Origin of the sequence: Marinomonas pontica, assembly GCF_036322735.1 — a bacterium.
In the GTDB taxonomy this organism is placed as follows: Bacteria; Pseudomonadota; Gammaproteobacteria; order Pseudomonadales; family Marinomonadaceae; genus Marinomonas; species Marinomonas pontica.
The window spans coordinates 1,753,685-1,811,355 of record NZ_AP027271.1; the positions used below are offsets into that span (position 1 = coordinate 1,753,685).

The following is a 57,671-nucleotide window of genomic DNA, read 5'->3' on the forward strand; positions in this document are numbered from 1 at the left end:
CTGAAGAGGCCATTCGAATTTTTCGTGCTCACAGGCGTCAACTAATGGGCTGTCGTGTTATTGATACAACGCAGACACGTCTATGGCTAAATCGTGGCGACAACCATTCCGCTTTGCGATTTATCAGGTGCAGCAATGATCATGCTCAAGCGTATTTGAATCGCCGTTTAGGCGGTATTAAACCTGTAGAAACTGAGCGCGAACTATTGCGCGAAGACAGTGCTATGACAGCGGACGGCATGTTAAAGCTTGCTGGTACTATTTCTACGATTCGTTTCGTGCCGCATATGATGGTTGGTATCAATACTGAAGGTATGCGCGAGTCTCGGGAAAAGCAACTTGCTAACCTGAGCAGTGAGCTGATGGATTTCCTAAAAGCAGACCAGCGCCTTGAGCAAGCGGACTTATTACTTGGCCGGCTGATGGCAAACAACCAGTTTGATGCTGAATCGTTAGGAAACGCTAGTCATACTGTGACGCGTCTCACGCAAGAATTAGAATCCGTTGATGCTGAAATAGCACAACTTCAACAGCACGATGACACAGATCTTCAAGAACGAATTGAGGAACTAAAAATCCGTATCGCCAACGTTGAACTTGACCAAAAGAAACTGGACCGAGAACGCCAACAAATTGCAGAGCAGTTTGGTGCATTGAACACTCAGAAAAGCCAGTTAAGTTCAGCGTTAGCTGCACTTGATGAAGAACGCAATCGTCTAACATCCAACCCGAAATACGATGCAGAATTTGCCAGTGAACGATACTCTCTTCTTGAAGGTAGCATGGTTAACGGTGCGGCTATTTACAAGGAAGCCATCAGTCGGGCTGAAAAAGCCAGTGAAAAAGCCCGCAGTTTTGATCAGAAAGTCCGTAAAGAAGTGGCTGATCATTACGGTAAATATCATAACGCCAGTCTAGATAACGATGTTCAATTGGATTATTTGGAATCGAAGTTTGAAGAGTTCGAGCATTATGTTTCGTATCAAATTGATATTTTGAGTGAGACAGAATTAGCGAAATACGCTAAACGCGCTGAATTGGCTCGTAAAGAAGCGGAGGAGACATTCCGTTCAGACTATGTTTCTAAACTCAAAGATTCTCTTGATCAAGTTGCGCACATAATTCGCGAATTAAATCACAGTCTAAAACGTCGTCCATTTAACCAAGAAATCTATCAATTTCGTTACTACCCGAACGGTGACATGAAAGACATTCTGGATTTGGTGGAACGTTTTAGTGCGCAGGATCAAGCCAATGTAGGTGGATTATTCGACCCACACTTAAGCGATGATCCAGACCATGCACGCGCTATAGCATCGATACAAGAATTGATTTCTGATGAAGAAAAGCAGCAAGATTTAGCCGATTATCGCAAATTTTATAATTTTGAAGTCGATATTTTGGATGCTGAAGGCAATAAGAAAACCACGCTGAGTCAACGTATTCAGACAGGGTCCGGTGGTGAACACCAAATCCCATTTTACTTGGCAATTGCGGCGGCTTTGTCTACGACGTATCGTTTACATGAAACCATGGATGGCGAAATTGTTGGCGGTTTCTCATTGGCCATGTTTGATGAAGCGTTCAATAAAATTGACATGGTGAAAACCTCTACGTGTATGGGCTTTATGAAAGACATTGGCCTTCAAGTGATCGCGGCAGCACCAGATGATAAGCGCGCGGTTATGGCGGCGAATATGGATACAATAATCAGTGTTTGGCGTGAAGGTGGGGCGGTATCGATTGACGTTGCCTACCCTAAAGAAAAGGGGCAAGTGTTGCTGAACGGGCAATTAGACACGCTTCCCACACCAGCATAATGGAGTTTCTATGTTGATACAGAATCAGATAGACCAACGCCTTAAAGATCACCTTAATATTTATGATATGACTCTCGAGAATGAGAGTCATATGCATAATGTTCCTGTTGGAAGTGAATCGCACTTTAAGCTTGTATTGGTCAGTGATGACTTTCAAGGCAAACGCCTAGTCCAGCGACATCAGTTGATTTATGGCGCCTTAAAAGAGGAAATGACACAAATACATGCCCTTGCTATGCATTTGTATACAATCAAAGAATGGCAAGATCGTCAATCGCTTGCACCCATTTCCCCAAAATGCCACGGAGGTGAGTAGGCGAACAGTCTACTCGATGAGCCAATGAGTATTAGCGTAGCTATCAATGACGAAAGCGATCAGGTTGTTATCACGATAGTGGGAAGCTTTGACTTCTCGTTGTTTAATGACTTTCGTGAATCTTACTCGGATCTCACTAGACGCTATAACACATACATAGTTGACATGAGTATGGTTGAATATTTAGACAGTGCAGCACTGGGTATGTTGCTTAGCATGAGGAATGCGATTGATGCTGAGTGTCATATTCAATTAAAAGGGGCCAATGATTTCATTAAAAACATTCTAATGATTTCTCGTTTTGATAAGCGCTTTGACATTGTATAAGGCGAAATAGATGAAATTATTATGCGTAGACAGTGAGTTAGTTTATCGCGAAATTATTTCTTTGTGCGCCGAAAAAGCGGGAGTGCTGGTTAAAACCGTAGATAACTTTGACGATGCTGCCGCCGCCTTTGTTGAATTTGCGCCTGATATTGTGACGTTAGACGTGATCATAAAAGGTGGCAATGGCCTAGATTTAGTTAAAAAGCTTAAATCTCTAGCTGGACATCGTTTTGTGCCCATTATCTTTCTTGCATCGCAAACGTCAGACCCGGTTATGGACAGTTGCTTTAAAAACGGCGCTGATGATTTCATTCCAAAGCCGTTCAATGAAGTATTGTTTAATATTCGTTTAAAAACTCATATGCGGCATGTCGAATTGATTAAAGAGATGTATCGCAAAAACAAAGCGCTGACTTTTTATCAAACTGTGATTGAACGCGAACATGAAATGGCGCATCACGTTTTGGATCATATCCAAACACGCAGTGAGCAGAATTCAGAAAGCGTTGCTATTACAAGGCTGTCGGCGGCCAGCTTTAATGGTGATTTGGCATTGGTAAAAACACGCGCTGATGGTGCGCGTTTGGTTTTTGTCGGCGACTTCACTGGGCATGGCCTACCGGCATCCATTGGCGCTTTACCGGTGATGCAGGCTTTTTTTGACGCTGTCGATGATTTGGATGGCATTAATAAATTGGCCAGTAAAATAAACCGAATACTCCTCAGCGTTTTGCCAGACTATATGTTTTGTGCGGGATACATCATGCTGATAACGACCTTTGGTAAAATCACCTATTGGGGAGGAGGCATGCCCAATGCGTTTATTCGTAGAGTGTCTGGTCAGCTTGACTTATTGCGATCGTCCCATATGCCGTTGGGGGTATTGTCTGCGGAAGAGTTTGAATCCGACCTTCAAGAAACCGAGCTTTTGGCTGGTGATACCTTGATTATTATTTCTGATGGTGTACTAGAGTTAAAAAATGCTTCTAATGAAATGCTTGGAAGTGAGAGAACTCAGTCAGTTATTCAAGAATCATATTCTCAAGTGAGCTTATTAAACGCTCAGAAGACCGCAGAAAAAAGGCTGGCAGAATACCGTGGGGAAACCGAGCAGCTTGACGATATAACACTTGTCGCGTTACGCAACACCTGCCTGTGATGCACAGACAGGTGTCTATTGAACTTATCGTTTCCCGCCTTTTTTCTTGTTCTTGTTGCCTTGTGTTTTTGCTTTAGGTTGCGCCTTTGGGAAAGGGCGTTTTTCAGGCTCGGTTCGCAATACCAAAAACAAATCCGTGACGACTTCAGGAATCTGAGCAATACACGAATTGGTTAACTTTTCACTTTCACGAATTTGAACCACTTCTTCGTCATCAAATAAATCGGAAGCGACCATAATAGGAAGAAGCAACTCTGCAACGACTTCTTCTTTTTCCGACTCGAACCATTGGCTTTCTGTCATGAAAACGCCTTCCATGAAGCCCGTCGCCCATTCTTGTAGTTCACTTAATTCCTCAGGAGAGCTTCCCATTTCTAGCTCGCAAGGAATTAAAAAGCCTTCTTCTGATTCTAACTCTTTCTGAATATCAACAAACAAGCGAGATAAATACTGAAGAATTTGCTTCTCTTGCTTTTCATTTTCGAATGTTGGTGTGTCTTCGAAGATGACGGGTAACCATTTATCTTCCGTTATCGGAGTAGGGCAAATAGAAAGAGCGGTCAAAAAGCCATGAGCCATCACAAAGTTCTGACATTCCTCATGAACCTGATCAGAATCCAAAAAATTTTCTAACGTCTCTAGCTCAAGGTCATCAAGAGGTTGGTGTGCCATGTAAATGTTTCCCCAATACAAATTAAGTGTCCGATTCTAGCGAAAACAGGGCGAAAAATCGATGCAGAAAGTGACGGGTTAAGAGATAATTCACAAATGAATGAAAAGACTCTCACACTTTCCCGTTTAGGCTACTCCGAATATCGTCCCTTGCAAGAAAAGGCGATCGATGCTTTGTGCGAAGGGAAAGATGTATTGCTCGCTGCGCCTACCGGCGGTGGGAAATCATTGGTGTATCAGGCAGCAGGGCTGATCCGAAACGGTGTGGCCATTGTTGTCAGCCCACTATTGTCTTTAATGTCTCAACAAGTAGAAGAGTTAAACAAAAAAGGGATTAGAGCTAAATTCCTAAATTCGACCTTAAACCCAGGCGAGCAAGACGATTTGGTATGGGCGTTGCGTCATCAGCACATCGATTTACTCTACTTATCACCAGAAAAATTAGTGCAGCCATCTGTTATTGGCTTCTTGCACAGTTTTGATATCGCCTTATTTGCCATCGATGAAGCGCATTGTATTTCTCAGTGGGGGCGATTTTTCAGACCGGAATACAGCCAATTAGGACAACTTAAGCAGGCTTTTCCAGACATCCCTATCATTGCTCTGACAGGGACAGTTGATCAAAATACCATTCAGACAATTCAAACCTCGTTAAATTTGACCGATTGTCATGTGTTGCGAAGCAGTTTTGACCGAACAAATATAAAGATTCATATTGCGCAAAAGCGAAAAGCGAAACAGCAATTGTTGTACTTTCTGCATCATGAAGTACCCGGTGAAACGGGTATCGTCTACTGTCGTTCTCGTAAAAAAACAGAAGAAATCGCAGGTTGGCTAACCTCACTCGGGCTGCCAAGTTTAAGCTATCATGCTGCTATGTTAGATCAAGACAAACACACAAATCACCGCCTTTTCGCGGAACGACATGGCACTATCATGGTTGCCACAACCGCTTATGGAATGGGCATCGATATCGCTCATGTTCGATTTGTTGTGCATTTGGATTTACCCAACAGCCCTGAAGCCTATTTTCAAGAAGTTGGTCGAGCCGGACGAGATGGTAAGCCCGCTAAATCACTGCTTTTATATGGTTTGCAGGATATGTTACAGGCGCAACAGTTAGTGTCTTTTCACGAAGAAACAGACGCTCAACACCTGAATAATTTGTTTTATATTCTCGAAAATCGAGGGTGTAGAAGGCAAAACTTGTTGTCTCATTTCGATGAAAAAATTGACGCTTGCCAGCATTGTGACCGATGTTTGTCTAATCGCGCCGAACAAAATATGACGATTGCCAGCCAAAAATTACTGTCGTTGATTTATCATACACGGGGCGTACAACCTTTCTCTTTGTTGATACAAGTCTTGCTAGGCAAAAGGACGAAAGCGGTTTTATCCGCCAAAGCAGAGAGTTTACCTTTGTTCGGTAAAGGCAAAGAATTGAGCGAGGCTCAATGGAAGTCCGTCGTACGACATCTTATTGCGTTTGAATACATTACAATTGGTTCATCCCACACATTTACGGTTCAAATTAACGAAAAATCTCGGACAGTGCTTCAGGGCAAAGAGCAAATAATCGTTCCTAACGAACAATACTATCCCACTATGGAAGAAGATCAGATCGGTCGAGAAGCACTACGATGGCACAAGGTTTTAGCTTGGAAATCCACCAGTGAAACAAACAAACTGAGTGACACCCAATTAAGACTTATTTGTTCGCAAAGACCTAAGTCCGTAGCCTCATTGAGTCGATTGACTGGATTATCTAAAGAATATTTCGTTGATTTTGCGGAAGACTTGATCAAGTTGGTAAATGACATTGATTCCGAAGAGGTTGTTTCTGGATGAATGCACTATCAAGAAAAGCACGACACAGCCTCGAAGAAGAAGCCTTAGAACACATCAACAACAAAGTTGAGTCCTGTTTTGAAAGGGCGGATGTGTTTTTTAATAATCGATTTAGGCGGCCTGTTTGTAACCTTAAACAACGCGGAAGGGCTGCAGGAACCGCACACCTGCAAAAGAACGAGCTGCGTTTTAATGTGTATATGTATCAACAAAACCCAAGTGAATTTATGGATACCGTAGTCCCTCATGAAGTAGCGCATTTAATCGTTTATCAAATATATGGCAATACAGTTAAACCGCATGGGAAAGAGTGGCAAGCAGTGATGATTAAAATCTACGGGCTTAGGCCTAACCGTACACACACATTTGATACACCTCCGCAAAAACAAGCGTACGAATACCAATGTTCATGCCAAAAGCATCAATTTAGTAAACAGCGTCATAGTCGAGCGCAGAAAGGAACTGAGTATATCTGTAAGGGCTGTAAATCAACCTTACAGTTTGTAGACAAAAGCAAGTAATAAGCCATTCTTCTCCTTGTAATAATGAATTTTCATGCACATTTGCCTTATGTTCTTCATTTTTGATGCGATTCCAGCCTCCTTATAGTAAGATGAGCCCGTTTTGTTTACAGCGTATATATGATGGATTTATCTAATAGACCCAAAGAAAAGTTAGAGCTGAATAAGCTCCAAAAGCGTCTTCGCAGACTGACAGGCCAAGCTATTTCCGACTTCAACATGATTGAAGACGGTGACAAAGTAATGGTGTGTTTATCGGGCGGTAAAGACTCTTATACCATGCTTGAGATTTTACGAAATTTACAAGCGAGCGCTCCTATCAATTTTAGTATCGTTGCGGTTAATTTGGATCAAAAACAACCAGGTTTTCCGGAGCATATTCTACCTGCCTACTTGGAAGAGTTAGGGGTGGATTTCCATATTTTGGAGCGTGATACTTACAGTATTGTTAAAGAAATCGTACCAGAAGGCAAAACGACTTGCGGCCTTTGTTCGCGCTTACGTCGTGGTTCTTTGTACGGTTTTGCCGAAGAAATAGGGGCAACTAAAATTGCTCTAGGGCACCATAGAGATGACATTCTCGAAACGTTATTTTTAAACATGTTTTTTGGCGGAAAATTGAAATCCATGCCACCAAAATTACTAAGTGATGATGGTAAACATGTTGTTATACGCCCTTTGGCATACTGCAAAGAAAAAGACATTGAAGCGTTTGCTACGATGAAGGAATATCCCATTATTCCATGCAATCTTTGCGGCTCCCAAGAGAATCTTCAACGACAAGTTGTGAAAGATATGCTGCAAAAGTGGGAAGTAGAATTTCCTGGTAGAACGGAAACAATGTTTTCGGCTATGCAGAATGTTGTTCCATCGCACTTAGCAGACACAGAGTTATTTGATTTTAAAGGTCTAAAGCAAGCGCCAGATGCTTTGAACCGACTGAACATAATTTCGTTATAGGATATTTCTAATGAACTTTACGTATAAAACATTGCTTCTTACTGCTGGAATACTTGGAGCTTCTGTTGTTAATGCTTCTACAGCGGGTGTGAGCTTAACCAATGAAACTGTTAAAGGTGACGTAAACTTAGACTTGGGAAGCTTTGGTATCGATGCGGGTATCACCCATGATAAAGACGAAAGCACGTCGACTGCTCACCTTGGTCTAAGCGTACAAGACTCAGACACAAGCGGGCCGTTACAAGTTGGCATTGGCGCACGTTTGTACGCTATCGATGCGGATTTAGATAATGAAGATGATCTGTCAATGGCGCTGAGCTTAGGTGGTTGGTACCGTTACACGATTCCACAAGCTAATCGCGTTAGTATTTACGGCTCATTGTACTATGCGCCCGAAGTATTATCCTTCACTAATCTGGATCACATGTACACATATGAGTTCCGAGCAGAATACATGACGATGCGCAATGCACGTGCCTACATTCGCTATGGTAAGACAGTGACTATTTACGATGACAATACGCGTAAAGAGTCAAACAAAGGTTTGTCTGTCGGTGCTACAGTAGACTTCTAGTTCTAGATTTCTGGACGATATAAAAAAGGTGGCCTAGGCCACCTTTTTTATATCAAGTTACACTCTTTTATATCTGTTACAATCAATCGCCGTCGTAGGCACACAGACTAAAAACTGGAATATCGCTGTCGCGTAATTTTTGGCTTCCACCCAAATCAGGTAAATCAATAATTGCCGCCACTTCTTTAATATTTGCGCCTTGTTTTGTTAGCAATTTGATTGCAGCAAATAAAGTGCCGCCGGTTGCAATCAAGTCGTCAAACAATAAAACTTCATCTCCAGCCTTTACAGAGCCTTCTTGGATTTCAAGCTCTGCTTCTCCATACTCAAGAGCGTACTTTTGAGAGATGGTTTTGCCAGGCAGCTTGCCTTTCTTGCGAACCAAAATCAGTGGCTTTTGAAGTTCATACGCTAAAACAGCAGCGATCAAAAAGCCACGCGCGTCGATACAAGCAATGTGCGTAATATCTGTAGCCATATAACGATGCACATAAGCATCCACTACCATTCTCATCCCTTTAGGATCACTAAAAATAGGGGTGATATCTCGGAAGCTGATGCCTTGTTTTGGCCAATCTTCAACCGTTTGGATTAGCGATTTAACGTAGTAATCATCGTAGAGCATTATGGTATTGCCTCAAAATCATTCAAATGTGAGAGATTTTACCACAATCACTAGCAACCCCAACGAGTTTTTGCATTTCTGGGAAATCAACTATTTCAATTTCTTTTCCGTCTACATGGATCAGTTCACTTTTCTGAAAGCGAGTAATGACACGGCTCACCGTTTCAACTGCTAGTCCCAAGTAATTGCCAATTTCGCCACGAGACATAGACAAACGGAATGAGCTGGCCGAATAGCCTCGTTTTTTGAAGCGATTCGAAAGATTTAAAAGGAAAGAGGCCACTTTTTCATCCGCATTTTTTTTACCGAGTAAAACCATCATTTGTTGGTCATCTGAAATCTTACGGCTCATCACTTTAAACAGTTGGTGCTTTAATGATGGTATCTGAGACGAAAGCTCTTCTAGATGGCTAAATGGTATCTCACAGACGGTTGTTGTTTCTAAAGCCTTGGCAGAAACAGGGTAGGTGTTGGAGTCAATGCCGCTTAGGCCTACCAACTCACTAGGGCAATAAAAGCCAGTAATTTGTTCTTCACCAAAAGAGGTAATGTTAAACGTTTTTAGTGTTCCAGAGCGAACAGCGTAAACGGAATCAAAGGCTTCACCCTGACGAAAAAGGAATTCACCTTTTTTGAGTGGTTTTTTACGCTCAATAATTTGGTCCAATCTATTGATGTCTTCATCAGCTAGAGCAATTGGAAGGCATAGTGCACTTAAACTGCAGTTCTGGCACTGCGAAGTTAACGTGCTATTAAAACGCGAATGTGTGTGTGTCATTGACATTTAGCTCTCCCTGAGATCCATCTATATTACTTTAGAATATTTTACTGTGTTGTTTAAATGCTTATCGAAAACCATACAAATGCATCGAATAAGCAAACGCCCACGCTCGGTAACCTTAATTGTGGTCTGCATTCCACACTGGTCTATTTCAATCATTCCATCTTCTAGCATAGGAGATAGCTTGTCCATTTCCTGAGAAAAATAATCGAAGAAATGAATTTTGTGCCTTTCCTCTACCTCTGTAACGTCCAATTTAAATTGAGATATGAGCGTCATAATAACCTGATGTCTAACTCTATCATCGTGGTCACTAATGTACCCTTTTGCAATCGCTAGTTGACCTTTTTCAATACTACTCCTATAAGCAGATAAGTCTGTGTAGTTCTGTATATAAATGCCATTTAAATCGCTAATAGCAGACACACCAAAAGCCACTAAGTCTGTACCAGCATGTGTTGTGTAGCCTTGAAAATTTCTTTGTAACTTGCCTTGTTTTTGAGCAAGCGCTAATTCATCGCTGGGTTTAGCAAAATGATCCATACCAATGTAATCGTAACCCGCTGCGGTTAGGTATTCGATGCTCATTTTTAATAAATCTAGCTTGATATTGGGTAAGGGAAGAGTGTTGTCTAAAATGCGTTTCTGAGCACGAAACCGCTCAGGCAGGTGCGCATAGTTAAACAATGAAATACGTTCAGGAGACAATGAAATCACCTGATCAAGAGTTTCTTTGAATCCCTCTAGTGACTGGTAGGGCAGGCCATATATCAAATCAAAATTAATGGATTTAATGCCCAGTGAGCGAGCATTGTCCACAAGCTCAGACACCATGGTAAGCGGCTGAACCCGATGAATGGCTTCTTGTACTTTAGCATCAAAGTCTTGCACACCAATACTGATTCGGTTTATTCCCATTTCCGTCAATAATTTCAGCTTTGAATAGGTAATTTCTCTAGGATCTATCTCAATACTGTAATCTTGAGTGCCATCATTTACTAAATTGAAATACTGTTTGATGTTTTCAAACAGAGTTGCGATCAGCTCTTCTGTCAAAAAGGTGGGAGTTCCACCGCCAAAATGCAACTGCGTAACGTCTCTGGTGTGATCGAGCATCAGGCTACGTAGCCTCATTTCTTCACCGAGCAGTTCGACGTATTCCACACCTTTGTCATATTGCTTTGTCACAATTTTATTGCATGCACAGTAGTAACAAAGGTGTGCACAAAATGGTATGTGGAAATATAAGCTCAAAGGGGCATCCGATGGCATTAACATCTTGTCGATTAGAGCAATCTTACTGATTGCTGGATCAAACTGTGGCGCGGTCGGGTATGAAGTATAGCGGGGCCCAGATAAATCATACTTACTAATAAGTGAAGAATCCCAAATCATCGTGTGTTCCTATTAAAATTTCTAATAGGAAGTCTACTCTTTAGCGGTGTGGTCTTTTCTGACGCAGATCAATAATTATCATGCTGACAGGATAAAAACACACAAACCTTCCCCAAAAATTTTCGACCACCGTTCTCAGCGAACGTGGAATTTGATTTAATGGTTTTTTTAAAATCTGAATACTATGAAAACATCACATTTTTACCTCGCCCATGGTGCGGGAGTCGGTCATAAAAATGAATTTATGACGCAGCTTTGTCGCTCGCTTTCAGAAGAAGCGCAACAGACCGTGTATCCTGTGACATTTTCTTATATGCAGGAACAAGAACGCTCAGGCAAAAAAAGACCGCCCCCTCGGTTTAATACGCTAATCCCAGAGTTTAGCAAGTGCATCGAACAAGAGCGCTCTTGTATTGTTGCAGGCAAATCAATGGGAGGACGGGTCGCTAGTCAATTGACTAATTTACCAATGGTCAAAGGTGTCGTGTGTTTTGGTTTTCCTTTTTACCCCGCTGGGAAGCCAGAAAAGCACCGATTGTCATTCCTAGAAAATTTGACCGCTCCCTGTCTAATAATACAAGGGACAAGAGATCAGCTTGGCTCATTGGAGTGGGTAAGTCGTCAAAACCTCCCCAGCAATGTTGAAATCATTTGGATTGAGGGAGCAGACCATGACTTCAAGACGCTAAAAAAATACAATAGAAGCATCGATGATACGATTTCAGAAATTAGCGCACACACCAAAAATTGGTTAGACAACAAGCTAGAGTGCAGAGATTAATACAGCAGAGAAGAATACTATGGAATATCAAGCCGTACTTGATGCAACGGATTTACTGTGCCCTGAGCCAGTAATGATGCTGCATGTGGAAATGAGAAAAATGGCTGCGAAAGACATACTTAAAGTGATCGCGACAGACCCATCAACAACCCGCGATATACCAAAGTTTTGCCAATTTCTCGGGCACACACTGGTAAAGCAAGAACAAGAAGGGAGTGTTTACTACTATTGGATTGAAAAAAAGTCGAGTTGAAAAAGAATGAAAGAAAGCCCAGTTTTTTCTGGGCTTTCCGGTATTTCTAAATGTTTTTAAGCCACTTTCAGATTACTCGAGGACTCTTTTTGTCCATGAATTGCGCTTTGATAAGTTTGTTCAAAACTTGAATAAGAAACGTCGATATCTAACCTTAGGTGACGGGCGACGTCGTTTGAAGACACCAGACCTCGTATTGCTTTTGTCTCTTCATCTATGACAAGTAAATGTTGCAAAGAATTATTGCGCTGACTAAATAGAAGAGATTCAATATCTGAATGTTTAAGTGACGTATAAGAAAGAGCGAGTAACACTTCTTTTGATCTCATCAAATCAGCAACCATCAATTCAGAGCGCTTAAACCCATTCGCTACTTGCTTAATAAACACATCTTCAGATAAATCTTCTAAGCTAATGATCCCAATAAATTGGTTGTTTTCATCGACGACAATTTTCATTCGGACGTGTTCTTTTCTCATTAAATGCACGAGCTCATCAGCAGGGGTGCTGGATTCAATGACTCGAGGACCTGCATTTTGAAAGTCGGTGAACACAGACAAAGCGGATGAGTAGAGAGTGATGTTCTCGACAGTGGTAGGCCAAGTTAGCTCATTTACATTTTTTGTTGATACATACGTTAACGTTTTCATGATTAGTCACCAGTACAAAATGAATAGATAAAAATTGGGGTGAGTTAGATCAGTGAAAAAGGTGGCGCCCTAGGGTTAACGTTGCTATGGATGGCTGATGTGAGAAAATAGGAACTTCTGTAAAAGGAGCGTGAAAACGTTGCTTCAGCGAAACTATGTGATGAATGACGAGCCAAGCAGCCTTTATCTGATCCGTTTTCTTCATCAAGAGCAACCACTTCGCCGCAGTGTTGTTCGGCTATTGGTTCCATCCAGCGAAACTGATTAACTTCTTTTGCATTAGCGCGTTGAGAGATCGTCAAAATTGACGACGCAATCACGGCAATGATCATAAGGAGTTGGAATTTCATGGAGCACCAAATGTTTGATTTATATTTTGAATATAGGCCTGATGCCATTGAAATTACAGCCTTTTTTACAAAATGCCGCATATTTTCACGATCCGCTACTTTGTTGAACCATTATGGTCATAATGAATAAGGCTTGATCTATGTCGACTTTCTGTTTGGTGTTTTCCGATACGCTATATCACAGGAAACACAAACTACCAGGAGAATAGTATGAAAGCCGCGGTCGCCAACACATTCGGGTCTATCCTTAACATTGAAGATATTCCAATGCCTAACATTGAGTCTCATCAGGTACTTGTAAAAATTCATGCTTGTGGTGTATGTCACACTGATTTGCATGCATGCCATGGAGATTGGCCGGTGAAACCGACTTTGCCGTTGGTACCTGGACACGAAGGTGTTGGAGAGGTTGTTCAAGTGGGCAGCGCTGTGAAGCACATTAAGCAAGGTGATCGGGTTGGAATTCCTTGGTTATACAGCGCTTGTGGTCATTGCGAATATTGCTTGAGTGGCGATGAAAACCTGTGCCTCTCGCAACAAAATGCTGGGTACTCCGTTAATGGTAGCTATGCGGAATATTGTGCTGCGGATGCCGATTATGTTGTCAAAGTGCCTGCTAATTTAAGTTTTGTTGACGCGGCGCCATTGTTTTGTGCTGGTGTTACTACTTATAAAGCGCTCAAAGTCTCCAAGGCGAAACCTGGAAACTGGGTGGCCATTTTTGGCATCGGCGGACTTGGCCATCTTGCTGTCCAGTATGCTGTGGCTATGGGTTTTCGGGTTGTTGCAGTCGACACAGGCCAAGCGAAACGAGAACTTGCTATCTCGCTAGGTGCAGAAGCGTACTGTGACTTTAAAACTGACAATGTCGTTGAAGATATTCTTCATGCCACGGGTGGTGTTCATGCCAGCGTGTGTACCGCAGTAAGCAAAGCAGGCTTTAGGCAGAGTTATGATGTCATTCGACGTGGCGGTAAGTGTGTTTTAGTGGGTTTGCCAGCAGATGACATGCCGCTTCCTATTTTCAACACAGTGCTGAATGGAGTGAGTGTTGTTGGTTCTATCGTTGGTACAAGAAAAGATTTAGAGGAATGCTTGGAGTTTGCAGCGCGTGGCAAGGTGAAGGCCATCATAGAAGAGAAAAAACTTGATGACATCAACGAGATTTTTGCCGATATGGAAAAAGGCGAAATTACGGGCCGTATCGTTATGTCTATGTAATCTAAGTTGACATAAAAAAAGGAAAATCTAAAAGTAAGGCGAATTTACATCGCCTTACTTTTTGTAGTCACATCATGTCGGTTTTAAGCGGTTGCTGCTGGCAACATGATTGTTGCTTCACCTGTCACAACAACTTTACCGTCGCATTCGCACACGGTTTTTAATGTTGCACGTCGGCGTCTTTCATTAATGTCGGTAACGGTAATTGTCGTGATCACTTCTTGCCCAATAAATACTGGCGCTCGAAACTTCAGAGTTTGTTCTAAGTAAATACAACCCGGCCCAGGTAGCTGTGTACCAATTGCGGCTGAGATAAAGCCCGCCGTCAGCATGCCGTGGGCAATAGGCTGACCGAAAGAGGTTGTCGCTGCGTATTCTGCGTCTAAATGCACAGGGTTTGTGTCACCCGTCACATCAGCAAACGCGTGAACATCTGCCTCTGTGACTACTTTGCGGTATTCGACGCTTTGATCAATTGAAAGCTGTTCTAATGTATAACCAGAAGTCATTGCCAATCCTTATTTAGTCATTTTCGAGTATGGTACACTTTCGACGAACCATTCTTAAGAGGTATCTATGGTTAAATTGGTGATTTTTGATTGGGACGGTACGCTATTCGATTCCATCGATAAAATTTGCGAATCCATGCTCCAAGCAGGCCGTCTGGCCAATGCCCCTGCCAGACAGAAAGAAGACATTAAAAACATCATTGGTTTGTCACTTGATAAAGCCGTATCGGTAGTGTGGCCAGAACTAAAAAGTGCCCACCAAAATAATCTTATTGAGCATTATAAACGTATTTACGTTGCCGCTGACCAAGCGCCACCATCGGCTTATGCCGGTGTATTAGCGGTTTTGGATCAGTTAAAAGTCGCGGGAATTCAACTGGCGGTTGCCACCGGAAAGAGTCGACGAGGTTTGGATCGAGTTATGGCTCTAACTAAGACGGAAAATTACTTTGTTGCAACACGCTGTGCCGACGAAGCATTATCAAAGCCGCATCCGCTAATGCTTGAACAGTTACTCAACGAATTAGATACATTACCAGAGAACGCCATTATGATAGGCGACACAGAGTATGATTTAGAAATGGCAACTAATGCAGGCATGAAAAGCGTCGGAGTGACCTATGGCGCACATCATGAAGACCGGCTAAAAGCTTGTAAGCCACACGCCATCATTGACCACTTTACACAATTACCAACTATATTAGGGCTTTAAAGTAATGAGCTGGACAGAAGATGAAGATCAGCAACACAAAATCACAGATGCGACGTCATCTCCACCAAATAAATCGTCAGTGAAAGATAACCTTGACCCGAATAAAGAAATTTGGAGTTTGTTAGAAAAAACACTGAGTGAAAACCTGATAGAAAAACGTCGTAGTCGCCGCTGGAAAATTTTCTTTCGTTTTCTTACATTGATTATTGTAATTTCCGTGATCGTTGGGTGGTTCGCAAAGTCCAGCCTGCAAGATGTAAGTCTCGAAGGAGATGTAGTGGCAATGATTCCGATGCGTGGCGTAATAGGCGCCAACGCGGAAATTGAGTCATCCGAATTCGTTCGATTGCTGGATAATGCATATCAAAATACACAGCTCACTGGTGTTATTATAGAAATGAACAGTCCTGGCGGTAGTCCTGTGCATTCGGGCATTATCTACGATGCCATTCGTAGTAAAGAACAAGCTTACCCAGAAATTCCGGTTATCGTCGTGGTCGAAGACATGGCGGCTTCTGGAGGTTATTACATCGCGTCCGCTGCTAACGAAATTTACGCGGACAAAGCCAGTTTAGTCGGTTCCATCGGTGTCATCTCATCAGGCTTTGATGCCAGCCATTTGCTTGAAAAAATTGGTGTTGAGCGTCGCACATTCACCGCTGGCCGCAATAAAGCCTTTCTGGATCCATTTACCCCCATGACTGAAGAAGCCAAAGCGAAATGGCAAGCGGTGCTGGATGAAACGCATCAACAGTTCATCAACGCAGTGAAAGAAGGCAGAGGAAAAAAGTTGGTCATTACTAACGATGTATTTTCTGGCATGGTGTTTACGGGCTCGCAAGCCATCAAAATTGGCTTAATTGACGGCTTAGCCAGTGTTAATGACATTCTAGACAGTCGCTTTCCTAATGCAGAACCTGTTGTATACGAGCCAAAACAAGATTCTTGGAAAGAATTGGCGAAAGAGCTTGGTGTTGAAATGGCGACAAGAGTCATTAATAGCACAAACCTTCAATAGCCTCTAAGCTTAAAACTTACAAAGCCCCTGATTGGGGCTTTTTTATTGCCTGAAATAAAGCTATTGCGCGAATTGGAAGAAATGCATAACGAGGGCATTGAGAACACCTATGTGGCTACATAAGGATATATTTGATAAAATAATTCCTGATATTATTAAATAAAAATCAGTGGGACAGCTAACGATGGCGAGAAAAGCAAATATAGCAAGAGAAGAGATAGATCAGGCTTGCTGGGATTTGATTGAAAACAACCGGTTTCCTAATATTCCTCGACTGACCGAATATTTTCTGCAAAAAGACGGTCGTCGTTGCTCAAACACCACTTTCATGAATGCCATTGCAGAATGGGAAGAAAGCTACAAAGAGCACCAACAGCATCAACTAAAAGAATTAGACTCGGTTTTACTTCCTCTGTTTAAGCGATTTTCAAGAGATGTCACTCAACACCTAGGTCAGCTGTTGGATGAAAAGTCCACAGAAATAGAACAACATCAACAACGAAAACTCGACGCAACAGAAGGAGGGTATCTTGCTTTATCTGGCGTATTGATCGATCTGCAAACCGCTCACGATCAATTAACTAAGACACACAAAAGAGCAAGCAATGACCTTGAACAATTGCAAATAAAGCTGCTCAATAAAGAACAGCAATACCAAGACATACTCACTCAAAACAACGTTCTCACGAGTCAATTAAAACAAGAGCAAAAAATCAGCGCAGAGCTTCAAATCAATCTGGCCCAACAACAAGTGAATTTAGCTAAGCAAGACAATCAAATAGCATTACTAATGAAAGAAAACGGAAAGTTGAACGCTGAGCTAGACAGCATCAAAACAAATAGCGCATTAAGCGATCAGAAAAGATGGCACGAAATGACGGAAAAACTAGAGGCTCTGACCACTTCCGTGAAAAGCATACAATACAAGGATAGAGGCTCGAAACAATAACCGTTATAATGCGCCACTCACAGCACCGCGCAATTACAATTAAGAAGAGAAGATGAGCAACAAACAAACTGCCGTTCGTGATTTATCCAGCATAAAAGATTTTATTCGTTGGACATTCAGCCGTTTCCAAAACGCTAATTTATTTTATGGCCATGGCACAGATAACCCATGGGACGAAGCGGTTCATTTAGTGATGGGGGCTCTTAAACTACCACTTGATTTTGATCGCGACATGTTGGATTGCGCACTGACATACAATGAAAAGAAACACATTCTCAAATTAGTACAAACACGTATTAATCAACGCGAACCGCTGCCTTATCTTCTGGGTGAAGCTTGGTTCATGGGGCTTCCATTTAAAGTCACTAAAGACACCTTGATTCCACGATCTCCCATCATATCCTTGCTTGAAAGTGAATTTGCACCATGGCTTAAAAACTATCCGTTAAATATATTAGACATGTGCACTGGATCTGGCTGTTTAGGTATAGCGGCAGCTTTGGTTTTTGAAGACGCTGAAGTCGATATTTCAGACATCAGCGAAGCGGCTCTTTTGGTTGCCAACGAAAATATTGTACGCCACCAAGTTGAAGACCGTGTGCAAGCCATTCATTCCGACATGTTTACTGGTTTGGCAAGTAAACAATACGACCTTATTATTTGCAACCCACCGTATGTCGATGCAGACGATTTCAACAACGCTCCAGCCGAGTTTCATAACGAGCCGGAACTGGCCTTAACGTCTGGTGAAGATGGGCTTAATTTCACCCACAAATTTTTGGCCGAAGTCGCGCATTATCTGCAAGATGACGGTATATTAGTATACGAAGTAGGTAACACCGAGATCGCTTTACAAGCGGCATACCCCAATATTCCATTTATGTGGGTAGAGTTAGAACAGGGTGGTAATGGTGTATTTATCCTAACCAAAGAACAACTCAGTGAACTATTACAAGAGCAGAAATAAACTATGTCTGGTAATACATTTGGAACACTTTTTAAAGTCACCACCTTTGGTGAGAGTCATGGTATTGCGCTTGGCGCCATTGTAGACGGTTGCCCTCCGGGCATTGAGATTTGTGAAGCAGATCTGCAGAGAGATTTGGATTTACGCAAACCTGGCACCTCAAAACACACAACACAACGCCGTGAAGCCGACGAAGTCAAAATTCTTTCCGGCGTTTTTGAAGGAAAAACCACGGGGACGCCTATTGGTTTATTGATCGAAAACACAGATCAACGCTCAAAAGATTACGGTAATATTGCAGACACTTTTCGTCCTGCCCATGCCGACTACACATACGATCAGAAATACGGCTTCCGTGATTATCGTGGAGGCGGTCGTTCATCGGCTCGTGAAACGGCGATGCGTGTTGCCGCTGGCGCTATTGCCAAAAAATACTTGAAACAACAATTCGGTATCGAAATCCAGGGCTTCTTGTCACAACTTGGTCCAATTAAGCTAGCGGTTAAAGACTTAAGCCAAGTTTATGAAAACAGCTTTTTCAGCCCTGACCCAGACGCAATACCACAGCTAGAAGAATACATGACAGCGTTACGCCGTGAAGGTGATTCCGTAGGTGCAAAGATAACGGTAATCGCGAAGAACCTTATGCCAGGGTTGGGCGAACCTGTATTTGATCGTCTCGATGCCGACATTGCGAAAGCCATCATGAGTATTAACGCAGTGAAGGGCGTCGAAATTGGTGACGGCTTTGATGTTGTTGAGCAAAAAGGCAGTGAACATCGCGACGAAATGACGCCTGAGGGCTTTTTAAGCAATCACGCTGGCGGTGTATTAGGTGGTATTTCTTCAGGCCAAGACATTGTTGTTCACATGGCTTTAAAACCAACATCCAGCATTACTATTCCTGGGAAAAGCATCGACCGTGCAGGCAACCCAATAGAGGTCATTACTAAAGGTCGTCATGATCCTTGTGTTGGTATTCGTGCGACACCTATTGCGGAAGCCATGCTTGCGTTAACAATCATGGATCATTTGTTGAGACACAGAGCGCAAAATGCTGATGTAGTGTGTCCAACGCCAATTATTAATGGCCAAGCGTAACGACCGTTAAATGGAATAACAAAGCCGTTAAGCCGTTAGTCGCCGATATTCACAGGGCAACTAGCGGCTTTTTTGTTGATAAAATGGAATGAACGAGATCAATACTATGACTTTAACTGCCAAATCAACCGTTATCCGTGTCTGTGTTGGATCAAAAAACCCAGTAAAAATAAACGCAGCCAGAGAAGCCTTTGCCATTCTTTTTCCAAATCACATTATTCATTGCGAAGAAATGTCTGCACCTTCGGGTGTTGCCGATCAGCCAATGTCAGAAGCGGAGACTCGCTTAGGCGCACAAAATCGCGCTCGATATTGCTCAGAAAACAGCCCAAACGCAGAGATGGATTTTTTTGTCGCAATGGAAGGTGGCGTAGATCGATTCGAGGAGGGCGCTGCAACGTTTGCTTACGTCGCCATTCAGAATGCTCAAGGAAGGTTAATGACAGGTAGGTCTGCGAACTTACCTTTACCAGAGCGAGTTTATCAGCGCCTAGTGGCACATGAAGAACTCGGAATGGTGATGGATGATGTCTTTAAAACAGAAAACATTCGTCAAAAAGGCGGAGCCATTGGCCTATTTACTCCTGAATTCAAGTCCGAAGTGCGACACTTTCACTTCAAGCAACTAAGCACATTTCTTTAAACACTACGGCTGGTTGCTTGAACCCTAAACACTTCCTTGGACGATTATTTATTCGTCTCATTGCGAAGTGTATTCTCTCTTCTGTAACACGTCTTAAATCGGTACCTTTGGGCACATATTGCCTTAGGAGTCCGTTGCTATTTTCGTTTGCTCCACGTTCCCAAGAACTGTATGGATGAGCAAAATACACTGTCGTTTCTAATGCTTCGGCTATCTCAGCGTGATACGCGAACTCTCGACCATTATCTGCTGTGATCGTGTGAACATGATCTTTAAAAGGCAGCAATAGCTCTATGGTTGCTTGAGTCACATCTTTGGCTGATTTCGAATCCACTTTCTTTATAAGGTAAAAACGTGTCTTTCTTTCTAGCAAGGTGACAATTGAGCCTGAGCCGTGCTTACCTAAAACAGTGTCTATCTCCCAGTCTCCAAAGCGCTTTTTGGTATCAACAATCACAGGCCGATCATCAATGGATACCTTATTCTTGATCACTTCAGCTTTTGTTCTCTGGCCTTTCCGGTAGCGTTTTCTTCCTTGCCTCAAATGGCGGTAAAGTGTCCCTTTGTTTCTTTTGTCATCATGGATATATTGGTAAATCCATTGATGACTGACGGGAACACCGCAGTTTTTGAGTACGTTAGAGACTTGCTCAGGACTCCAGTCGATTTCAATTAAAATACGAATAAAATCAATTGTCTTTGATGATATGCGATATTTTGCCGCTGTCTTCCGCCTTATCAAACAGGCTCTTTGGGCTTTGTCAGGGCAATATTCTGTTACTTTTTTATTCCGCTTTAACTCACGGTAAATCGTAGCTCTATGACAATTCAGGATGAGTGCAATATTTGCCACTGATATTTCTTGCCCTAAAAGAGCGGAAATCTGGTATCTTTTGCCTTCGGTCAACTGCTGATAATTCATGTTGGTACTGCTTTATCTGTGGTAAGAAGAAGTGTATCAACTTCAGCAGTTGGCTTCTTCTACACCTGATTTGCAGTGTCGCACTTATTATCTGAATTTAGGCCAATCATGCAGCAACACGAGAAAGCGTTTACACCCAAGCCTTAATTTTAGCGCTCGCACCGGCATTGCACCCTGAACATTATACAAACGAGCCAAGTTAGAAACGATGAAATACAAATGGATACTATTTGACGCTGACGAAACATTGTTTCATTTTGATAACTTTGCAGGCCTAAGACACATGTTTTTAAAACATGGTATCGATTTCGGTCGAGCGGAATTTGATGAATACCAAGGGCTAAATAAGCCTCTTTGGGTTGAATATCAAAACGGCCAAATCAGCGCAGAACAATTGCAGACACGCCGGTTTCAATTATGGGGTGATCGATTGAATATCAGTGCGAAACAACTTAACACTGAATTTTTGGACGCTATGGCAGAAATTTGCAAAACATTACCGGGCGCAGTCGAACTTGTAAAACATTTGCATAATAACAATGTAAAAATGGGCATTATTACCAATGGATTTGCTCAACTCCAACAAATTCGCTTAGAGCGAACAGGGTTATTGCCATATTTCTCACCAGTGGTCATTTCTGAGCTAGTGGGCATTGCGAAACCGCATAGAAAAATCTTTGAGTACGCCTTAGAACAAATGGGGTCACCAGATATTAATCACGTCCTGATGGTTGGTGATACATTAGAATCAGACATTTTAGGTGGCAATAATGTTGGTCTTGATACCTGTTGGTTGAACCACGAAAACAAACCAAAGCCATTAGACATTTTACCAACGTACGAAGTGGACTCGCTGTTTGAGTTAGCACAGCTTTTAGAAACGCTAAGAATCACAACGTGATCCATCATAAAAATTCGTCATGTTGTGCATGGGTAATCGCATGAGTATTAGAGCATGTTAACACTCACTATTTCCGATAAATGTTATTATCGGAATTAGTATAAATAGCTGATTAGCACTGTTCCAACACTTTTTTCCAACTTCATGACTAACGCTTAGAGTCTGTGATCATCAATGTCTTAGCCGCACACCCAGCTTATGTTTGTTTTGATTTGCAAAATAAAATCATCCATATCCTGAGTTAACCAAGTTGGTTTTGTCCGATCCATTATTTTTGTTCTAAACAACACATAGCGTCTTATAAAACACATTGCATAGCGTGTGTTGTTTAGAGCGCATTATGCATGATCAATCGTATCGGTTGAAAAACACTATCTATCAGTGTTTAAAAATGACCGTTTCATCACATTGACAATAATTTCAGTGAATTTCATGCGTTTTCTTAAACACCAAATACCATGGACTTTACTGTGATCGAAGAAAAATGTTGGAAAAATCACTATTGATATTTGTGATTATGGTCGTGCCGGTGTTCTGAAAAAAAACGCTTTAATGAATCTTTTTAAAGAATGATTGAGAGACATATACCGAGCGCTCAGCAGTAGCGACCTCCCTCCTCAGATCAAACTAACTCAAATCGTTAGCAATGACACAACGGTTACGGCCTTGTTCTTTGGCTTTATACAAAGCTTGATCAGCCAATGCGAGTAGCGTTTCGATTGTCTGCGGCTTTTCTGGTGACCAGTGCGCTATACCAATGGACACTGTGATGTTGCCAACTAATTCAAATGGCTCATTCGCTACCGCCGTTCTCAATTGTTCGGCCAAAGCTAACGCCATTTCTAAACGTTCATTCTTAAGCAAGATAACAAATTCTTCGCCACCGGTTCGAGAAACCATATCGCCCGCTTTAGAAAAATGTGTCATCACTTTTGTAAGCTGCTTAAGAACGTCATCACCGACCTTATGACCATATGTGTCATTAACCCGTTTAAAAAAGTCGATGTCTAAAGCTAACACTGAAAATGCACGGCCGATGTAAATTTGTTGTTTCAAAGTAAGCTGCAATGCGCGACGGTTGCTTGCGCCGGTTAGTGGGTCAGTTTCAGCGTCTCTCTTTAATTCTCCAATCTGATTTTGTAGTAATTGAACGCCGATTAGCATGGCTTGCTTTAAGCCATGGCTTTCTACATACCATGAATTAATACTTTCAATTTCTCTGCTAACCGTTGGACTGTTCAACGTTGTCGCTTTGTCTGCTAGCTGCTGTAAAGGACGAGAAATAGAGCGAGCAAAAAACCAAATGAACAAAAAAACAGCGCATGCCACAGGTAATGTTCGCAGTAATACTTTTTGCATAATACCGAATAATGGCTCAAGCGTTGCTTGCAATGGGCTTTGAGTGACAACAATCCAACCCGTACTGGCTATGGTGGAATACCCTGCCAACATGGTAATCCCCTGGCTATTAATTAACTGCATGCCCCCTTCTTTTTGGGTTAGCATTTTATCTAAACCGTCGTTGTTAATAACCGTGGTACCGATACGGCTAATGTTAGGGTGGTATAAAATCTTCTTCTCTTTATCTACCACATAGATGTAAGACCCGTTTTCATAGTAATGATCGCCCAATATTTCACTCAGAATGTTTAGGTTTTTTAGATAAATTGTGCCACCTAAAAAGCCTAAATAATCGCCATTTCTTCCAACGATAGGTTCAGACATAAAAACGACTAAATTATTAATAGAAGAAATGTATGGGGCGCTTATCAGTGCTTTCTTTTCGTACAATGCTTCGGTCGTGCCAACTGAGTTTAATTTCACCCCAACAAGGTTCAATGCCTCAGGTGACGCTGCTTTAGTAATGCCTAACTCATTACTTATCACTACAGAATTGAAACTATCCGTCTGATACTTCAGTCGATTGGCTTCTTGATTTAGCCTGACACTGTTAGACATTTGCTCTGACAGTGCATTTGCCGTGAACGCTAATTGCTGCTGGGAAGAACGCAGAAACATCTCGGTAGTATCTGACAGTTTACTAGCGTATGCCATATTGCTTTCAAGAGACTGCAAAATCAGCTGTTCTTTCTGAACTTGGTAATTTGAATAGAAGCTGTTAAACAGGGTAAGTATCGTCGCGGTTAAAGCCAAAGCTAAAATCAATCGGTTTAGCTTTAAAATCGTATTTTTTAGAGGGTTCAAACTGTTTATCCGTCACAATTCTGAATGTCTAAACATATAAAGGCCAAAAAATATCGGCCATTACTATGCAATTCATTTATAACAAGAGGTGAAACAATTCAATCACGATATGATGAATTAGACAACGCTAATGGGGGGTTGAACACTAAAAAGAATAAGAGTGCCTTATAGCACCCTTATTATTGTATCGAGTTTTAAGCTAGCTTTGATGATCGTCGGTTAAACCAAACCATTATTAACGCCAAAAATGACAACAACCCTGCTGCCGTCGGTATCCATTCAAAACTGAAACCGATGCTAATAACCAGACCACCTAATGCAGCTCCGAGTGCATTACCTAAATTAAATGCTCCAATATTAATAGAGGAAGCCAGTCCCGGTGCTTGGTCTGCGATCTTCATTACTTGCATTTGCAATGGTGGTCCACTCCCAAAAATCACCACACCCCAAAGCAATATGGTCATGCCTGCACCGATTAACGTTGTGGAGGAAAAGCGAAACAACACTAATACGAAAACTTGCAAACCAAGAAACACAAACAATGCAAGATCTGGGGATTTATCGGTAATCTTGCCACTTACATAATTGCCCAATGTAAACCCTATTCCTGTCAGGGCTAACATGGTGGCAATGGCGTTGTCTGATGCTTGAGCCACTGTCTGCATAATGGGTGCAATGTAGGTGTAAAGTGTAAACATGGAACCTGCGCACATGACCGTGGTTGCAAAAGCACGCAATGCCGCCGGTTGCATAATGGCCTTCAATTCATTTTTGACATCCGGTTTTACTGCTTTTGGCATAGACGGCAAACTACGACTAATGCCCATAATAGCCACCACTCCCAACAAGGCAGTAACGGCAAAAGAAATCCTCCAATCAAAGGTTTGACCAAGCCAGGTCGTAATAGGCACGCCAACAATATTCGCAATGGTTAACCCTAAGAAAATAGACGCCACAGCCGAACCTTTTTTATGATATGGCGCGAGATTCATTGCTACGACCGCCCCAATCCCAAAAAATGCCCCATGAGAAAGGCTGGTGATAATTCGGGAAAACAAGAACGTCTCATAATTCACTGACATAGCCGACAGAACATTACCAATAACAAAAATCACCATCAGAGCGATCAGCGACGTTTTTTGGCTAAATCGAGTTAAATATAAAGTGATTAAAGGTGCGCCAATCATAACCCCAACCGCATAAGCACTAATCAACAAACCTGCAGCAGGGATAGACGCATTAACACCATCAGCAATGACAGGCAACAAGCCCATTGGCATAAACTCAGTGGTACCAATTCCAAAGGTACCGAGGGCAATAGCAAAAATACCCCATTGATAAGCAGCAAGCATACTCACTCCAACATTTCGAGAATTAAAGAATGAAGCACGGCAATGAGATGAAACAACAAGCCGTAAAAACACAAAAAAATAAGCCAAGAACCGTTTTGATTCTTAGCTTATTTTACGATCGTAAATTTTACCGTAACTCGATAGTAATTGCTCAATAAAACCAATAAGTCTCACTTTTGAAGAGCATCATTTTTGGGCCTTATTTTTTGATCGAGCTGGCCACCAGAACCAATAAACAACGAACACAATTGCAGCCACTCCCGTTACATTAATGAGCAAGCTCATTTTACACTCCTTTTCCCTATTTCATTTTTCGGCTGTCGCACGTGGAACAACCGTAGCCTATTTGCATTGGTCACAACTGTGACAGAAGACAAGGACATTGCGGCTCCCGCTATTACTGGACTTAATAGCCAACCCGTCAGAGGAAATAAGATTCCAGCAGCAATCGGAATACCTAGACTGTTATACGCAAATGCGCCCCAAAGGTTCTGTTTAATATTTTTTAGCGTGGCTTTACTAATGAGAATAACGTCAGCAACACTCTTTAAATCGTTATGTATTAATGTAATATCCGCGCTTTCCATGGCAACATCTGTTCCGGCTCCCATAGCAAACCCAACATCCGCTTTGGCCAGTGCAGGAGCATCGTTAATCCCATCACCAATCATACCGACCACCTCTCCTTTTTCTTGAAGCTTTGTGACCCACTCCAACTTATCGTCTGGCAATAATTGCGCGTGATAATCATCAATACCAACACATTTTGCAACGGCTGCGGCCGTTTCATGGTTATCACCCGTTAACATGACGACTTTTAAACCTTGGTGCTTAAAATCGGAAATGGCTTCTTTTATCCCTTTCTTAATCGGATCTTCAATATAGAATATCGCCATTAATTCCGCTTCATCAGAAAGAAAGACACGCGTTGCCGTTTTAAAATCCGCGTTAGCATCGTCAATAATGATAGAAATGCCTTTTTCATACATCAATCGTTCATTTCCTAAATAATACGTATCACGGCCAATACGCCCTTTTACACCCAACCCTACCAGCGATTCAAACGCTTCTACGGCAACCTTCTTACGGCCTTTAATAGGTGTATTACAATGTTCCAATAAAGCATCTGCCAAAGGGTGATTTGCGTTCGTTTCGAGTGCGGAAACAAGCTCGCACACCCAGTCTAAATGAGCATGATCATTTAAATGAGTATGAACAACCTTTGGCTTGCCTTCGGTAATGGTACCCGTTTTATCTAATACAACCGTGGTCAACTCGCTTGCTCGCTGAAGAGCGTCACCATTTCGAATAAGCCCACCGCACTCCGCGGCCTTACCAATGCCTATCATGGTCGATATTGGCGTTGCTAAACCCAGCGCACAGGGGCAGGCAATAATTAAGACGGATATAGCCGTTACCAACATGTAGGAATAGACGTCGTCGCTAGCTGAAAAATTAAACCACGCTAAAGCGGTTAAAATAGCGATAATGATTACGCTCGGAACGAAGATCGAAGACACTTTGTCAGCCAAAACACTAATAGGTGGTTTTGAGTTTTGTGCCTTGCCCACCATATCGATAATTTGCGCTAATAATGTATTGGAGCCAACGTGAGTGGCTTTGAATAACAAGCTGCCTTGTCCATTCACCGTACCTGCCGACAGACGACTTCCTTTGCTTTTTTCTATTGGTGCTGGCTCACCCGTCAACATAGATTCATTAACCGTTGATACTCCATCTAAGACATCCCCATCGACGGGTATTTTGTCCCCTGAACGAACGCGAAGTATGTCGTTTACATGGATTTCGGAAACGCTAATTCGCACTTCCTGATCACCATCAATACGTATTGCCATTTTGGGGCGAAGATCCAGTAACCGATGCAAAGCCTGACTCGTTTTACGACGCGCCCTGAGCTCTAAAGCCTGCCCAAGGTTGATCAAGCCTATGATCATTACAGCAGCCTCAAAATACAAATGATGGGTGTTATCTGGTAACCAGCTCATTGGAGCAAGAACAACGAGCATAGAATATAACCATGCACTTCCCGTCCCTAAAGCGATCAACAGATCCATATTTGCCTGATGATTTATAAATGCTTTCCAAGCGCCGCGAAAATAATGTTTACCAGCACGGGTCATGATGACCAAAGTAACCAAGCCGACCACACCCCAAATCAACCTATCATTGAGCGTGCTCACAATCATATTCCCACCAAAAACACCGTAAAGCATTAATGGAATGCCCAGACCTAAGCTCCACGCCGAAGACTGTCGCTTATCATGATATTCAGCCAGTTCTCTTTGACCTCGTTCTTCTTCACTTTTTTCAGCATCAAGAATGACCTTGGCATGATAGCCCGAATTCTCTACCGCATTCAGCAGCGCTTCAGATTGACCTGTTGTTACTACTTGAGCCGTATGGTTAGCAAAGTTAACGTTTGCAGATACAACGTCTGGTGTATTTGTTAAGGCTTTTTGAACTGTATTAACGCAGCCAGCACAGGTCATTCCAGCAATAGAAAGCTGATAGGTTACCGCTTCGTTTCTTTGATGTTCTACTTTAACAGGCTCTACAGTGCTATCTGTCAGAGTGTCACTCGTTTGATGAGCAAGCTCACTACCTTGTTCACTCCCATCTACCTGTTCTTGCTCATCATCGGAACAGCCTAAGAAAATAAAGCCTGCTTCCTCGACGCTTTTTTGGATGCGACCCATGTCTAACTTTGAGGTTACAACCAGTTTGTTTTCTTTTGGTTGTCCCTCTACTTTAGCATCTGGACATTTTTCTTGGATAAGCTGACGTATTTTAGTCACGCAACCTTGGCAAGACATACCGGATACCAAAATGGTTCTTTCGATCGCTTCGTTATGAGTATTTGATACCGAGTTCCCCATACCCTATCCTCCTATTAATGTGATTGCTTGGATCCTTCCCAATCTTCGATCAAACAACAAATAGAATGCCCATCAGGTGTACCGTTTGGCATTCCCTCCCAAGCTCTCAAAGCATCTTCCATTTTAATAAGGTGTGCTTGTAGTTGAGCGATCTTCATCTTGGTTTCAGGAACTTTTTTCTCTAATAAATCCCTAACCATTGGACAAGGTGAATCACCACTGTCAGATTGCTGAAAGATCTCTTCAATTTGCTTTAAACTAAAACCTAGTTCGCCTGCCTGCCGAATAAAGTGCAACCTTTGTAAGGCGACTTTGTCGTAATTTTGATAGCCATTATTCGGATCTCGTACAGCCTGAATTAATCCCAGTCGTGTGTAGTGACGAACCGTTTCAGCGGTTACATTGGCCACTTTAGCCAATTCACTGACTCGCATAAGCCCTCCTAAAAACGTTCGTATTTAATAAAACACTATTCAAAGTGTAAAACCTATATGTAGCACATAGGTCAAGAATTTTTGTGCATGCTAACGAACTTATACCAATAAAAAAGCCGAGTTCAATGACTCGGCTCTTAATAGCATTTACTATGTCGATGTCGACTTAATGCAGCTTGAGTTTTGGCTTAACCACTTTTCCGATTTTTTGAGCAGCCATAATCACCGTCGCTTTGAACCAACCGTGTATCGCAATCAAATGAAGGCGATATAAAGATACGTACACAAAACGAGCAATACGACCTTCAATGAACATAGACCCGCCCATCAAATTCCCCATTAAATTACCTACCGTACTGTAGCGACTCAAGTTAACCAAAGAGCCGTAATCTTTATAGGTATATTCTTTAAGCGGTTCACTCAAAAAAGAAGCCTTGATGTTATCAAACACCAAACTGGCCATTTGATGAGCAGACTGCGCCCTTGGTGGCACAAAAGAACCATCCGCTTGCTTGCACGCACAACAATCACCAATCACATATACATCATCAAAAGCCGTGGTTTGTAAGGTGCCTTTTACCAATATCTGATTATTTCGAGTGGTTTCAAATCCCTCTATGTTCGCCACAAAGTCCGGCGCTTTTACACCTGCAGCCCAAATCATCAAGTCGGCTTCAATATTTCTCTCATCCGCAGTTTGAAATCCGCCGTCGTAAGCGCGAACAACGCGGGTGTTCTGGCTGACAGTGACCCCCAAGCGAATCAATTCTTTGGTCGCTAAAGAAGCGATGCGATCAGGTAAAGCGGGCAAAATTCGCTGTCCGGCTTCAATTAATTGCACTTGTACTCGCTTACCCGACATCTCAGGCATGCCATACGCTTTTAACATATCGGCCACGTGGAAAAGCTCAGCAGATAATTCAACGCCCGTGGCGCCACCGCCAACAATCGCCAGCTTTAATTGTGCCTCTGGCCCTTCTTGATGAACGCGTAAAAACTGATTCAATAGTGCCTGTTGGAAACGTTCAGCTTGTTTGTGTGAATCCAAGAAATAACAATGATCAGCAACGCCCGGTGTGCCAAAATCGTTACTCACACTGCCGACAGCCATAATCAGTATGTCATAATAAATCGTCCGCTCAGGTAGAACGATGTGCCCCATGTCATCAGACAGAGAATCCAGAATGAGCGTCTTCTCTTCGGGATTCACCCCCATTAGCGTTCCCAACTGGAATTGATAATGATGTTTTGCCGCATGGGCCCGATAATTAAGTCCATCATTATTTATATCCAAAGAGCCTGTCGCAACCTCGTGCAATAGCGGCTTCCAGATATGAGTCTGACTTCTATCGATAAGAACGACATCGGCTTGACGCTTTTTACCAAAAGCATGGCCTAATTTGGTGACCAGCTCTAAGCCTCCAGCACCACCACCAACTACTACGATTTTTTTCATGCAAAATCCCCTATAAACATTGAATAATCTGGAAAGTATTCAAAAAAACACTTTCCAGATGCCTCAATGAACAGCTGCTATTTTTTTCGTTGCGCTAATAATTTGTCTAACGTATTAGCGAATGCCATACGATCTTGTTGATTAAAGGTTGCCGGCCCACCCATTTGAACACCCGATGAACGCATTTGCTCCATAAAATCCCGCATACCAAGACGCTGCTTTATATTTTCTTTTGTATAGAGCTCACCTCTTGGATTAATAGCAAGCGCACCCTTGTCGATAACATCTGACGCCAAAGGAATATCCGCAGTCACCACCAAATCCTGACTATCAATGTTGTCCACTATGTAGTTGTCTGCAACGTCAAAGCCAGAACTGACAACTCTTCGTTCGATCCATTTAGATGGCGGGATAGAAATGGCTTGGTTAGCAACAAGGATACATGGGATTTGAACACGTTCCGCAGCACGAAACAGAATGGTTTTAATAACATTTGGACAGGCATCGGCATCGACCCACAAGCGCATAGGATTCCCCTTTTGTAGGGCTCCATTATTGATCAGTCGAAAAGTGAAATCCAGTAATGAATAAGAACAAACGGAGCACATAAGCGTGATCCGTTTGTTTGCATCGTGAGATGAATTACATATTTGGGTAATTTGGCCCGCCAGAACCTTCTGGCGTTACCCACGTAATATTTTGTGCAGGGTCTTTAATGTCGCAAGTTTTACAGTGTATGCAGTTCTGTGAGTTGATCTGAAAAATCGATTCATTGTTAGATTCCACGATTTCATAGACCCCCGCAGGACAGTATCGTTGAGCGGGCTCACTGTATTTTGGCAAATTACTTTGTACCGGTATGCTCGCGTCTTTCAACCTTAAATGACAAGGCTGATTTTCTTCATGATTGGTATTAGACAAAAACACCGAAGACAATTTATCAAAGCTTAATAAACCATCTGGTTTTTTATATTCTGGTGCAACATGTTTGTCTGCCAACTCTAAACAGGCGTAATCTGGAGTCATGTCTTTAAACGTAAACGGCAAACCACCCGAGAAAATGTTTTGATCTAACCAATTGTAAGCACCACCCCAAAACGTGCCTAATTTGTGCATTACTGGCACAAAATTTCGGGCTTGTTGCAGCTCTTCTCCCAACCAAGACTGGCGAAGGGCGTCGTCGAATTGGGATAAGTCAACGGATGATGGTTCCGCAATCAAAGCCTCAAAGATACTCTCTGCGGCCAACATTCCACTTTTCATCGCCGTATGAGTGCCTTTAATTTTCGCTGGGTTTAATGTTCCTGCGTCGCAACCAATCACCAATCCGCCTGGAAAGTGCATTTTAGGTAACGAAGCCCAGCCACCTTTAGCAATCGCTCTGGCGCCATAAGAGACCCGCTTAGCGTCTTTTAAGTTTTCGGCAATAATAGGATGATGTTTGTATTTCTGAAATTCATCATAAGGGCTGAGATACGGATTTTTATAGTTCAGATCGACAATCAAGCCAACTACTACTTGATTATTTTCTAAGTGATAAAGAAAGCCACCGCCACCCGCTTCGTTCCCCAGTGGCCAACCAGCAGTATGAATCACGGTTCCAGGTTTGCTTTGAGACGCGGGGACATCCCACAGCTCTTTAATGCCTAAGCCATAATGCTGAGGAGCTTTGCCTTTATCCAGCTCAAAGCGTGCCATGAGCTCTTTACCAAGGTGACCTCGACAGCCTTCAGAGAAAATCGTGTACTTGGCCTTTAAAAGCATGCCTGGCATAAAGCCATCTTTTTCGGTTCCGTCTTCCGCCAATCCCATGTCACCCGTTATAATCCCTTCGACATGACCGTCTTCATTGTATGCGAGTTGCGCTGCAGAAAAGCCCGGAAACACTTCAACACCTAAAGACTCCGCCTGTTCGGCAAGCCAACGACATAAGTTACCCAAGCTGATAATATAATTACCATCGTTATGGAGCGTTTTGGGTACCATCCAGTTGCTTAACTGCCTTGCATTGGCATCAGAACTTAACCAATGCAGTTCATCAACATTCACTTTGGTGTGTAAAGGCGCGCCCATCTCTTGCCAGTCTGGGAATAGCTCTGTCAGTGCTTTTGGATCAACCACCGCTCCCGACAAAATGTGGGCACCAATTTCAGAGCCTTTTTCAACCAAACAAACGCTGATTTCTTTTTCTTCGGCCTTGGCTTTCTGCATTATACGGCATGCCGCTGATAACCCTGCAGGGCCACCGCCAACAATCACCACATCAAATTCCATTACTTCTCTGTCTGTCATACTGCCTCCCTATGAGGGCATATTTCTTATTTTTAAAACACTCACACTTATGACGGGGAATGCCTTTCTAACGATTGAAAACATTTTTGTTTAGCTTGTCAACAGTTGGTTGGCCAAACTTTATTTCATAAAGATACGCTAACGATCTCGGTAATACGTGGTCGCAATAGAATGACACTGAATGCGCCCACGAATCTTGTTGTTCTTCATTGAAGTTTGATTCAGTTTTAGCTGCATGCAACGCTCTCACTTGCAACCATGCTCCAATTAAGTATCCCATTAACATCATATAAGGATACGCCAAGCCCGTTCCTAGAACCGCGTTTTTTGACATGGCTGCCAAGCACAATTCTGTTGCTGATTTGGACTGCTCAAGAACCACACTCACCTTATCAGCATACTCATTCAGGCCGAATTGTCTCCACTGAGCTATTTCATTATCAATCTCTAACAACAACGCATTCATCGCTGCGCCATTATCTGAATGCAATTTACGACCGATCAAGTCAATCGCTTGAATACCATTTGTTCCTTCGTAGATAGGCAAAATACGCGCATCACGGGCATGTTGAGCCACCCCAGTTTCTTCAATAAAGCCCATACCACCATGAATTTGTATGGCCAAAGACGTCACTTCTTGAGCTTGCTCAGTGATCCAGCCTTTCACGATCGGCGTGTAGAGTGCCGTTCTTGCAGCCGATTGTGCTTTTTGCTCACCTGTCGCCACATGGGACAAATCATTTTCGACAGCGGCCACATAAATAAGCGAACGCATCGCGTCAATTTGAGATTTCATCATCATCAACATACGCAACACATCAGGATGTTCAATAATCGCAGCACGCTCTGTACGTTCGGCATTCAAACCTTGTTTACGTTCCTTGGCATACTCCAATGCTTGTTGATAGGCACGTTCAGAAATGGCCAAGCCTTGTAAGCCGACACCCTGTCTGGCGTTGTTCATCATCGTGAACATCGCTTTAATGCCTTCATTTTTATTGCCTACTAAGTAGCCAACAGCGCCTGCATTGTCGCCAAAACTCATAACACATGTGGGTGAGGCGTGTATGCCCATTTTATGCTCGACGGATACAACATGAACATCATTACGCTCTGACGGTTTACCCTGATCGTCTAACAGGAATTTAGGCACAATAAACAAAGAAATACCTTTAACGCCTTCCGGAGCATCAGGCAAACGCGCCAAAACCAAATGAATAATATTGTCACTCATTTGATGATCGCCCCATGTGATGAATATTTTTTGCCCTTTGATACGGAAAACATCGCCATCAGGAAGCGCTTTACAGGCAATAGCAGCCAGATCAGAACCTGCCGTCGGCTCTGTCAGATTCATAGTGCCAGCCCACTCGCCAGCCAGCATTTTAGGAAGGAATTGTTGTTTAAGCTCGTCACTTGCGTGCAAGCTAATGGCTTCGATAGCACCTAAGCTAAGCAAAGGACACAGTGAAAAAGATAGGTTTGCAGATTGAACGCCTTCATTGACCGCTGTAGCGACACAGGAAGGCAAACCTTGTCCACCATACTCCGGATCACCAGATAGCCCTATCCAGCCGCCTTCAGAGTACGCCTTAAACGCTTCTTTGAACCCCGTCGCTTCAATTACTTCGCCATTTTCAACCCGTGACCCTTGTTTGTCGCCACTTGCGTTTATTGGGGCAATGACTTGTTCGGCCAACTTACCAGCCTCACCCAAAATCGCCTCCAACAGATCGTCATCAAGCGCGTCTTCAATGTAGGGTGTTAACCGTTGCGTTTTCGCAACAGAGCGTAAGCTGAATAAAATATCGTTTATTGGGTATAGGTATTCGCTCATTTTTTATTCTCCGAGTTAGTTATCCGAGCGGATTTATACCTATAGAATGGAAAAATATTGCAAATCCCTCAATAACAATTCAGACCTATATCTCTAACAAATACATTCAAAACGATTCCTAATGTTCTCGTAGCGCTTAATTTATAGGCGTTTCATCGCTTTGCCGAATTTAAGGTATTCCTCACTTTTTCGATACTCGCCTGGTGTCATTCCCGTCCACTTTTTAAAGGAGCGGAAAAAGGCGCTAGGCTCATCAAACCCCATTAACGCCGCAATGTCATTAATACTCAACTGAGGGGCATTCATGTAGGTAATGGCGGCTTCTTTGCGGCAATCGTCTTTAATGCTTTGGTAGGACGTTTTTTCATCGTTCAAGCGACGACGTAATGTGGAAACACTCATATTGAGCGCGCTTGCCACCTCATCGGCACTGGGCATTTCGCGAGAAAAATCTTTACCCAACATTGCCATTACTTGAGATTTCAAACTGTTGTCGTTTTCTACCATTACGAGCAATTGATAAGGTGCGGTTTTTAAGAACCCTCTCAAGCTGTCTTCTGTTTGAACGATTGGCATATCGAGATAGCTGGCTGGAAAGACTAAAGCGTTCGCGTGCTGATTGAATTTCACTTCTGATTGAAAAAGTGTTTTGTAGTACTCCACGTCATCTGGGCGCTCGCTGGTAAAATACGCCGCTTTAAGATTTAAACGGCGGCCTATTAGCCAACAAATGAAATGGTGCCACATGGAAAGCGTAGTGCGGAGTTGCTCTTTCGATTCTGGAACCACCAAGGTGTCTAGGTCCGCATCAGAGGAATCCAACCCCGCAAAGGTGACCATGGCAAAGCGGCCTTTTTTAATCAGTACCGGTTTTACCGTTGGTCCTCTGCAAATTTCATAAAAGTCACTGCAACGGTATAGGGCATGCGCCAGACTCTTTGCGTGAATGATACACAAACACATCATCCTAAAGGTACCATTGGGTACCTTTCCTCCACTCAGCATGCCAAAAGACTCATCTTGCATTAGCCACATGATTTTTTGGTACAACATGCCGTATCGATAAGCCGGAAAAGAGTCACTTTGCTCAAGCTCATCTTGTGTTATCTCCAGACTGGCGAGCACAGCTTGGCGGTCTAATCCTTGATCTTCAACCGCTTTTAATAGGTAACGAACACTCGACATTGGAACAGACGCTTTCACACTTATCACCTTATCTAACAAATGATCAGAATTAATATTTTTATTTTAGGGTGCTTTTTTAACATAAAAAAAGGCTGCATCTGCAGCCTTTTTCATTTATTTAGTTTGCTTTTCTAACTTTTCGTTTACTTCTGTTCAGTAAAAGCAGATAACAATTCGTCCAATGACAAATCTTCACTGTCTGTATCTGCAGTTGATGCTTCAAGCAAATCCGATTTCGCTTGTTCTGCTTTTTCATCAACAGGCTTAACGAAAACAAAGCGGCGCGGACGCACTGGTGCGGCTCCTGCTTCTTTTTCTGGTAGCAATCCTAAACGTTCAAGTTTTTTGTGCGCTTGTTCTTTGCGTTCTTTGGCTTTTTTAGTCACAAAACGACGAGTTGATGAAGATTTACGAGCTTTGTTTTGCTCTTTCATCATCTCTTTTGATCCAGTTTTACCAAGTTTTCCACGCATACTGCGCGATTTTTTAACACGAGCCATATTATCCTCTCTTTATCGCGCGCATTGTAGCAGTGAATTCACGCTAGGTCATCCAGCAGCACTCGCAATTTCTAGCAATTTGCTTTAAAAGCACTGTGCCCTTGTTTGCGCTGATTCCCCATAGCACCAAGCCATTTTCTTACTTCTGATTGATCGCCAGATTGCAACGCAACATCCAGATTTTTCAATACGGAAATCGTTTCATTAATGACTTTCTCGTAGTCAGCCTTGTTGTTTTTTAATTCACTGCCTTGCATCTGTTCAGCTGTAAATTTGTAGGGAGTCTCTGCACGCGATTTCTCAAAGTACATGATTAGTGTGTTTACATGTTTTGATGCGGATTCGCTGTTTCCTGATTTTATATCGGAAGACATTGAGCGCATTTCGTCTTTAATGTGCTCCATATAACCGTGCAGCGCAGTATCATCACAAGATTCAGCCGCAAACAGTGCTGATGAACAAGAAATGGAGACAATTGCCGCAGTAAGAAGACCTTTATTCATAAATACACCCTTAATCATAAAATGTGTAAACACCGTTAATTCAATAAATCTCTAAATTTAAAATAACACGATCACCAAAAATAACACCTACAATATTGTAAAAGGAACGTCACTTTGTATGTCTTATCAAATTCATTTATTGGCGAATGGTACACTTGCTGTGTATCGTAAGCACTTTGACATTAAATAAGAGAGGAGTTCATTATATTCAGCTTGAAGTTTACTTTTTCCGTTCTACTCTGTTTGCTGATGAGTGAAATAACATTCGCAGAATGCAGTGACTTTGATGCCAAATTATCAGCAGACAAAGAAGCCCAAAAATACATGAGCGGAAAAACATTCAAAAGGGCTCAGGTGTTAAAAAAGCACCTACCCAGTGAACGTAAAGAAGTGGCCAGTTACGTGTATGTGAAAGAAAGCGACCTGTATTACACGGTGTATTCACTGATAAACGATAAATGCAAAGCCGAGATAATAAAAAGAACCAATGGAAAGCATTAGCTAACCATTGGTTCTTGTACTATGGAGAAAGGCTACTTTTCAGATTTTTTGCTTTTCTCTGTTGTCTTTTTTTTGTCCGATGATTTATCAGAAGTCGTTTCGTCATCTTCCGACTCTTCTTCGTCTTCCTCTTCCTCCTCACCGAGTTTCGAAATTTCTTCTAGTCGCTCGATGACTCTCGAAGATAAGGTTCCTTCAGGGTATTCACCCTCTTCATTTGCAACACCAGGCTCAAGCCCAGTCAATAAATGCAAGGCTTCATCGGCTGTAGAGACAGCATAAACATGGAACATACCGGCTTTAACAGCCACTATAATTTCATCATTCAACATCAAATTAACCGCATTTGATTTTGGGATGATAACGCCCTGAGTCCCTGTTAGTTCCCGAGCCTTACAGACATTAAAGAATCCTTCAATTTTTTCATTAACGCCTCCAATGGCTTGTATTTCACCGTATTGGTTCAAGGAACCTGTAATCGCAAGATCCTGACGCAATGGGACTTGAATCAACGCTGAAAGCAAGCAACACAATTCGGCCGTTGATGCACTGTCGCCATCGATATAGCCATAGCTTTGCTCCATTGCAATAGACGCTGAAATGTCCAAAGGAAAACGTTGAGCGTATTTATTGCCCAGGTAACCCGATAAAATAAGCACCCCTTTAGAGTGAATATTTTGGCCTAAATTGGATTCACGCTCGATATCAATGATGCCTTTTCCGCCAGGATAGACCGTAGTAGAAATTCGAGCAGGCGCACCGAAACTGCTGTCGCCAATTTGCATCACGGTCAAACCATTAATTTTACCAACAGCATGACCATCACTTTCCAATAGCACAGTGCCTTCAATGATTTCCTCAATGATTTTTTCGCTCACTCGACCTGTGCGGTGTTTTTTGGCTTTTAATGCACGGGCAATATGGTCAGCGGTGATTTCGCTGTCTTTGGCCATTTGACGCACAAAATCCGCTTCGCCCAATAATTCAAACACGTCACCAATTTTTGCGGCCATTTCACGCTGATGTTCAGCCAAACGACTGCTGTATTCAATGAGCGCCGCTACACCATCTCGAGTGACGTTAGCGTACTCTTCTTTGTCAACACGATCTTTCATGAGACGTGCAAACGACAATTCAGATTCTTTGGAGCGCTTCAAAGTGTCGTCAAAATCCACTAACACTCTAAACATTTCTTGAAAATCAGGATCAGCATCTTGCAACAAATAATAGATATCACGAGCGCCAATCAACACAACCTTCACCTGTAATGGCAAATCTTGTGGCGACAACGTCATTGTATTCATTAAGCCCATATCAGCGTATGGGTGCTCAATTTTGATGGTTTTACTTTTAAGAGCTCGCTTTAGGGCTTCCCATAAATAATGGTCCGTTAGTAGCTTTTCGGCATCCAAAATTAAATAACCACCGTTCGCGGCATGCAAACTGCCAGAGCGTATCAAACGGTAATTGGTCACCAACATACCTTGATCGCTGCTATGTTCCACCTGCCCAAACAAATTACGGTAAGTTGGATGCGGCTCGTAAACAACTGGCTGCCCGCTGTTTGCTTCATGAGTAATGGCAATATTAGGTAGATAAAGCTCCTCGTAAAACTGACGACGACCTATCTCATCACGGTTTTCAGACGCTTTGTCGTCTGCCATTTGGTCAATAATGGTCTTGTCTAGATCGTCCCTTAATGCTTTGAGATGTGCCGTAATATCAGCATTATCTTGGTATTTTTCAAACAAACCAGACATGAGCGGATCAAGAGCTTCTTCTACGGTGTCTAAGTTCAGCTGACGAATTTGTTCGTATGTCGCACGTTTCCATTGTGGCAATCCCAACAACTCTTCATTGAGCAGCCCTTCCAATGTTGATACACCCTCTTGGAAAGCATCGCGTTCATCGTCAGTCAGTGCGGCAAACTCGTTCTCTTCTAAAGCCTTTCCGTCCTTCATTGGTGCAAAACTTACTGACGATGCATCGCGGAACATCGCAACGCCAATTTTCCCTGAAATACGTTCTACTTTGTTGATAGCGGCTTCATATTGATCATTAAATGCGCGATCAATAACAGACTTTTGTTGCTGATAGGACGGGTTTTCAAATGCGGCAGGAAACGTCGCCATTAGGCCGTCTATTAGGGCACGAATCTCTTTTTCAAACTCTGAGGCCAAGCCCGGAGAAAATTCGATCGCTTTCGGGCGATGACTTTCAGTAAAGTTATTAACGTATGCCCATTCATTTGGTGCTGGTCGGCGTTTTGCCTCACTGCGCAAGTAACTCAACACATAGGATGAACGCCCTGTACCAGAATCCCCCATGGCAAAAATATTGTAACCAGGACGTTGCATAGCGACACCGAACTGAATCGCTTCCACAGCACGTTCTTGCCCTAAAATACCGCTGAGTGGCTCTATGTCATTAAGCGTTTTAAACGTCAGGTGATCATTCGGTACTTTTGCAGCAAGCGCTTGGTAAGGTAGAGAGGCAACCATGTTAGACATCAATGGGTTTCCTTTTGTTGAACAGACCGTAAAAAATGGTCTGTGAAAGAGAAACACTTCTCTTTCGAATATGTTATGTAAATACAATATGTTGAGACTAACACTCTGATGCCACTTCGCCTATATGACAAAACAAATATCAGAGTGACTACTTGCTCAATAAAATAGAGGTTTATCAGTTATGAGTAGGCTGTAACAAATTTTCTGGGTTGGCTTTTGAAAACACTCGGTGGAAGTTTTGTGCCGTGGCTTCTAGCAACGCTTCGTATCGAATACCTTTTAAATCAGCGACATATTGTGCGACCTCGGACACGTATTTGGGCTCGTTTTTCTTTCCTCGATAAGGAACCGGCGCAAGATACGGAGCATCAGTTTCAACAATCAACGATTCCAAAGGAAGCTTACGCACTGTCTCTTTTAGATCCTCAGCCGTCTTAAACGTCACTATCCCCGAAATAGAAATCAGATAATTTTCATCCAACGCGGCTTTTGCCATGTCATAATCTTCGGTAAAGCAATGCAATACTCCGGCAGAGTCGCGGTTGCCATATTGCTTAATCAAAGCCATAGTATCTGCTTTTGCGTTACGGGTATGAACAATGACAGGCAACTCCAGTTTGCCAGCTAACTGAAGGTGATGCATAAAGCTCACCTTTTGTGCTTCATGAGCTTGCTCTGACGCCTCATAAAAATAATCTAAGCCCGTTTCACCGATAGCAATTACTTTTGGATCCGCAGCGTAGCGAGCAAGCAAAAGATCATCACGAACCAATCCTTCACTCTGTAATGGATGAACACCACAACTGGCATACACACCCTCCCTCCGAGTAAACCCTAATACCGTGTCCATTTTATTCAAATCAACCGATATGGTCAGTAATTGCCTAACACCTTGCTGATAAGCCGCGTTTAATGCGCCGTTAACATCATTGTTGTAGGGTGCCAAATCCAGCATATCTAGATGGCAATGGGTATCAATTAACATAGTCTGTTTACCACTGGTTCAATTCGTGTGTTAGTTGCATTATGGGGTTTAAGTTTGTTTTTTGAAGGTCTGACTTTAAATTTTGCAGGGATTGATAACGCAACATAAGTTGTTGAATACCCAATCGAGACACAAGTACGTTAAAAATACCTTGCAACGCAGCGTCTAATGGCGCTCCTGTAGAGTGGCAAATACACTGATGTAAAATGGCGGCCAATCCATTGCAGTAATCTTCAACATTGTTACTGTCCATACCCTTAATAACATCACTGACAGGCATCCTGCCATGCACCATTTCACTCAGTTTTTGGGGTAACTCCAGATATATTGGCGTTTTTCCCTGCTGCTGAATCGACAATAGTCGAAATGGCTGAGTCGTTAGCCAAAATAAAGATGACAAAACCTCCCCTTCTGGTTGTTGGGTTAGCCATGTCTTAACTGCATCAAGGCTCGGTGTTGGCACGTTAACCAAAAGGCAACGGCTTCGAATGGTTGGCAATAAACTGGTCGATTGAGAGCTTGTCAACACAAAATAAGTTCGTGCCGCTGGCTCTTCAAGCGCCTTAAGCACGGCGTTCGCAGCATTTATATTCATGGCTTGTGCGTGGGTAATTAGCACCACTTTATTGTGGCCCACTTGGGGCTTTTGGCTAATTTGACGAACGAGTAAGCGAACTTGATCTACTTTTATCGTAGACGCCTCACCATCAAGAACACGAAAGTCTGGGTGCGTATCCGCTCGCATCAATTGACAAGAATGGCAGTATCCACAAGCTGATGCTTGGTCACTTTCGCACATCAAGTCTTTCACCATTTCGTGGGCCAGCTCTTCTTGTCCCACACCGTCCGCTCCGGTTATCAACAACGCGTGCGAAAGGCTATTAGTTTGCTTTAAAACTTGTACTTGGCGTAAACAGGGTAAGAGCCAATCCGCGATATGTGTCATTTAGCTAATTCCAGACCAAGCATTATTGAGTTGAACAAGCTGCTTTTCAATTTGGTATTTGACCGACTCTAATGATTGACTGGCATCAATAACTTTGACTCGATCAGGTTCGACATCTGCTCGCTCAAGAAAACCGTCACGTACTTTTTGATGAAACGACAACGATTCCTTGTCTAAACGGTCTTGGTGTTGACGTTGAACAACCCGTTCCTGTCCCAACTCAACAGGCACATCCAGCAGCAAAGTTGCATCAGGTTTATTCTCACCAACAACCCAGCGGCTCAACTGATCCAATACAGCCACATCTCCACCGCGCGCTTTACCCTGATACACATAACTTGAATCAAGAAATCGATCACTGATTACCCAAATACCCTCATCAAGAGCTGGCTGTATTTTTTCAGCCAAATGCTGAGCTCTCGCAGCGAAAACAAGTAACAGTTCCGCTACATCATTCACTTTTTCTTCACGTGGACTCAAGATAAGCTGGCGTATTTCTTCAGCTAGCGGCGTTCCACCCGGTTCACGAGTCATAATATAGGGAATGCTGTGCTGCTCTAACCATTGTTGGATAAATTGAATCGCGGTTGTTTTGCCACTGCCTTCTCCTCCTTCAAGCGAAATAAATTTGCCTCTCATTATACAACCTCTCTATTTCGAACTTTCTGGCGTTGAACGGTAGTCTTCTCGACGCTTATATTGATACTTTCTGACTGCTTGATTGTGTTCTTTCAGTGTATTTGAAAACGCATGAGTTCCATCGCCTTTTGCAACAAAATACAACGCGTTCGTCTTGTCAGGGTTTAACGCCGCGGCTATTGCGTCACGGCCCACATTTGCTATGGGAGTTGGCGGCAGACCATAATATCGGTATGTATTATAAGGCGAAGAATCTTGTAAACCTTTCCGAGTTAAATTTCCTTTAAAACTTTCTCCTAACCCATATATTACCGTTGGGTCTGTCTGCAAGCGCATGCCTTTTAATAGTCGGCTAATAAATACACCTGCAATCAAAGGACGCTCCTCTGGAACACCGGTTTCTTTCTCTATAATAGACGCCATAATCAAAGCGTCATATGGGGATTTATAAGGCAAATTTGCCGCTTTGTTATCCCAAAGCGTGGATAAGGTCTGACTCATCAACTCGTGTGCGTGTTTCAGAATACTCACATCCGTATCCCCATCGTGATATCGGTACGTATTCGCAAAAAATTGTCCTTCTGGGTGCGTTACATCTAGTCCGATGCGCTGAGCAATCTCTTCATTTGTCGCCTCTAGTAATGTCATGCTGATATTGCCTTTGGCCTGCATCGTACGAAGGAAGTCTTGGGTCGTTTTACCTTCTAACAAGGTAATGGAATAAAAAATGGATTGCCCTGAATCAAAAAGCGACATCAGATCCAATAAATTCATCGTGGGGTCAATGGCATACTTACCCACTTTCGGCACCCACTCTGGGTGAAGCTTTGCCACCACTCTGGTTAAAAATGGCTGAGAGATTAAACCTTTAGAACTCAGTTCTTTACCTAAACTGTATGCAGAATCTCCAGCTCGAACCTCAAAAGTATCCTCAGAGCTAAGCGATATCGGCACGGTAATAGAGTGATACAGATAACCCGCTAAGATCGCTGACAGCGTCATAACTAAAAAGACAATACGATAAAACCACCTAAAGAACGGCATGCACATCCTTACTTTGCATTAATTTTTGTAATTTACGAGTATGAATGCCAATGGGGAGAGACAATCCGCCCACAGCAGTAACAGGAACAATGCCCATTAAACTATTCGAAATAAAGACTTCGTCTGCCGATTTGACCTCAGACAAACCAAAATTGCCTATTTGAACCACATAAGCGGTTTGCTCTTTCAAAATAGCTTGTCGAAAAGTCCCCTGAACACCTGCTTCGCTAAGCGCTGGGGTATACAAAATGCCACTTTTAAACCAAAAAAGATTACTCTGAATACATTCAATGACACGCTGATCGGAACTTAACATGATGGCTTCAAAGTCTGGAGACAATAAAAAACGCTTGGCCACAATATTTTCCAAACGGTTTAAATGTTTGATACCCGCTAAAAAACGGTTTTTATTGACGGGAACAGGTGAAATAGACAGAGAAACGCCACTTTTGCGGATGGTCTGATAATCCGGCGCAGTTAGGATGCCAATGACAATAGTATGATTGCTGTCATTTGGCGGTAAATAACCTCGCCCTCCTTCCCCTCGACTGACGATAATTTTCACTACGGATTCACGATCAATGAACGGCAAAACTGTGTCATGCAGAAAACGGGTAAGATTTTGTTTTTGCTCAAAACTCAGCGGCATGCCGAGCTTAGTCAAACCACGGTACATACGAGATAAATGGTCATTGAGCTGGAAAAAACATTGAGGAATAACACGAATGGTTTCAAAGACACCATCACCGTATGAAAACGCACGGTCGGCAACAGAAACAGAGCTGTTCAATCTATAATCGACGAACCATGTCATGGCTAAAAACTCAAAATTGAAGGTTAGCTATGATAACGCAAAAAGGAATGGCGTCCCATAGGGGGTTCGAACCCCTGTTACCGCCGTGAAAGGGCGGTGTCCTAGGCCTCTAGACGAATGGGACATATAAATACTTTCTTTACGAAAGAAATTGGAGCGGGAAACGAGGCTCGAACTCGCGACCCCAACCTTGGCAAGGTTGTGCTCTACCACTGAGCTATTCCCGCGTAAACATTTTAAAGAGTGGCGTCCCATAGGGGGTTCGAACCCCTGTTACCGCCGTGAAAGGGCGGTGTCCTAGGCCTCTAGACGAATGGGACACATTAAAACTCATTTTAACACACTAGATCACGACACAATCATTTACACAGTAAATAAAAGTGGCGTCCCATAGGGGGTTCGAACCCCTGTTACCGCCGTGAAAGGGCGGTGTCCTAGGCCTCTAGACGAATGGGACACAAGTCAGTTTTGACAAAACTGTAAACTGATCATTCTGCTATCGCTAACAAGAATGATGGAGCGGGAAACGAGGCTCGAACTCGCGACCCCAACCTTGGCAAGGTTGTGCTCTACCACTGAGCTATTCCCGCATTACTAACCGCTCTACTCTATTCAAGCGATTTACGACCTCTATCTACATAGAGCATCCTAAATAGTGGCGTCCCATAGGGGGTTCGAACCCCTGTTACCGCCGTGAAAGGGCGGTGTCCTAGGCCTCTAGACGAATGGGACACAATTCAGTTTTGACAAAACTGTAAACTGATCACTCTGCTATCGCTAACAAGAATGATGGAGCGGGAAACGAGGCTCGAACTCGCGACCCCAACCTTGGCAAGGTTGTGCTCTACCACTGAGCTATTCCCGCATTACTAACCGCTCTACTCTATTCAAGCGATTTACGACCTCTATCTACATAGAGCATCCTAAATAGTGGCGTCCCATAGGGGGTTCGAACCCCTGTTACCGCCGTGAAAGGGCGGTGTCCTAGGCCTCTAGACGAATGGGACACAATTCAGTTTTGACAAAACTGTAAACTGATCACTCTGCTATCGCTAACAAGAATGATGGAGCGGGAAACGAGGCTCGAACTCGCGACCCCAACCTTGGCAAGGTTGTGCTCTACCACTGAGCTATTCCCGCATTACTAACCGCTCTACTCTATTCAAGCGATTTACGACCTCTATCTACATAGAGCATCCTAAATAGTGGCGTCCCATAGGGGGTTCGAACCCCTGTTACCGCCGTGAAAGGGCGGTGTCCTAGGCCTCTAGACGAATGGGACACAATTCAGTTTTGACAAAACTGTAAACTGATCACTCTGCTATCGCTAACAAGAATGATGGAGCGGGAAACGAGGCTCGAACTCGCGACCCCAACCTTGGCAAGGTTGTGCTCTACCACTGAGCTATTCCCGCAAAACACTTCTCATACACATCTAAAAATAGGTAGACTACACAAACATCCTTATGAAAAGATGGCGTCCCATAGGGGGTTCGAACCCCTGTTACCGCCGTGAAAGGGCGGTGTCCTAGGCCTCTAGACGAATGGGACAACGTTGCAATCTTGCTGTGTGAGCGGGTGCGTATATTACTGTTACTAATCTTAAAATCAACAGTTTTTTTCATTAATTTAAGCCACTTAGACAAAAAGTCGCTTTAGAAATCAATCTGATCGGAGTCATTATGCAATGCAAACCTCTTTTACTTGCTCTATCCCTATCCACTCTTTTATTGGCTGGCTGCTCTACAACACACTATATAAGCATTACTCCAAAGGTTGATGTTAAAAACTCTGGATTAACAAATGACCGTGTCATTGACGTATCCACCAGCACAAAACTCACCAATGCAATCGGATCTATAAAGACAGGCATTAACGAGCGAGCAGACATATTTACTACAAACGACATTAACCAAAGCGTAAAGGAAAGCGTCTTAAAAGGATTACGTGAATTAGGCTTCACTCCAGACCAAGGCGTCATGCCACCTGCTGATTTACAGATAGACATTACAAAAATGAGCTACACCACGAAAGTGGAGACATTAAAAACCGTTGCCACTCTTGAATTTGAATTAAAAACAACGCTGTCAGCAAAAGGCCAAACTTATAAAGCCAACTACGGCTCTCAAAAAGTCAGAGAGTATGGAACCATGCCCTACCAACAAGCAATTCAGGACGACATGAATGAACTTGCCAGCCAAACCGTTAACCGCTTACTAGGCGACCCCAACGTCATTGCATTATTGAAACAGTAAGCCTTCTAATAAATAGCTGCTTTCTTACTCAATAAAGCAGCTATTTTTCTTTTCACACCTTGATCCGCATTAAGTAAAGTGTAAAGTGACTCCTCTCCCCACACAGCTTCAGTAAGGATAACGTGGTGCAAATTCGCAAATCTAACAAACTCTCCAACATCTGCTATGAAATACGCGGCCCAGTACTTAAAGAAGCCGTACGCATGGAAGAAGAAGGTCAACGCATACTAAAGCTGAACATAGGCAACCCTGCGCCATTTGGCTTTGAAGCGCCGGATGAAATATTGGTTGATGTAATTCGTAACCTGCCTACTTCACAAGGTTATTGCGATTCCAAAGGCCTCTTTTCAGCACGCAAAGCCGTTATGCAAAAATACCAAGCAATGGGAATAAAGTCGGCTGACGTCAACCACGTCTGGATGGGGAACGGTGTCAGCGAACTGATTGTTTTGGCCATGCAAGGCTTACTAAATGACGGCGATGAAATCCTTATACCGGCTCCGGACTATCCACTTTGGACAGCGGCAGCCACGCTGGCTGGCGGCTATGTCAAACATTACCTGTGCGATGAAAGCTCTGGTTGGCAACCCGACATCAACGACATTCGCTCCAAAATCTCTAACAAAACCAAAGCCATCGTCATTATCAACCCGAACAACCCAACGGGGGCGGTCTATGAAAAAGACGTTCTTGAATCAATCGTCAACCTTGCGGAAGAACATAACTTACTGATTTTTTCGGATGAGATTTACGACAAAATCCTCTATGACGAAGCAAAGCACATTCCTACAGCCACACTCACAGAAGGGCGAGCACCCTGCATTACGTTCGGTGGACTATCAAAAGTATATCGCACTGCAGGATTCCGCTCAGGCTGGATGGCAATTACAGGTGACAGGAGTGGCATTAGCGACTACATAGAAGGTCTGGACATATTAAGCTCCATGAGACTATGCGCTAACGTACCTGCCCAACATGCTGTACAAACGGCGTTGGGGGGCTATCAGAGCATTAACGAGCTTATTACTCCTGGCGGCCGTTTATACGAACAACGCAAGGTCGCATGGGAAGCGCTTGATAGCATCCCTGGTGTTCATTGCCATAAACCAGAGGGCGCCTTGTACCTATTCCCTCGCCTTGACCCTAAGATGTACAAAATACAAAACGATATGGATCTTGTGTTGCAGTTTCTACGGGAAGAAAAAGTACTTATCGTTCAAGGCACCGGCTTTAATTGGCCCACACCCGACCATGTGCGCTTCGTCTTCCTTCCTCATGTCGAAGAACTCTCTCCTGCCATGGATCGATTTGCTGCATTTTTAAGTCGATTAAGAAAGCGCTAAGCTCTCTCTTGAATAAATTCAAGAAAGCCCTACTATGCTCCTTAACAGTTTCTTAAGGAGCATAGTCATGCGTATTATTCTGTTTTTACTGACAAACCTAGCTGTCATGGTGGTAGCGGGTATTGTTTTAAGCCTTTTAGGTGTTAACGGTTACATGACCAGCAATGGCCTAAACTTCACATCTCTGCTTATTTTCTGCGGTGTGTTTGGCTTTACTGGCAGCCTAATCTCACTGCTTCTATCAAAATGGATGGCAAAACGTGGATCAGGCGCCGTTGTTATCGAACAACCTCGTAATCACAAGGAAGTATGGCTACTGGATACAGTGAAAGAACTTTCGCAGAAAGCCGGTATCAAAATGCCTGAAGTTGCGATATTTCCAGCTCATGAAGCCAATGCGTTCGCAACAGGCTGGAATAAAAACGATGCACTCGTCGCAGTATCAAGCGGCATGCTAGATCGTTTTTCACCAGATGAAATCAAAGCAGTATTAGGACATGAGATAGGCCATGTGGCGAATGGTGACATGATTACTTTGTCTCTCATTCAGGGCGTGGTAAACACCTTCGTCATGTTCTTTGCTCGGATAGCCGCCTACGCTGTTGATCAGTTCTTACGCAAAGACGACAACGAAGGCTCAGTAGGTTGGGGTTACTACATCGCCACATTTGTTTTCGAAATTGTATTTGGTATTTTGGCGTCAATGATTGTTATGTGGTTCTCGCGTTTTCGCGAATACCGAGCCGATGAAGCCGGCGCAAGGTTGGCAGGCAAAGGCGCTATGATTGCCGCACTTGCAAGATTGCAACAGGAACACGAAGAAAGTCGCATGCCAGACTCCATGCTTGCTTTCGGCATTCGTCGCGGGAAAACACCAACAATGGGTGAACTGTTCTCGAGCCACCCACCTATTGAAGAGCGCATCAAAGCACTTCAGGCTCTGTAGAACGAAAAGACTTAGCTCATTAGAAGAGCCAAAAAAATGCCAGCAAAGTCGCTGGCATTTTTTCGAATCCTCAAACTCATTTACTTTGCTTTGTTTCTTTGTGTCTCATAGATAAACGCCATCAAGGGAATACCCACGTCTTTCACCACGTCAACAAAACGGATCCCGTACACATAAAAATATTCCACACCCATCCTAGATAAAAAGTCATTATCTACTAGGCTCGCTTGAACCTGCTCTAGCATCTGAATTTCTTGAGAACGAATTTCACAGTCTAACTTTAATAAATGATTATAGGGACCCACCTTGACATTGCAATTAAGCTTCATCGTTTGATTGACAGAGCCAAAGTCTTCTTTTGAAATCAGCTTAGCCCCACCCAAGCTCAAATCAATAATCACGGCTGATGATGCAGAACCAATGGATACCGCCGAACCATTAGGTTCTATATTACATATTAAGCGCGTCTCAACTCGCACAGCTTGTCGCACTTCTGAGGTTTCAACATACTCAGGGTATGCAATGTGCAAATGGGCTGCAGGCTCCATATAACTTTTTGCAACCTTACTCGAAAAAGCGCACACATGAGTGCTTAGCATCAAGCGAACATTCACCACTTGACTATCGCGAACAAGAATACTTTTGCCATTCAACTTGGGAGTGGACAAAATAAGCGATCTTCCAGGGATATTCCCTAACACCTTGACCATATAACGCCCAGGCGGAGAGATAAACTCTACCTGCACATTCGTCCCTATAGGTACTTCAAGATCTCCTAGATCGACCTGCATTACTCCAGCCATGCTCTTACCTTAGCTTTACTTATTATGTGAGAAGCCAACAGCACTAATACGACTTGACGAAGCGCAGTCATCAACAGTAACCACACACGTATTCAATTCGTCTCTTTCTACATAGTGCTTTCGCAGCCAATCAAAGACATTGTTTTCTTTGTTTTCTCGGTACTTATAACGCAATCTAGCATCATCTCTTGCCACATCATAGATTGCCTGAATGTTTCGAGCCAGCATTTCTTCGGCAATCGATCCCAGACGCGTTGTAACGGCAGGAATCCAGCCAGAGCTAATCGCATCGCTTTCAGTAAGATGGAGCGTGTTTATGCCTAAAAACTTGCATAAGGATTGATACACCATCCAAGTGCCTTTTTCACGTCCTTGCTTGCTGTAACCCGCGATATGAGGCGTGGCAATATCCGCCACACTCACGAGTTCCTGATTAATAACGGGTTCGCCGTCCCACACGTCTAACACTAAATGCAGGTCACCCTCTAACTCTTTATAGCGTGCAAGCAACGCCGATTCGTCAATCACCCCACCTCGACCAGCAGAGACAATCGCGACATCAGAGGATAATTTAGACAGCTCTTCACTGCCAACCATCCCCTCAGTAGGAAACACTCCAGAGCGAGTCAAGGGCGCGTGCAGCGATATCACACCGCAACTTAATACGTCCTCCAGAGACACAAAATTAGCCTGATCTACAGTCTGCTCTTTAAATGGATCATAAACACAAACCTGACAACCCATTGCTGAAAAACGTTCATAAACTGTCTTGCCGACATTGCCATAGCCAATGACACCAATTTTTTTATCCAGCCAGCGAAAACCTTTGGTCATGTATAAATGACTTAATCCGCTAAAAACGTAATCGGCAACCGCTTCCGCATTACAACCAGGCGCACTACTAAACCCAATGCCCGCCTTGTTTAAATACGCCAAATCAATGTGATCCACACCAATGGTTGCACTTCCAACAAAGCGAACACGACTCCCCTCGAGCAAGGCTTGCGTTACTTTAGTCACCGATCGAACCAATAACACATCGGCGTCTTTAACTTGTGCATTGGTCAAGGTTCGCCCATTAACCAGCTCAACATCACCCAAATGCGAAAATAAAACTTTGGCATTTGGCATGTTTTCATCTGCAATAATCTTCATATCGTTGCTTTAAAAACTCACTAAACTCTAAATCAGGAAAGCGCTGTGCCAATAAATAAGCAGAAAATGTTTCCGCACGAACTGGCAAGCCTGAAACAACATACTTACCCACCTGAGTCATAACCGCGTTTTCAAAATGCTCAGCGTTATAGTCAGGCATGGATAAATTATCGACACTTACTCGAAAAGGTAACCCTGCCGCCCAATGCAAAACGCACTCAACGGCCTGTGGCCTCACTTCAACTTGCTCAAACTTTGCTTGTGTCTGCAAGTCGCGAGTATCCGACTCATACCAATAACCATAATCTTCTAATAATCGCCTTTTATCACCCGCAATACACCAATGGCTGACCTCATGAAGAGCGCTCGATGCATAATCAAGACGAAAGAAAATTTTCGCACTATCATTAGGTTCCGCTGGAACATAAAGAGGCTCTTGCGCCCCACCAATAAGGCAGGTATTAAAATTCGAAAGGAAACAGGCATTAAAAGCCGCCACAAGCTGTGTTGCACTTGCCAAGCGTACACTCCAAATGTAAAGAATTATCACACAAGAAACAAAAATGCGCTACGCAAAGAAAAGAATCTCACGTAACGCACATTTATACGTCAAGCCACAAACACCGCCTGAATAACCATTAAAACCGCAAATTTGTGTTCGCAGTAATATTTAAACGCGATAGTAACGTTTAACCACGATAGTATCGTGAAGGCACAAAAGGCATCGCAACTTGCTTCAGCGGAATAGACTTCCCTCTCACGCTTGCAAACAAAGCACTTTCAGCATCCAACGCTTCAGTAGATACATATGCCATAACAATAGGTTGGGCCAGACTTGGTGAAAAGCCACCACTGGTTACTGAACCTTTCACTTCACCAGAAGCATCAACGACCTCAACGCCCTCACGAACTGGAGCGCGCCCATCTACCAAGAAACCAACCCGTTTTTTGGCCGGTTTATTCGTAAATTCTGGCATTATAATATCGGCACCCGGGAAGCCACCAGCTCGATCACCCCCTGAGCGACGAACTTTTTGTATTGCCCAATTAAGAGACGCCTCTACTGGGGTCGTCGTCGTATCAATATCATGGCCATACAAGCACAAGCCTGCTTCAAGGCGCAATGAGTCACGCGCCCCAAGACCAATCCATTCAACTTCATCATAAGCCAAAAACGCATTAGCAAATGCCTCAGCATGATCATTTGGTACAGAAACCTCATAACCATCTTCGCCAGTGTAACCAGAACAGCTTACCCACAAATCAACACCTTGCCATTCAAACTTGCTACTTTGCATAAACGTCATTGTGGCCGCATCAGGCACCATACGGGAAAATACTTCACGAGCCTTAGGCCCTTGAATTGCTAACAATGCACGATCTTCAATTACTTCAACTTCACACCCCACCAAAGAGGCCTCCAAGTAGGCAAAGTCTTGCTCTTTACAACCAGCATTAACAACCATAAAAACTTCATCGCCCCAATTGGCAAACATAAGATCGTCCGTAATGCCGCCTTTGTCCGTAGTAAACATGCCGTATCTTTGCATTCCTTTGGCTAAGCCCAACACATCAACAGGCAATATAGCTTCTAACGCCTCTTTAACGCCTTCCCCTCTTAACAACACTTGCCCCATATGCGACACATCAAACAGACCCGCATTTTCACGAGCCCACAAATGCTCTTTCATCACCCCTAAAGGGTACTGAACTGGCATTTCATAACCTGCGAACTCAACCATTCTGGCACTAGAAGCAATATGTTGATCATACAAAGCAGTACGTTTCATAACGAGAACCTTAAATAAAGTAATGAATGTGTTTGTTTCCGATTGGAAACAGAGTATCGAAAAGGTGCAGGATTTGACAAGCGTTTAACCACAATAATTCAAAACAAAATCAGAGCAAACGCAATATATACAACCTAAAAAATTAAACAAACGGTCAGGATTATAAACATATAAACTTAATAATTCTGATCGAATGACTGTTTCCAATTGGAAACTTTTTGATTATGATAAGCAAAAATGACGTAAACCGAACAATGACTGACGTTCTTAGAAAGATGATCTTTTTTCATCATCTTAGACTGCCTTAGTGTTATTATACGCACGACTCATTGTCTTTTGGGCATACATGTTTATTTAAGAGGAATTTCCCTATGGCGAATACCGAAGCCTTTTTCAGCCAAACTTTAGCTGAGCGAGATCCAGAACTTTTTGCAACGATTGTTGAAGAGCAAGAACGCCAAGAAACAGGTATTGAATTGATTGCTTCAGAGAACATCACTTCAAAAGCCGTTTTAGAAGCACAAGGTTCTGTTCTAACAAACAAATATGCAGAAGGTTACCCGAATCGTCGTTACTACGGTGGCTGTGAAGCGGTAGATGTTACCGAGCAACTTGCTATCGATCGCGCGAAGCAATTGTTCAACTGTGAATTCGCAAACGTACAGCCTCACTCTGGCGCCCAAGCAAATGGCGCAGTGATGCTTGCCCTACTACAACCAGGCGACACAATTTTAGGCATGTCTTTGGATGCTGGCGGTCACTTGACTCACGGCGCGCCACCAGCTCAATCTGGCAAATGGTTTAACGCGGTTCAATACCAAGTAAACCCAGAAACACTATTGATCGATTACGATGCAATCGAAGCCCAAGCGCTAGAGTGCAAGCCAAAAATGATCATCGCGGGTGGCTCCGCTATTCCACGTGTTATTGATTTCAAGCGTTTCCGTGAAATTGCTGACAAGGTTGGCGCTTACCTATTCGTTGACATGGCACACATTGCAGGTCTTGTTGCGACTGGCGCTCACCCATCTCCACTTCCACATGCGCACGTTGTAACAACCACGACCCACAAAACACTACGCGGCCCTCGTGGCGGCATGATTCTTTCCAACGATCTAGATCTTGGCAAAAAAATCAATTCAGCTGTTTTCCCTGGCTACCAAGGCGGCCCACTAATGCACGTTATTGCTGGTAAAGCAGTCGCATTTGGCGAAGCACTGAAACCTGAGTTCAAAGTGTACATCGACCAAGTGGTTGCGAACGCGAAAGCATTGGCTGCTGTCATGATCGAACGTGGTTGCGATATCGTCACCGGCGGAACGGACAACCACCTAATGCTGGTTGATCTTCGCCCTAAAGGTTTAAAAGGTAACGTGGTTGATAAAGCGCTAGAGCGCGCCGGCATCACCTGTAACAAAAACGGCATTCCTTTCGATACTGAAAAGCCAATGATCACTTCTGGTATCCGTATCGGTACACCAGCGGCCACATCTCGCGGCTTTGCCGTTGAAGAATTTGAAAAAGTTGGCCACCTAATCAGTGACGTACTTGACGGTTTAGTTGAGATGCCTGAAGGCAATCCAGAAGTAGAAGCACGCGTGCTTGCTGAAGTAAAAGAGCTTTGCAAACGCTTCCCACTTTACCGCTAAAAATCACATACCCAAGGCGCTAAACTCCTTGGGTATTTTTTTAAAGAGGCATAAATACTATGAGCACTATTCCAGAAAACCTAAAATACGCTGACTCTCATGAGTGGGTTTTAGACAACGGCGACGGCACCGTTACTGTTGGTATTACCGATCATGCGCAAGATCTACTAGGCGATGTTGTTTACGTTGAACTTCCAGAAGTAGGCGCAGAAGTTACCGCGACAGAACAGTTTTCTCTTGTAGAATCTGTAAAAGCGGCATCCGACATTTATGCCCCTGTTAATGGTGAAGTTATTGCCGTTAATGACGCTCTTAATGATGCTCCAGAATTAATCAACGAAGCGCCTTTTGAAGGTGCATGGATTGCAAAAATCAAGCTTAGCGACGCCGCCGATCTTGATAAACTACTTGATGCTGCAGGCTATTCAGCCACTATCGAATAGTCTCACTATAGGCTCTCCTAAACTAGTACCGAGAGCCTACTCTCCCCGTTCCAATCTTAATAGGTGATTAAACCATGACTTCGTGCATTCGCGATTTGTTAAATAACGATGAATTTATTGCTCGCCATATTGGCCCTGATGAATCAGAGCAAGCCAAAATGCTAGCAACAATCGGCATAAACAGCCTTCCAGAACTGATCGAAAAAACAGTCCCTGAAGCCATTCGTCAAGCAAATCTAGACCTTTCAGCCAACCCTGTTAGCGAAAGCGAAGCACTTGTGCAGCTAAAAGCCATCGCCAATCAAAACAAAGTGGCGCGTTCTTTTATCGGCATGGGCTACCATGACACACACGTGCCATCACCTATTCTGCGTAATCTATTAGAAAACCCAGGCTGGTACACAGCGTACACACCTTACCAACCCGAAATTTCTCAAGGTCGCTTGGAAGCTCTATTAAACTTCCAACAAGTCATTATCGACCTGACTGGCATGGAAATATCCAACGCCTCTTTATTGGACGAAGCCACAGCAGCAGCCGAAGCAATGACGCTGATGAAGCGCTCTAACCGTAAGAAGAGCGACAAACTCTTTGTTGCAAGCCACTGCTTGCCACAAACCATTGACGTAGTTAAAACACGTGCCGAGTTACTAGAAATTGAAGTCATCATTGATGACATCGCTAACTTCGCACAACATGATGTGTTTGGTGCCATATTCCAATACCCAGGCATTGACGGCACAGTATCTGATTTGTCACCTATCATTGCGCAAGCTCACGAACAAGGTGCGCTTGTTAGTATTGCTGTTGATCTATTGTCTCTTGTGCTTTTGAAATCACCAGGCGACATGGGGGCCGATATCGTTTTCGGTTCCGCTCAGCGTTTCGGCGTACCGATGGGCTTCGGCGGACCTCACGCAGCCTTCCTAGCCACCAAAGACGCATTCAAGCGTTCTATGCCTGGCCGCGTTATCGGCGTATCAAAGGACAGCCATGGCAAACCAGCACTTCGTATGGCGATGCAAACTCGTGAACAGCACATTCGTCGCGAAAAAGCGACATCAAACATTTGTACCGCTCAAGCATTACTTGCCATGATGGCTGGCTTCTATGCCGTTTACCATGGTCCAGATGGGCTGAAGAAAATCGCCACTCGCGTTGCCGCATTAACACATTGTTTTGCTAACGCCATTCAAAAACAAGGCTTCACAACGAACGCAAGCTACTTTGATACCGTTATCGTTAATACTGGTGAGCAAACCGACATCATCATGGCGAAGGGCGCCGCGAAGTTAATGAACTTCTATAAAGCGTCTGACAGCCAAGTATCTATCGCACTTAATGAAACCATTACACCAACTGATCTTATCGATTTAGCGGAATGTTTTGGTGCAAAACTATCGTTAGAAGACATCCAAAACACGGAAAGCGCTTATGGTTTTGATGCTGCATTATTGCGTCAAGATGCCATTCTGACTCACCCAGTATTTAATAGTCACCACAGCGAAACCGAACTGATGCGCTACATGCATCAATTGGAAGTGAAAGACATCGCTCTAAATCAAAGTATGATTCCTCTTGGTTCTTGCACCATGAAACTAAACGCAGCATCAGAAATGATTCCAGTTACTTGGGCTGAGTTTGGTCGTATTCACCCGTTCGCACCGAGCAATCAAGTATCAGGCTACGAAGCATTGCTACAAGAACTGATTGATATGCTGTCCAAAGCGACTGGCTATGACACGGTTTCATTGCAACCAAACTCTGGAGCACAAGGTGAATACGCTGGCCTTATTGCCATCGATAAATATCATAAGTCTCGAGGCGATCACGACCGCGATGTTTGTTTGATTCCAAGCTCTGCTCACGGAACAAACCCAGCTTCTGCCGCTCTAGCTGGTATGAAAGTAGTGATTGTCAAATGTGACGATAACGGCAACATTGATCTGGTGGATCTTGCTGAAAAAGCAGAGAAGCACGCTGCGCAACTCAGCTGCATCATGGCAACATACCCGTCTACTCACGGCGTATTTGAAGAACACATTCGCGAAGTTTGCGACATTGTTCACAAATTTGGTGGTCAAGTGTACATTGATGGCGCTAACTTAAACGCATTGGTTGGCGTTGCACCTCCAGGTACATTTGGTGGTGACGTCTCTCACCTTAACCTACACAAAACATTCTGCATTCCACACGGTGGCGGTGGCCCTGGCATGGGCCCTATTGGTGTCAAATCTCACCTTGCGCCTTTCTTGCCGGGACATGCAGTAACACCAGTAATGGGGATGGCTGACCAACACGGCGCCGTATCTGCTGCCCCATACGGAAGTGCAAGCATCCTTGTTATTACTTGGATGTACATCAAAATGATGGGGGACAAAGGCTTACGCGATGCGACCTTTAACGCCATTCTGAATGCCAACTACATCGCTAAACGTTTAGGCGAACATTACCCAGTGCTTTACACTGGTAAAAATGGCACCGTGGCACACGAATGCATTATTGATATTCGCCCACTAAAAGCAGAGTCAGGCATCAGTGAAGAAGACATTGCCAAGCGATTGATGGACTTTGGTTTCCATGCACCTACCATGTCTTTCCCTGTTGCCGGTACCTTGATGATCGAACCAACAGAGTCTGAAAATCTTGAAGAACTAGACCGTTTCTGCGACTCCATGATTCAGATCCGCAAAGAAATCAGCAAGGTGCAAGCTGGTGAATGGCCTTTAGAAGACAACCCGCTTGTGAATGCCCCACACACAGCAGACAGTCTTTTAGACAGCGAATGGAATCACACCTATTCACGTAAAGAAGGCGCTTATCCTTTAAACTGGATCAAGGCCCGCAAATACTGGCCTCCTGTTGGCCGTATCGACAACGTCTACGGTGACCGCAACCTATTCTGCGAATGCCCACCAATAGACAGCTACGAAGACTAACATCCTCAGTATTTGTTAAAAGTATCAGGAACGACAAGGGTGAATCAGAAATGATTCGCCCTTTTTCTTGGGCGGCGATAAAGAGTTAAGGAGGACGATGCGCCAATAATAAATTCCACAACATTGTTTTCAATATTTATGATTAAAATCAAAAACACTGCCATTCTCAGCTTACTTAAGATATCTCAAATAAAGGCCGCGAAAACACAAGGCTTAACTTAACGCCCTTCCAAGCAAGCTGAAATAATTGTGAAAGGCTTGATTAATACGAAG

The 57,671-nt window shown here is 43.3% G+C and carries 55 protein-coding genes and 12 tRNA genes (2 of these 67 running past the window's edge); 25 read left to right on the forward strand and 42 right to left on the reverse strand.

The genetic code is table 11. From position 1 onward, the window contains the following. The 4 genes in view from AABA11_RS08170 to AABA11_RS08185 are tightly spaced (at most 24 nt apart) and all read left to right on the forward strand, a layout consistent with a single transcriptional unit that may run on beyond the window. Positions 1–1,820, forward strand: partial view of an SbcC/MukB-like Walker B domain-containing protein gene (locus tag AABA11_RS08170; RefSeq protein WP_338266921.1) — the 3' portion only. It extends 1,597 nt beyond the left edge of the window; only the last 1,820 of its 3,417 coding nucleotides appear in the window; its start codon lies off the left edge, out of view; its stop codon occupies positions 1,818–1,820. Positions 1,821–1,830: 10 nt separating this feature from the next. After that, complete coding sequence (locus AABA11_RS08175; protein WP_265727892.1) at positions 1,831–2,136, forward strand: BolA/IbaG family iron-sulfur metabolism protein; 306 nt, start codon at positions 1,831–1,833, stop codon at positions 2,134–2,136. Positions 2,137–2,160: 24 nt separating this feature from the next. Then, entirely contained in the window at positions 2,161–2,463 is a 303-nt protein-coding gene (locus AABA11_RS08180) for an STAS domain-containing protein (RefSeq protein ID WP_265727893.1), read from the forward strand. Positions 2,464–2,473: 10 nt separating this feature from the next. Beyond that, a complete protein-coding gene (locus tag AABA11_RS08185) occupies positions 2,474–3,622 on the forward strand; it encodes a fused response regulator/phosphatase (RefSeq protein WP_338266925.1) in 1,149 nt (382 codons plus the stop codon). 24 nt (positions 3,623–3,646) lie between these two features. Here the strand turns inward: AABA11_RS08185 and AABA11_RS08190 are convergent, their stop codons facing one another. Then, entirely contained in the window at positions 3,647–4,294 is a 648-nt protein-coding gene (locus AABA11_RS08190; protein ID WP_338266927.1) for a UPF0149 family protein, read from the reverse strand. A 96-nt stretch (positions 4,295–4,390) separates the two neighbouring features. On the opposite strand from AABA11_RS08190, the gene AABA11_RS08195 reads away from it, so the two are divergent. From AABA11_RS08195 to AABA11_RS08210, 4 genes are all read left to right on the forward strand, one after another. Next, a complete protein-coding gene (locus tag AABA11_RS08195) occupies positions 4,391–6,142 on the forward strand; it encodes a RecQ family ATP-dependent DNA helicase (RefSeq protein WP_338266929.1) in 1,752 nt (583 codons plus the stop codon). Then, complete coding sequence (locus AABA11_RS08200; RefSeq protein WP_338266932.1) at positions 6,139–6,663, forward strand: SprT family zinc-dependent metalloprotease; 525 nt, start codon at positions 6,139–6,141, stop codon at positions 6,661–6,663. The genes AABA11_RS08195 and AABA11_RS08200 overlap by 4 nt, the downstream gene beginning before the upstream one ends. Before the next feature lie 120 nt (positions 6,664–6,783). After that, positions 6,784–7,623 carry a tRNA 2-thiocytidine(32) synthetase TtcA gene (gene ttcA / locus AABA11_RS08205; RefSeq protein WP_265727898.1) on the forward strand — a complete coding sequence of 280 codons (840 nt, stop codon included), beginning with the start codon at positions 6,784–6,786 and terminating at the stop codon, positions 7,621–7,623. Between the two features lie 10 nt (positions 7,624–7,633). After that, on the forward strand, positions 7,634–8,197 hold the full coding sequence (locus tag AABA11_RS08210; RefSeq protein ID WP_265727899.1) for a YfaZ family outer membrane protein: 564 nt from the start codon (positions 7,634–7,636) through the stop codon (positions 8,195–8,197). A gap of 82 nt (positions 8,198–8,279) precedes the next feature. On the opposite strand, the gene AABA11_RS08215 is transcribed toward AABA11_RS08210, so the two are convergent. Genes AABA11_RS08215 through hemN form a run of 3 tightly spaced genes read right to left on the reverse strand, consistent with a single transcriptional unit; the run spans position 8,280 to position 10,998 of the window. Further along, the gene (locus AABA11_RS08215) at positions 8,280–8,822 is read right to left on the reverse strand and encodes an adenine phosphoribosyltransferase (protein WP_265727900.1); all 543 of its coding nucleotides are present in this window, start codon (positions 8,820–8,822) and stop codon (positions 8,280–8,282) included. Positions 8,823–8,844: 22 nt separating this feature from the next. Then, the gene (gene fnr / locus AABA11_RS08220) at positions 8,845–9,606 is read right to left on the reverse strand and encodes a fumarate/nitrate reduction transcriptional regulator Fnr (RefSeq protein WP_265727901.1); all 762 of its coding nucleotides are present in this window, start codon (positions 9,604–9,606) and stop codon (positions 8,845–8,847) included. A 21-nt stretch (positions 9,607–9,627) separates the two neighbouring features. Beyond that, positions 9,628–10,998, reverse strand: coding sequence for an oxygen-independent coproporphyrinogen III oxidase (gene hemN / locus AABA11_RS08225; protein ID WP_338266937.1), 1,371 nt, complete (start codon positions 10,996–10,998; stop codon positions 9,628–9,630). Positions 10,999–11,182: 184 nt separating this feature from the next. Here hemN and AABA11_RS08230 point away from each other — a divergent pair, with 184 nt between their 5' ends. Both AABA11_RS08230 and tusA read left to right on the forward strand, forming a co-directional pair. Then, entirely contained in the window at positions 11,183–11,779 is a 597-nt protein-coding gene (locus tag AABA11_RS08230; RefSeq protein ID WP_338266939.1) for an alpha/beta family hydrolase, read from the forward strand. A 19-nt stretch (positions 11,780–11,798) separates the two neighbouring features. Continuing rightward, a complete protein-coding gene (gene tusA / locus AABA11_RS08235) occupies positions 11,799–12,032 on the forward strand; it encodes a sulfurtransferase TusA (protein ID WP_338266940.1) in 234 nt (77 codons plus the stop codon). Positions 12,033–12,088: 56 nt separating this feature from the next. Here the strand turns inward: tusA and AABA11_RS08240 are convergent, their stop codons facing one another. Both AABA11_RS08240 and AABA11_RS08245 read right to left on the reverse strand, forming a co-directional pair. Beyond that, positions 12,089–12,682, reverse strand: a complete 594-nt coding sequence (locus AABA11_RS08240; protein WP_338266942.1) for a CBS domain-containing protein — start codon at positions 12,680–12,682, stop codon at positions 12,089–12,091. 44 nt (positions 12,683–12,726) lie between these two features. Further along, a complete protein-coding gene (locus AABA11_RS08245; RefSeq protein ID WP_338266944.1) occupies positions 12,727–13,032 on the reverse strand; it encodes a hypothetical protein in 306 nt (101 codons plus the stop codon). A 210-nt stretch (positions 13,033–13,242) separates the two neighbouring features. Here AABA11_RS08245 and adhP point away from each other — a divergent pair, with 210 nt between their 5' ends. Beyond that, positions 13,243–14,253: an alcohol dehydrogenase AdhP gene (gene adhP, locus AABA11_RS08250; protein WP_338266946.1), complete on the forward strand. Its 1,011-nt coding sequence runs from the start codon at positions 13,243–13,245 to the stop codon at positions 14,251–14,253. Between the two features lie 83 nt (positions 14,254–14,336). Here the strand turns inward: adhP and AABA11_RS08255 are convergent, their stop codons facing one another. Continuing rightward, positions 14,337–14,762, reverse strand: coding sequence for a MaoC family dehydratase (locus tag AABA11_RS08255; protein ID WP_265727908.1), 426 nt, complete (start codon positions 14,760–14,762; stop codon positions 14,337–14,339). Positions 14,763–14,829: 67 nt separating this feature from the next. Between AABA11_RS08255 and AABA11_RS08260 the strand changes: the two genes are divergently transcribed. The 6 genes from AABA11_RS08260 (at position 14,830) to yjjX (ending at position 20,152) form a co-directional block, all read left to right on the forward strand. After that, entirely contained in the window at positions 14,830–15,474 is a 645-nt protein-coding gene (locus AABA11_RS08260; protein ID WP_338266949.1) for an HAD-IA family hydrolase, read from the forward strand. Positions 15,475–15,478: 4 nt separating this feature from the next. Then, complete coding sequence (gene sppA / locus AABA11_RS08265) at positions 15,479–16,492, forward strand: signal peptide peptidase SppA (protein ID WP_338266951.1); 1,014 nt, start codon at positions 15,479–15,481, stop codon at positions 16,490–16,492. 184 nt (positions 16,493–16,676) lie between these two features. Further along, positions 16,677–17,441: a hypothetical protein gene (locus AABA11_RS08270; RefSeq protein ID WP_338266954.1), complete on the forward strand. Its 765-nt coding sequence runs from the start codon at positions 16,677–16,679 to the stop codon at positions 17,439–17,441. Positions 17,442–17,493: 52 nt separating this feature from the next. After that, entirely contained in the window at positions 17,494–18,408 is a 915-nt protein-coding gene (gene prmB / locus AABA11_RS08275) for a 50S ribosomal protein L3 N(5)-glutamine methyltransferase (protein ID WP_338266956.1), read from the forward strand. Between the two features lie 3 nt (positions 18,409–18,411). Beyond that, positions 18,412–19,509, forward strand: a complete 1,098-nt coding sequence (gene aroC, locus AABA11_RS08280; RefSeq protein WP_265727913.1) for a chorismate synthase — start codon at positions 18,412–18,414, stop codon at positions 19,507–19,509. A 106-nt stretch (positions 19,510–19,615) separates the two neighbouring features. Then, positions 19,616–20,152, forward strand: coding sequence for an inosine/xanthosine triphosphatase (gene yjjX, locus AABA11_RS08285; RefSeq protein WP_338266960.1), 537 nt, complete (start codon positions 19,616–19,618; stop codon positions 20,150–20,152). Here yjjX and AABA11_RS08290 read toward each other — a convergent pair. Further along, entirely contained in the window at positions 20,127–21,074 is a 948-nt protein-coding gene (locus tag AABA11_RS08290) for an IS30 family transposase (protein ID WP_114413812.1), read from the reverse strand. The genes yjjX and AABA11_RS08290 overlap by 26 nt on opposite strands. A gap of 208 nt (positions 21,075–21,282) precedes the next feature. Between AABA11_RS08290 and yjjG the strand changes: the two genes are divergently transcribed. Continuing rightward, on the forward strand, positions 21,283–21,975 hold the full coding sequence (gene yjjG, locus AABA11_RS08295) for a pyrimidine 5'-nucleotidase (protein ID WP_338266963.1): 693 nt from the start codon (positions 21,283–21,285) through the stop codon (positions 21,973–21,975). Between the two features lie 627 nt (positions 21,976–22,602). Here the strand turns inward: yjjG and AABA11_RS08300 are convergent. The 11 genes from AABA11_RS08300 to AABA11_RS08350 all read right to left on the reverse strand — a co-directional run bounded on the left by AABA11_RS08300 (position 22,603) and on the right by AABA11_RS08350 (position 36,636). Further along, the gene (locus AABA11_RS08300; protein WP_338266965.1) at positions 22,603–24,180 is read right to left on the reverse strand and encodes a sensor domain-containing diguanylate cyclase; all 1,578 of its coding nucleotides are present in this window, start codon (positions 24,178–24,180) and stop codon (positions 22,603–22,605) included. Between the two features lie 194 nt (positions 24,181–24,374). Next, positions 24,375–25,532 (reverse strand): MFS transporter, encoded by a 1,158-nt coding sequence (locus AABA11_RS08305; RefSeq protein WP_338266967.1) that lies wholly within the window; start codon positions 25,530–25,532, stop codon positions 24,375–24,377. A 281-nt stretch (positions 25,533–25,813) separates the two neighbouring features. Continuing rightward, positions 25,814–28,429 (reverse strand): heavy metal translocating P-type ATPase, encoded by a 2,616-nt coding sequence (locus AABA11_RS08310; RefSeq protein WP_338266969.1) that lies wholly within the window; start codon positions 28,427–28,429, stop codon positions 25,814–25,816. A 14-nt stretch (positions 28,430–28,443) separates the two neighbouring features. Further along, the gene (locus tag AABA11_RS08315) at positions 28,444–28,863 is read right to left on the reverse strand and encodes a MerR family transcriptional regulator (protein WP_265727920.1); all 420 of its coding nucleotides are present in this window, start codon (positions 28,861–28,863) and stop codon (positions 28,444–28,446) included. Positions 28,864–29,029: 166 nt separating this feature from the next. Then, positions 29,030–30,319, reverse strand: coding sequence for an NAD(P)/FAD-dependent oxidoreductase (locus AABA11_RS08320; protein ID WP_338266974.1), 1,290 nt, complete (start codon positions 30,317–30,319; stop codon positions 29,030–29,032). Between the two features lie 77 nt (positions 30,320–30,396). Next, positions 30,397–30,846 carry a YaiI/YqxD family protein gene (locus AABA11_RS08325; RefSeq protein WP_338266977.1) on the reverse strand — a complete coding sequence of 150 codons (450 nt, stop codon included), beginning with the start codon at positions 30,844–30,846 and terminating at the stop codon, positions 30,397–30,399. Positions 30,847–30,961: 115 nt separating this feature from the next. Then, complete coding sequence (locus AABA11_RS08330; RefSeq protein WP_338266979.1) at positions 30,962–32,611, reverse strand: electron transfer flavoprotein-ubiquinone oxidoreductase; 1,650 nt, start codon at positions 32,609–32,611, stop codon at positions 30,962–30,964. Between the two features lie 67 nt (positions 32,612–32,678). After that, positions 32,679–34,448, reverse strand: coding sequence for an acyl-CoA dehydrogenase family protein (locus tag AABA11_RS08335; protein ID WP_338266981.1), 1,770 nt, complete (start codon positions 34,446–34,448; stop codon positions 32,679–32,681). Between the two features lie 141 nt (positions 34,449–34,589). Beyond that, a complete protein-coding gene (locus AABA11_RS08340; RefSeq protein ID WP_265727924.1) occupies positions 34,590–35,651 on the reverse strand; it encodes an AraC family transcriptional regulator in 1,062 nt (353 codons plus the stop codon). 125 nt (positions 35,652–35,776) lie between these two features. Then, the gene (locus tag AABA11_RS08345) at positions 35,777–36,133 is read right to left on the reverse strand and encodes a hypothetical protein (protein ID WP_265727925.1); all 357 of its coding nucleotides are present in this window, start codon (positions 36,131–36,133) and stop codon (positions 35,777–35,779) included. A gap of 71 nt (positions 36,134–36,204) precedes the next feature. Then, positions 36,205–36,636 (reverse strand): cytochrome b562, encoded by a 432-nt coding sequence (locus tag AABA11_RS08350; protein ID WP_338266984.1) that lies wholly within the window; start codon positions 36,634–36,636, stop codon positions 36,205–36,207. Between the two features lie 249 nt (positions 36,637–36,885). Between AABA11_RS08350 and AABA11_RS08355 the strand changes: the two genes are divergently transcribed. After that, on the forward strand, positions 36,886–37,137 hold the full coding sequence (locus AABA11_RS08355) for a hypothetical protein (RefSeq protein ID WP_265727927.1): 252 nt from the start codon (positions 36,886–36,888) through the stop codon (positions 37,135–37,137). A 32-nt stretch (positions 37,138–37,169) separates the two neighbouring features. On the opposite strand, the gene AABA11_RS08360 is transcribed toward AABA11_RS08355, so the two are convergent. From AABA11_RS08360 to AABA11_RS08445, 18 genes are all read right to left on the reverse strand, one after another. Next, a complete protein-coding gene (locus AABA11_RS08360; RefSeq protein ID WP_338266988.1) occupies positions 37,170–39,647 on the reverse strand; it encodes a Lon protease family protein in 2,478 nt (825 codons plus the stop codon). 175 nt (positions 39,648–39,822) lie between these two features. Further along, positions 39,823–40,632, reverse strand: coding sequence for a TatD family hydrolase (locus tag AABA11_RS08365; protein ID WP_265727929.1), 810 nt, complete (start codon positions 40,630–40,632; stop codon positions 39,823–39,825). A 7-nt stretch (positions 40,633–40,639) separates the two neighbouring features. Next, positions 40,640–41,578, reverse strand: coding sequence for a DNA polymerase III subunit delta' (gene holB, locus AABA11_RS08370; RefSeq protein WP_338266991.1), 939 nt, complete (start codon positions 41,576–41,578; stop codon positions 40,640–40,642). Beyond that, positions 41,579–42,217: a dTMP kinase gene (tmk, locus tag AABA11_RS08375; protein ID WP_265727931.1), complete on the reverse strand. Its 639-nt coding sequence runs from the start codon at positions 42,215–42,217 to the stop codon at positions 41,579–41,581. It lies immediately after the preceding gene. A gap of 12 nt (positions 42,218–42,229) precedes the next feature. After that, positions 42,230–43,261 (reverse strand): endolytic transglycosylase MltG, encoded by a 1,032-nt coding sequence (gene mltG / locus AABA11_RS08380; protein ID WP_265727932.1) that lies wholly within the window; start codon positions 43,259–43,261, stop codon positions 42,230–42,232. Then, complete coding sequence (gene pabC / locus AABA11_RS08385) at positions 43,248–44,075, reverse strand: aminodeoxychorismate lyase (RefSeq protein WP_265727933.1); 828 nt, start codon at positions 44,073–44,075, stop codon at positions 43,248–43,250. The genes mltG and pabC overlap by 14 nt, the downstream gene beginning before the upstream one ends. 48 nt (positions 44,076–44,123) lie before the next feature. Next, positions 44,124–44,199 (reverse strand) — tRNA-Glu (locus tag AABA11_RS08390). Between the two features lie 28 nt (positions 44,200–44,227). Next, a tRNA-Gly gene (locus AABA11_RS08395) sits at positions 44,228–44,302 on the reverse strand. Positions 44,303–44,319: 17 nt separating this feature from the next. Next, positions 44,320–44,395, reverse strand: a tRNA-Glu gene (locus tag AABA11_RS08400). A gap of 61 nt (positions 44,396–44,456) precedes the next feature. Further along, positions 44,457–44,532, reverse strand: a tRNA-Glu gene (locus AABA11_RS08405). A gap of 58 nt (positions 44,533–44,590) precedes the next feature. Beyond that, positions 44,591–44,665: transfer RNA gene (locus tag AABA11_RS08410), tRNA-Gly, on the reverse strand. 66 nt (positions 44,666–44,731) lie between these two features. Then, a tRNA-Glu gene (locus AABA11_RS08415) sits at positions 44,732–44,807 on the reverse strand. Positions 44,808–44,865: 58 nt separating this feature from the next. Continuing rightward, positions 44,866–44,940, reverse strand: a tRNA-Gly gene (locus AABA11_RS08420). Between the two features lie 66 nt (positions 44,941–45,006). Next, positions 45,007–45,082, reverse strand: a tRNA-Glu gene (locus tag AABA11_RS08425). 58 nt (positions 45,083–45,140) lie between these two features. Beyond that, positions 45,141–45,215: transfer RNA gene (locus tag AABA11_RS08430), tRNA-Gly, on the reverse strand. 66 nt (positions 45,216–45,281) lie between these two features. Further along, positions 45,282–45,357 (reverse strand) — tRNA-Glu (locus AABA11_RS08435). A gap of 58 nt (positions 45,358–45,415) precedes the next feature. Then, positions 45,416–45,490, reverse strand: a tRNA-Gly gene (locus AABA11_RS08440). A gap of 60 nt (positions 45,491–45,550) precedes the next feature. Then, a tRNA-Glu gene (locus AABA11_RS08445) sits at positions 45,551–45,626 on the reverse strand. Between the two features lie 131 nt (positions 45,627–45,757). Here AABA11_RS08445 and AABA11_RS08450 point away from each other — a divergent pair. From AABA11_RS08450 to htpX, 3 genes are all read left to right on the forward strand, one after another. After that, positions 45,758–46,330: a YajG family lipoprotein gene (locus AABA11_RS08450; RefSeq protein ID WP_265727934.1), complete on the forward strand. Its 573-nt coding sequence runs from the start codon at positions 45,758–45,760 to the stop codon at positions 46,328–46,330. Positions 46,331–46,455: 125 nt separating this feature from the next. Beyond that, a complete protein-coding gene (locus tag AABA11_RS08455; protein WP_322783820.1) occupies positions 46,456–47,673 on the forward strand; it encodes a pyridoxal phosphate-dependent aminotransferase in 1,218 nt (405 codons plus the stop codon). A gap of 67 nt (positions 47,674–47,740) precedes the next feature. Continuing rightward, positions 47,741–48,619, forward strand: coding sequence for a protease HtpX (gene htpX / locus AABA11_RS08460; protein WP_338266996.1), 879 nt, complete (start codon positions 47,741–47,743; stop codon positions 48,617–48,619). An 80-nt stretch (positions 48,620–48,699) separates the two neighbouring features. Here the strand turns inward: htpX and AABA11_RS08465 are convergent, their stop codons facing one another. The 4 genes from AABA11_RS08465 to gcvT all read right to left on the reverse strand — a co-directional run bounded on the left by AABA11_RS08465 (position 48,700) and on the right by gcvT (position 52,367). Continuing rightward, the gene (locus tag AABA11_RS08465; protein ID WP_338266998.1) at positions 48,700–49,422 is read right to left on the reverse strand and encodes a flagellar brake protein; all 723 of its coding nucleotides are present in this window, start codon (positions 49,420–49,422) and stop codon (positions 48,700–48,702) included. Positions 49,423–49,437: 15 nt separating this feature from the next. Further along, the gene (locus AABA11_RS08470; RefSeq protein WP_338267001.1) at positions 49,438–50,577 is read right to left on the reverse strand and encodes a 4-phosphoerythronate dehydrogenase; all 1,140 of its coding nucleotides are present in this window, start codon (positions 50,575–50,577) and stop codon (positions 49,438–49,440) included. Beyond that, positions 50,558–51,097 carry an elongation factor P hydroxylase gene (locus tag AABA11_RS08475; RefSeq protein WP_338267003.1) on the reverse strand — a complete coding sequence of 180 codons (540 nt, stop codon included), beginning with the start codon at positions 51,095–51,097 and terminating at the stop codon, positions 50,558–50,560. Before AABA11_RS08475 ends, AABA11_RS08470 begins: the two co-directional genes overlap by 20 nt. Before the next feature lie 169 nt (positions 51,098–51,266). Beyond that, positions 51,267–52,367 carry a glycine cleavage system aminomethyltransferase GcvT gene (gene gcvT / locus AABA11_RS08480; RefSeq protein WP_338267005.1) on the reverse strand — a complete coding sequence of 367 codons (1,101 nt, stop codon included), beginning with the start codon at positions 52,365–52,367 and terminating at the stop codon, positions 51,267–51,269. Positions 52,368–52,738: 371 nt separating this feature from the next. Here gcvT and glyA point away from each other — a divergent pair, with 371 nt between their 5' ends. The 3 genes from glyA (at position 52,739) to gcvP (ending at position 57,398) form a co-directional block, all read left to right on the forward strand. Next, entirely contained in the window at positions 52,739–54,016 is a 1,278-nt protein-coding gene (glyA, locus tag AABA11_RS08485; RefSeq protein WP_338267006.1) for a serine hydroxymethyltransferase, read from the forward strand. A 59-nt stretch (positions 54,017–54,075) separates the two neighbouring features. Then, positions 54,076–54,459: a glycine cleavage system protein GcvH gene (gene gcvH / locus AABA11_RS08490; RefSeq protein ID WP_338267009.1), complete on the forward strand. Its 384-nt coding sequence runs from the start codon at positions 54,076–54,078 to the stop codon at positions 54,457–54,459. 74 nt (positions 54,460–54,533) lie between these two features. Beyond that, positions 54,534–57,398 (forward strand): aminomethyl-transferring glycine dehydrogenase, encoded by a 2,865-nt coding sequence (gene gcvP, locus AABA11_RS08495; protein WP_265727943.1) that lies wholly within the window; start codon positions 54,534–54,536, stop codon positions 57,396–57,398. 213 nt (positions 57,399–57,611) lie between these two features. On the opposite strand, the gene AABA11_RS08500 is transcribed toward gcvP, so the two are convergent. Beyond that, on the reverse strand, positions 57,612–57,671 hold the end of the coding sequence (locus AABA11_RS08500; RefSeq protein WP_338267012.1) for a CLCA_X family protein. The gene runs 690 nt beyond the window's last position; the window shows 60 of its 750 coding nt (coding positions 691–750); its start codon lies off the right edge, out of view; the stop codon is at positions 57,612–57,614.

What these genes read in the sequence shown, in the direction of transcription:
- AABA11_RS08175 (WP_265727892.1), top strand. Translation starts at nt 1,831, where the DNA reads ATGTTGATACAGAATCAGATAGACCAACGCCTTAAAGATCACCTTAAT.
- AABA11_RS08180 (WP_265727893.1), top strand. Translation starts at nt 2,161, where the DNA reads ATGAGTATTAGCGTAGCTATCAATGACGAAAGCGATCAGGTTGTTATC.
- AABA11_RS08185 (WP_338266925.1), top strand. Translation starts at nt 2,474, where the DNA reads ATGAAATTATTATGCGTAGACAGTGAGTTAGTTTATCGCGAAATTATT.
- AABA11_RS08190 (WP_338266927.1), bottom strand. Translation starts at nt 4,294, where the DNA reads ATGGCACACCAACCTCTTGATGACCTTGAGCTAGAGACGTTAGAAAAT.
- AABA11_RS08195 (WP_338266929.1), top strand. Translation starts at nt 4,391, where the DNA reads ATGAATGAAAAGACTCTCACACTTTCCCGTTTAGGCTACTCCGAATAT.
- AABA11_RS08200 (WP_338266932.1), top strand. Translation starts at nt 6,139, where the DNA reads ATGAATGCACTATCAAGAAAAGCACGACACAGCCTCGAAGAAGAAGCC.
- ttcA (WP_265727898.1), top strand. Translation starts at nt 6,784, where the DNA reads ATGATGGATTTATCTAATAGACCCAAAGAAAAGTTAGAGCTGAATAAG.
- AABA11_RS08210 (WP_265727899.1), top strand. Translation starts at nt 7,634, where the DNA reads ATGAACTTTACGTATAAAACATTGCTTCTTACTGCTGGAATACTTGGA.
- AABA11_RS08215 (WP_265727900.1), bottom strand. Translation starts at nt 8,822, where the DNA reads ATGCTCTACGATGATTACTACGTTAAATCGCTAATCCAAACGGTTGAA.
- fnr (WP_265727901.1), bottom strand. Translation starts at nt 9,606, where the DNA reads ATGTCAATGACACACACACATTCGCGTTTTAATAGCACGTTAACTTCG.
- hemN (WP_338266937.1), bottom strand. Translation starts at nt 10,998, where the DNA reads ATGATTTGGGATTCTTCACTTATTAGTAAGTATGATTTATCTGGGCCC.
- AABA11_RS08230 (WP_338266939.1), top strand. Translation starts at nt 11,183, where the DNA reads ATGAAAACATCACATTTTTACCTCGCCCATGGTGCGGGAGTCGGTCAT.
- tusA (WP_338266940.1), top strand. Translation starts at nt 11,799, where the DNA reads ATGGAATATCAAGCCGTACTTGATGCAACGGATTTACTGTGCCCTGAG.
- AABA11_RS08240 (WP_338266942.1), bottom strand. Translation starts at nt 12,682, where the DNA reads ATGAAAACGTTAACGTATGTATCAACAAAAAATGTAAATGAGCTAACT.
- AABA11_RS08245 (WP_338266944.1), bottom strand. Translation starts at nt 13,032, where the DNA reads ATGAAATTCCAACTCCTTATGATCATTGCCGTGATTGCGTCGTCAATT.
- adhP (WP_338266946.1), top strand. Translation starts at nt 13,243, where the DNA reads ATGAAAGCCGCGGTCGCCAACACATTCGGGTCTATCCTTAACATTGAA.
- AABA11_RS08255 (WP_265727908.1), bottom strand. Translation starts at nt 14,762, where the DNA reads ATGACTTCTGGTTATACATTAGAACAGCTTTCAATTGATCAAAGCGTC.
- AABA11_RS08260 (WP_338266949.1), top strand. Translation starts at nt 14,830, where the DNA reads ATGGTTAAATTGGTGATTTTTGATTGGGACGGTACGCTATTCGATTCC.
- sppA (WP_338266951.1), top strand. Translation starts at nt 15,479, where the DNA reads ATGAGCTGGACAGAAGATGAAGATCAGCAACACAAAATCACAGATGCG.
- AABA11_RS08270 (WP_338266954.1), top strand. Translation starts at nt 16,677, where the DNA reads ATGGCGAGAAAAGCAAATATAGCAAGAGAAGAGATAGATCAGGCTTGC.
- prmB (WP_338266956.1), top strand. Translation starts at nt 17,494, where the DNA reads ATGAGCAACAAACAAACTGCCGTTCGTGATTTATCCAGCATAAAAGAT.
- aroC (WP_265727913.1), top strand. Translation starts at nt 18,412, where the DNA reads ATGTCTGGTAATACATTTGGAACACTTTTTAAAGTCACCACCTTTGGT.
- yjjX (WP_338266960.1), top strand. Translation starts at nt 19,616, where the DNA reads ATGACTTTAACTGCCAAATCAACCGTTATCCGTGTCTGTGTTGGATCA.
- AABA11_RS08290 (WP_114413812.1), bottom strand. Translation starts at nt 21,074, where the DNA reads ATGAATTATCAGCAGTTGACCGAAGGCAAAAGATACCAGATTTCCGCT.
- yjjG (WP_338266963.1), top strand. Translation starts at nt 21,283, where the DNA reads ATGAAATACAAATGGATACTATTTGACGCTGACGAAACATTGTTTCAT.
- AABA11_RS08305 (WP_338266967.1), bottom strand. Translation starts at nt 25,532, where the DNA reads ATGCTTGCTGCTTATCAATGGGGTATTTTTGCTATTGCCCTCGGTACC.
- AABA11_RS08310 (WP_338266969.1), bottom strand. Translation starts at nt 28,429, where the DNA reads ATGGGGAACTCGGTATCAAATACTCATAACGAAGCGATCGAAAGAACC.
- AABA11_RS08315 (WP_265727920.1), bottom strand. Translation starts at nt 28,863, where the DNA reads ATGCGAGTCAGTGAATTGGCTAAAGTGGCCAATGTAACCGCTGAAACG.
- AABA11_RS08320 (WP_338266974.1), bottom strand. Translation starts at nt 30,319, where the DNA reads ATGAAAAAAATCGTAGTAGTTGGTGGTGGTGCTGGAGGCTTAGAGCTG.
- AABA11_RS08325 (WP_338266977.1), bottom strand. Translation starts at nt 30,846, where the DNA reads ATGCGCTTGTGGGTCGATGCCGATGCCTGTCCAAATGTTATTAAAACC.
- AABA11_RS08330 (WP_338266979.1), bottom strand. Translation starts at nt 32,611, where the DNA reads ATGACAGACAGAGAAGTAATGGAATTTGATGTGGTGATTGTTGGCGGT.
- AABA11_RS08335 (WP_338266981.1), bottom strand. Translation starts at nt 34,448, where the DNA reads ATGAGCGAATACCTATACCCAATAAACGATATTTTATTCAGCTTACGC.
- AABA11_RS08345 (WP_265727925.1), bottom strand. Translation starts at nt 36,133, where the DNA reads ATGGCTCGTGTTAAAAAATCGCGCAGTATGCGTGGAAAACTTGGTAAA.
- AABA11_RS08350 (WP_338266984.1), bottom strand. Translation starts at nt 36,636, where the DNA reads ATGAATAAAGGTCTTCTTACTGCGGCAATTGTCTCCATTTCTTGTTCA.
- AABA11_RS08355 (WP_265727927.1), top strand. Translation starts at nt 36,886, where the DNA reads ATGAGTGAAATAACATTCGCAGAATGCAGTGACTTTGATGCCAAATTA.
- AABA11_RS08360 (WP_338266988.1), bottom strand. Translation starts at nt 39,647, where the DNA reads ATGTCTAACATGGTTGCCTCTCTACCTTACCAAGCGCTTGCTGCAAAA.
- AABA11_RS08365 (WP_265727929.1), bottom strand. Translation starts at nt 40,632, where the DNA reads ATGTTAATTGATACCCATTGCCATCTAGATATGCTGGATTTGGCACCC.
- holB (WP_338266991.1), bottom strand. Translation starts at nt 41,578, where the DNA reads ATGACACATATCGCGGATTGGCTCTTACCCTGTTTACGCCAAGTACAA.
- tmk (WP_265727931.1), bottom strand. Translation starts at nt 42,217, where the DNA reads ATGAGAGGCAAATTTATTTCGCTTGAAGGAGGAGAAGGCAGTGGCAAA.
- mltG (WP_265727932.1), bottom strand. Translation starts at nt 43,261, where the DNA reads ATGCCGTTCTTTAGGTGGTTTTATCGTATTGTCTTTTTAGTTATGACG.
- pabC (WP_265727933.1), bottom strand. Translation starts at nt 44,075, where the DNA reads ATGACATGGTTCGTCGATTATAGATTGAACAGCTCTGTTTCTGTTGCC.
- AABA11_RS08450 (WP_265727934.1), top strand. Translation starts at nt 45,758, where the DNA reads ATGCAATGCAAACCTCTTTTACTTGCTCTATCCCTATCCACTCTTTTA.
- htpX (WP_338266996.1), top strand. Translation starts at nt 47,741, where the DNA reads ATGCGTATTATTCTGTTTTTACTGACAAACCTAGCTGTCATGGTGGTA.
- AABA11_RS08465 (WP_338266998.1), bottom strand. Translation starts at nt 49,422, where the DNA reads ATGGCTGGAGTAATGCAGGTCGATCTAGGAGATCTTGAAGTACCTATA.
- AABA11_RS08470 (WP_338267001.1), bottom strand. Translation starts at nt 50,577, where the DNA reads ATGAAGATTATTGCAGATGAAAACATGCCAAATGCCAAAGTTTTATTT.
- gcvT (WP_338267005.1), bottom strand. Translation starts at nt 52,367, where the DNA reads ATGAAACGTACTGCTTTGTATGATCAACATATTGCTTCTAGTGCCAGA.
- glyA (WP_338267006.1), top strand. Translation starts at nt 52,739, where the DNA reads ATGGCGAATACCGAAGCCTTTTTCAGCCAAACTTTAGCTGAGCGAGAT.
- gcvH (WP_338267009.1), top strand. Translation starts at nt 54,076, where the DNA reads ATGAGCACTATTCCAGAAAACCTAAAATACGCTGACTCTCATGAGTGG.
- gcvP (WP_265727943.1), top strand. Translation starts at nt 54,534, where the DNA reads ATGACTTCGTGCATTCGCGATTTGTTAAATAACGATGAATTTATTGCT.